Here is a 47295-nt window from a genome sequence, read left to right as displayed (position 1 = left end):
CGCCGGCCCTGCCCGAAGCCCCGCCGCCGCGGCCACCCGAGGCCGGTCCGGAGCGCGTGGCCGCGGCGGTGCCGCCACCGATGCCGCCGGCGGGCCCCAGCGTGACGGCGGCCTCCATCGTGTTCGTCGAGGGATCGACCACGCTGTCGCCGCCGGCGGCGGATGAAGTGAAGGCATTTGCCGGCAAGCGCGGCAAGGGCGTGATCGTCGTCACCGGCTATGGCGACGCCGCCGCCAGCGACCCGGCGGCGCAGTCGGCCGCGCTGAGCGTCGGCATCGCCCGCGCCACGGCCATCGCCGATGCGCTGAAAGCGGACGGGGTGCCGTCCGACGCCGTGCGGGTGAACGCTGAAGCTTCCGGTCGCGGCGCGTCGCTACGTTTGCTACAATAATTGTCTTCCATTCCAGAAAGGCCCGTCATGAGCATCGATTCCTCCGGCGAGTTCCATCGAATCCGCCGCCTGCCGCCGTACGTCTTCGCCGAGGTGAACACGGCCAAGGCCCGGGCGCGCACCGCCGGGGAGGACATCATCGACCTGGGCATGGGCAACCCCGACAGTCCGACGCCGCCGCACATCGTCGCCAAGCTGGTCGAGACGGTGCAGGACCCGCGCTCGCACCGCTATTCCGTCAGCAAGGGCATCCCCGGGTTGCGCCGCGCGCTGGCGAGCTATTACCAGCGCCGGTTCGACGTGAAGCTGGACCCGGAGACCGAGGTGGTGGCGACGCTGGGCTCGAAGGAAGGGCTGGCGAACCTGGCGTCGGCCATCACCAGCCCGGGCGACACGATCCTGGTGCCGAACCCGTCCTACCCGATCCACCAGTTCGGCTTCATCATCGCCGGTGCGGCGGTGCGCAGCATCCCGGCTTTCCCCGGCGAGGACATGCTGCGGGCGCTGGACCGGGCGGTGCGGCACTCGGTGCCGAAGCCGACGGCGCTGATCGTGAATTTCCCGTCGAACCCGACCGCCTACCTGGCGGACCTGGACTTCTACAAGGAGATCGTGGCGTTCGCCCGCCGGCATGAGATCTGGATTATGTCCGACCTGGCGTATGCCGAGATCTATTTCGGCGACAAGATCCCGCCGTCGATCCTGCAGGTGCCGGGGGCGAAGGACATTGCGGTGGAGTTCACCAGCCTGTCGAAGACCTACTCGATGCCCGGCTGGCGGATGGGCTTCGCCGCCGGCAACCCGCGGCTGATCAATGCGCTGACGCGGATGAAGTCGTACCTCGACTACGGCGCGTTCACGCCGATCCAGGTGGCCGCGGTGGCGGCGCTGACCGGGCCGCAGGACTGCGTCGAGCAGATGCGCGCGCTCTACCGCGAGCGCCGCGACGTGCTGATCAAGGGGCTGCACGCGGCCGGGTGGGACGTGCCGAGCCCGGAAGGCTCGATGTTCGCCTGGGCGCCGATCCCGCCGAAGTATGCCTCGCTGGGCAGCGTCGAGTTCTCCAAGCTGCTGCTGGAGCGGGCGAAGGTGGCGGTGGCGCCGGGCCTGGGCTTCGGCGAGCACGGCGAGGGCTACGTCCGCATCGCCCTGGTGGAGAACACCCACCGGCTGCGGCAGGCGATCCGCAACATGCGCGGGTTCCTGATGGCCGGGTCCAACGTCGCCGAACCGGTGGCGGCGGGCGAGGCGGCGCAGTAGGATTTCGCCCGCCGCCGCGGTCCGCTGCCGCGGCGGCGACGCGGCGTGCGGGGGGCGCCCAATGCCATGCCCGGGAACGGTGCCGCTTGGTCGCGGAGACGCGTTTGGCTGGCAAGCGACCGGCCGAGGCGGCGCTGGGCCGGGTCGCCGTGGTGTGGTCCGCACATCCGGTGTGGGGCATCCTGCCGACCAGGATGGGACGGGGGCGGGTTGGCCACCGCAATCAAGCTGACACGGAGTTGCACGGTGTTTGCACGGAGTTCCGCAGAGTCTTCCGGGGCGCCCGCAGCATGGTCGCCCCTGTGGCAGCGTCCGAGGATTTCAGGCGCTTCGCGCGAAGGGCAATATCCACTTCCTCCGTGCAACTCCGTGCAAACACCGTGAAACTCCGTGTTCGCTTGATTGCCGCCGGTGAAGCCGGCACCGGCCGTGACGGTGGGGCAACGGCGCCTGCCATTTTCATCCATCGTGGTGCCTGCGGGCGGGGTGGGGGACTGCACGGCTTCGAAAATGCGGTGCCGGACGCCTGGTTCAGCCCGTCATGGCGGCCGGCCCCGCCCTACGGTGTTGAAGCTGCGGACAGGCGTGGATGGCCGCCCGGAGCCTGTGCCCGGGCTTGTTCCGGGTAGCCGCCATGACGACAGAGCAGCCGCGCCGGTTGGCATCAGGCCTCGCTCGCAAGCCAGGCACGCGCCTCGGCCGTTGCGGAGATCGGAAACACCTTCGTCGCGCCGGGCATCAGGAAGCCGAACATGTGGACCATCTGCCCGATCCAAGGAACGTCGGTGACGACCGCTATCCGTTTCCAGCGTGTCAGATGGCGCATGCCGACCCAGAAATCCTCCCACATGGCGCCCGGCGAAATGCCGGAGAAATCGGGGGCGATCTCGTAATAAAGCCGCAACTGCTCGTTGGCCGCCAGCGCCTGCCGGACCGCCGGTATGAGCATCTGGTCGTAGTCAGACTTGCCGACGAAGCCGCTGCATCTGACGGCGACCGCGTCAGCCGGGAAGTCCTTCAAAATCTCGATCATCGTTCCGCTCGGTTGCGTGGCGTTGCGCCGCGGGCCCGGCAAGCCAGGCGAAGGCGCGGCGCACGAAGGCCTGTCCGTCCTGCTCTGCCGGCGTGCCGTGGGCGATGATGACGCGCTCGATGTCCCAGGCGAGGATGCGCGCGAGCGCCCGGCGTGCGGCCTTGCGGTCGAGGAAAATCGTCCGCCAGTCGCTCGGCGCGCCGGGGTTCGGCTCGACGATGCCGCCGAGGCGGGCCAGGACGCCGCGCCATCCCTTCACGAAGTCATGCGGCAGGTTCTGAATGAGATCGGCAAAGAGCGCGGTCCGGCTGGCGCGATGGAAGAACACCGCCTCGGTCATCGCGACGCTGCCCTTGAACAGAACCTGGTCGATCTCCCTGGCCCAGCCAGGGTCCGGCGTGTCGGTCAGGTCGTCATCGAACGCCAGGTCCTTGCGGCGGCGGCGCAGGCCGGGCGAGGCGAACAGCGTCGCCCGCGGATAGGCCGTCTTCCATTCGGCGAGATACAGGTGATGGAGCTTGTTCGGCGAGACGAGGAACCGGGGATTGCCGAGCGCCTCGACCTCGGCCTTCAGGTCCGCCGTCAGCGCAATCGGCGACCATACGAACAGGCCGCCCTGGGTAAGCCGCACGACGGCCATGCGGGTTGGATAGGGGAAGCCGAAGAACGGAACCGTCGGGCCATCGGCGATCCAGATCTCCGGCCCGAAGGCGCCGAGGCGCGTCGCGGGCCCTGGAAACCGTTGCGTCATCGGCGCGTCCCTTGCCTGGTCGAACGCCTCTCGGCCGGCATCCCGCGATGAGGGCGACGATTGGCACCATGCGCCAACGTCCTGTCTCCGGCAAGGCGGCCCGGGTGTGCGCCATTGAACAGGCGGCGAAGGCCGGGCCTCAGCCGGCTTGCCGCGGCGCGGCATCCGCTTACCCCGCCCCCCAGCGCCGCGGCTTTGCTTTTCTCCGCCGGATCGGCCCAATCTTCCGGCTGAGCGGATCAGCGGGAGGCAAACGGAGATGAAAGTCGGCGTCATCGGTCTCGGCACCATGGGGATGGGGGCGGCCCTGAACCTGCTGAACAAGGGCCACGCCGTCACCGGCTGCGATTTGCGGGCGGAAAGCCGCGACGCATTCACCGCCGCCGGCGGGGCCGCGGTGGACTCGCCCGACGCGCTGCCGGCGGATCTTCAGGCGGTGGTCGTCTTCGTCGTGAACGCCGCGCAGACCGAGCAGGTGCTGCTGGGCGAGCAGGGCTGCCTGCCGCGCCTGGCGAAGGGCGGCGTGGTGCTGTGCTGCGCCACCGTGGCGCCGGAATCGGCCCGGGCGCTGGGGCGGAAGATCGAGGACGCCGGCTTCCTGATGCTCGACAGCCCGGTCTCCGGCGGCGCTGTCGGCGCACGGGCAGGGACGATGACGGTGATGGCCTCGGGGTCCGAGGCGGCCTTCGCCCGGGCACAGCCGGTGCTGGAGGCGATCTCCACCCGCGTCTGGCGGCTGGGCGCGGACATCGGTGTCGGCAGCACGGTCAAGATGGTCAACCAGCTGCTGGCCGGCGTGCACATCGCCACCGCGGCCGAGGCGCTGGCGCTGGGCATCCGCGCCGGGGCGGAGCCTGAGACGCTGTTCAAGGTAATTTCCGAATCCGCCGGCAGTTCGTGGATGTGGCAGAACCGCGTGCCGCACATCCTCGCCGGCGACGACACGCCGCTGTCGGCGGTGAACATTTTCGTCAAGGACCTGGGCATCGTGCTGGACCAGGCGCGGGCGCTGACCTTCCCGCTGCCGCTGGCCGCCGCGGCGCATCAGCTGTTCCTGGCCGCGGCGGCGAACGGGCAGGGCGGCAAGGACGACGCCTTCGTGATTCGGGTCTGGCAGGCGCTGACCGGGATTCCATTGCCGGAAAAGGCCTGAGTTGCCTTTCTGGCCACGTTGTAACGGCGAGGTCAGGAAACAGCGGCCGGCGGGGCGCCGTTCTGCGGGGGCTACCCAACCGGTTATAGGAGAATGAACCCGTGCGTACCCATCACCTCGTGATACTGGCCGCCTGCGGCTCCCTGTTCGCGCTGCCGGCCTTCGCGCAAAACCAGCATCACAACGGGAACTCGGCCACACAGGGCCAGAGCCCGAGCGGAAGTTCCGCGATGCAAAGCCAGAACGACAACTCGTCCATGCAGGGGCAGGATCATAACGGAACCTCCGCGATGCAGGGCCAGAACCAGGCCATGCAGTCCGGCAAGAGCCCACGCCAGATGCTGACCCAGGAACTGAAGCAGGCTGGCTTCTCGCACATCCGCATCGAGCCCGAGACCTTCGTCGTGCATGCCATCAACCACCAGGGCGAACCGGTGCTGATGCAGATCAGCCCTGACAGCGTCGAGGCGGTCACCGCCCTGAAGGAGCCGAACCACCAGCAGGCCCAGAACGATTCGCAACAGTCCGGCTCGTCCGAAGGAAACAACAACATCCGGCAACAATAGGCTGCGCCCGCGGGTCGCATCATCGGACCGGCGCTCCGGTTGATGCCTGCTTGAACCGGCCGCCGGTCCCGGCCATCATCCCGGCATGAGCGATCCGCGCAAGCCATACCCCCCGCCTGGCACGCCAGGCACCAGCCGATCGGCGCCGTTCGTCCCGGACGGACGGCGTGGCATGAGTTCGTCTGCCCGCACCGCGTCGGGCCGATCGGCTGCTGTGATGCGCTTCCGCGGTCCTCCGGTCATGGACGGACATCGGAAGGCGAACGCATGAGCTTCATGGCGAACTGGGGCCTGCTGAGCCAGGCCGAGCGCGACGCAGCCTACGACAACAGCACGCATGTGCCGGACAGCCCGGTGCTGAACGCGGCGCGCGAGGTTGCCTCGACCGTGTTCCGCACCACCAACCCGCTGCACCTCGACCTGCGCTACGGCAAGGCGGCGCGCAACACCTGGGACCTGTTCCCGGTGGCGGATCCCGACGCGCCGTGCATCGTGTTCATCCACGGCGGCTACTGGCAGCGCAACAGCAAGGAACAGTTCGCCAACCTGGTCGCCGGCCCGCACGGGCGCGGCTGGTCCGCCGCGCTGCCCGGCTACACGCTGGCGCCGGACGCCTCGCTGACCCGGATCGTGGCGGAGATCACCGCGGCGCTGGACTGGCTGGCGGCGCATGGGCCGGCGCACGGGATCAACGGGCCGGTGGTGCTGTCGGGCTGGTCCGCCGGCGGGCACCTGACGGCAATGTGCCTGGATCATCCGCTGGTGAAGGCGGGGTTGGCGATCTCGGGCGTGTTCGAGCTCGGGCCGCTGCGCGACACCTACCTGAACGAGAAGCTGCGGTTGACCGACGAGGAAATCGTTACTCTGTCGCCGCTGCGGCTGCCGCCGGTGAACAAGACGCTGGCGATCGCGTACGGCACGGCGGAACTGCCGCCGCTGGTCGCCGACAGCCGGGACCTGCACACGCGGCGCGCGGCGGCGCACAGGCCGGGGCCGCTGATCCCCGTGCCGGGAGCGAACCATTTCACCATCGTGCACGAGTTGCGGGACCACGACGGGCTGCTGACGCGATACCTGCCGCTGCTGCTGGAGTGACGCCGGCGGGCGCGGTCGTTGCCGGGCCGATCAGACCGCGTCCTGTTCGGCTGGGCAGCGCCCAGGGCGGCGGGCGTGCGGCATGATCGTCCAGATATGCAACCACAGAGGAAAGCAGAGGACTACGGAGGGCCACAGGGACGAAGTCATGGGGCTGCGCGCGGCGTGCGTCGCGACCAGATCTGCCGGGCGATGCGCCGCCAGGCGTCGCCGCGGGACGGGATCGATGAAACCGCCTGCCACAACAGCCGCATCCGCACCAACCCGCGCGCTGTCCCCCTGATCCCCTGCGGCCCTCCATGACCCTCGGCTTCTTCTTTGTGCGAACAAAAATACGCCATCAACCAAGCTGTCCCCGCCGGTGAGGCGCCATCCCCGACCGCGGCATGCCGCAACAAGAGGCCCCCACTCTCGGGCTCGAAAGCCTCGCGTTGCTCACCCGTACACGAACGCCGCATCATCCAGGTCGATCGCCGGAATCTCGTCCTTCTCTTTCCAGTAATCCTGCGTGTGCGCCCATTCCGGCTTGTCGCCGCGCTTCGGCAGCAGGTGCATGCCGCGCAGCATGTAGCCGGGATTGAAGTTCTCGGTGTCGATCCACGGCAGTAACGGCATGTCCTGGTCCTCGGGCCGCAGCGCCACCGTCACGCGGGACGCGCCCTTCCTGTCCATGTGGTTCAGCAGCCGGCAGACGAAATCCGCCACCAGGTCCGCCCGCAGCGTCCAGCTGGCGCGGAAATAGCCGAACACCCACACCAGGTTGGGCACGCCGGTGAACATCATGCCGCGATAGGTGACCGTATCGGCGAACGCCATCGGCTTGCCGTCGATGGTAAACGCGATGTCGCCCAGCACGCTCAGGTTGAAGCCGGTCGCCGTGACGACGATGTCGGCCGCCAGCGTCTCGCCCGATTTCAACTGCACGCCGGTCTCGGTGAACCGCTCGATCTCGCCCGTCACGACCGATGCCAGGCCGGACCGGATTCCCTTGAACAGGTCCGCGTCCGGCACGAACGCGATGCGCTGCTGCCAGGGCCGGTAGCGCGGCGTGAAATGCGTCTCCACGTCGTAGCCGGGGTCAAGCTCGGCGCGTATCATCGCCAGCAGTTCCTGCTTCACCTTTTCCGGCTCGGTGAAGGAGCGGCGGGTGAACGTGTCCTGGTCGTGCAGGATCTTCTTGCGCACGATCTCGTGGATCCACGCCTCGTCGACCTGCAGGTCCCGCAGCTCCTCGGCCAGCGGGATCGCATTGCGGCCGGTGATGAAATAGGTTGGCGAGCGCTGCAGCATCGTCACGTGCGCGCACTTGCCGGCGATCGCCGGCACCAGGGTCGCCGCGGTGGCGCCGGAGCCGATGACCAGCACGTTCTTTTCCGCGATGTCCAGGTCCTCGGGCCAGGTCTGCGGATGCACGATGCGGCCCTTGAACGTCTCCATGCCGTCCCAGTGCGGCGTGTAGCCGTCCGTGTGCCGGTAATAGCCCTGGCACATCCACAGGAAATTGCCGGTGAGGCGGACGGTCTCGTTGCTGTCGGTCCGCGTCACTTCCAGCGTCCACCGGTTCTCCGTGCTGGACCAGCTCGCCTTGTCGATCCGGTGGTGGTAGCGGATGTGCCGCGCGAGGTCGTTTTCCTCGATCACCTCGCCCATGTAGGACAGGATTTCCTCGGCGGTGGCAATCGGCGCGCTGGTCCACGGCTTGAAGCGATAGCCGAAGGTGTGCAGGTCGCTGTCGGAGCGGATGCCGGGATAGCGGTGGGTCCACCACGTGCCGCCGAAATGGTCCTGCGTCTCCAGCACGACGAAGCTCTTGCCGGGGCATTGCTGCGTCAGGTGATAGGCGCCGCCGATGCCGGAAATGCCGGCCCCGACGATCAGCACGTCGAAATGCTCGGTTTGTTGTGACGCAGGTCTGGCCGGCGTTGCAGTCTCGGACATTGGTTCGCTCTTCCTTGTCGGTTGCGGGTATGGCGCCGTCACGGATCGTTGCCGGATGCGGAAGCTTGGCGGTCTATACAGGAGCATGAGGCTACCCGCCAGTAGGCCCATGCGGGCCGGAACGCGGAAAGTGGCGTTTGAGAGTGGCTTGCGGTCTGGGTGAAAACCGGCACCGCGTGGATGAGTGCGTGGGGGCTTCTGGTCCGGCTTGGCCGCAGGCCGGGATGGTGCCTCACCGGCGGGGAAAGCGTGGTTGATGGGGTATTTTGGTTCGCACGGAGAAGGAACTGAGGGTTGCGGAGGGCCGCGGAGGGTCAGGGGGACAGCGCGCGGGTTGGTGCGGATGGCGCCATGAATTTCCATTTTTGGCCCGCTGCGGTCCTCCTATGAAAATGCGGACCCGCAGGCGCCGATGGCAGGACGGAGCCTGGTCGTCTCCCCATCGTCATGGCCGGGCGTGTCCTGGCCATCTGCGCTTCAACGGTGGGGGTGGATGGCCGGGACACGCCCGGCCATGACGGTGAGGCAACGGACCTCGCCCATTTTCCGCCATCGCGGTGCCGGCACCGGCTGGCTGACCCGTCTTTCCGGATGCGACCCCCGAAATGCGGATTTGGTTCGATTTAGACATGGTAAGTGGTTGATATTTTGCGCTAATTTTTGACAGGTGAGCCGAAAATGGCTGTAGTGAAGACTTACGTTGTTCCCAGGCGTGTGTTCCGTCGGCCAGACTTGAACAGGCATGTCGTCGTGGCGGGCCGAGCGAAAAAAGGCCGACGAAATCCACCTGTACAGAGCGCAAGCGGTATTGCCGCATCCATCGGAACGGGATCAGCCTCTGTAGTGAAAACTTTTTCGTCCAACTCATTGATAAACAATGAGCGGACTCACGAAAAAGGGGCGAATCCGGAAAGACAGGATGGGTGGGAACGGATCTGCCTGTGCCCGTGCGTCTGCCGCTTTGACGTGCGCCATGCCGCACTGCATGAACCGACATTGCTGCGTAACGCTGGGCTGCGTAACGCTGGGCTGCGTAACGCTGGCGGGCCATTGGCGGTTGACACGGGGGCAATCCACATAAGCTTCTGAGAGGCGTCCGGCAACTGGTTGATCCCGAAAATACCTTCCTTCCGACAAAACTCGTGAATCAGCTTCTGAAGCAGAGCGACCTCCAGGGATTTGCCGCCCTTGCGCGTGCTCGTGATGATTGGCGACACCGCTCCGTCCTCATCCGGTGGGCAATGGACGCCTATGCCGGCCGTGCCGGGTCATCAGCGACAGCATGATCGTGGTCTGGCCATCGGCCTCGAAGCCGGTCCAATCCATCACCGCTACGCTTCGCATCTTGCTGATGCATCCTCTCCGCCGGCAAGCATCGGCAGCGTTGCGTCCAGCCGGCGCAGCAGCGCCTCGATCTCCGCCGCCGGCCGCGGCGGGCTGATGAAGTAGCCCTGCACCTCGGTGCATCCCTCGTGGCGGATCTGGGCGAACTGCTGTGCCGTCTCCACCCCTTCCGCCGTCGTCGCGATGCCCAGGTTCTCGCCCAGCCCGGTAATGGCGCGCACGATCATCGCCGCGCTCTTGGCCGCCACCATGACGGTGTCGTCGCACGCCGCCTCGGCCGGCACGAGCATCAGGCCGCCCACGAACGACCGGTCGATCTTGATCTTGTCGAACGGGAAGCGCCGCAGGTAGTTCAGCGACGAATAGCCGGTGCCGAAATCGTCCAGCGAGACGTGCACGCCCAGCTCATGCAGGCCGTGCAGCGTCGCCATCACCGCCTCGGTATCCTGGCGCAGCACGGTTTCGGTGATTTCCAGCTCCAGCCGATCGGCCGGCAGCCCGGTCTCCGCCAGGGTGTCGCGCACGATCGCCACCAGTTGCTGGTGCCGGAACTGCGCCGGCGACAGGTTCACCGCCACCCGCACCGTCGTGGGCCACGTTACCGCCTCGGCGCAGGCAGTGCGCAGCACCCACTGGCCAATCGGCGCGATCAGGCCGGTCTGCTCGGCCAGCGGGATGAATTCCGCCGGCGGGACGCTGCCGCGGGCCGGGCTGTTCCAGCGCAGCAGGGCCTCGACGGCGGTGATGCGGTCCGCGGCGAAGTTGTACAGCGGCTGGTAGTGCAGCGCCAACTCGTTGCGCTGCATCGCCAGCCGCAGGTCCGCCTCCAGCCCCAGCCGCACCCTCAGGTCCTCGTCCATGCCGGTTTCGAAGAAGGCAAAGGTGCCGCGTTCCTCCTTCGCGCGGTACAGCGCCACGTCGGCGCGCTTCAGCAGTTCGGCGCCCGGCAGGTCCGGTTCCGCCAGTGCGATGCCGATGCTGACGCCGATGACGATGGAATGGCCCTGCACCTCGTACGGCGCGCCGATCGAGTCGATCAGCCGCTCGGCGAGCGACACCGCCAATGCCGCGCCGCCGGCCGCGCTGTTCAGCACGATGGCGAACTCGTCGCCGCCGAGGCGCGCGATGATGTCGCCATCCCGCACGCACTGGCGCAGCCGCCCCGCCACCAGCCGCAGCAGTTCGTCGCCAACAGCGTGCCCGAGCGTGTCGTTGACGTCCTTGAACCGGTCGAGATCGAGGCACAGCACGGCGAACGGTTGCCCGGGCCGCATGATCGCGGCGTTCAGGTATTCGCGGAACAAGGCGCGGTTCGCCAGCCCGGTCAGCGTGTCGTGGTGCGCCATGAAGGCGATCTGCTCTTCGTTGCGGCGCTTCTCGGTGACGTCCTCCAGGGTGATGACGGCGCCGCCATTGGCCATCGGCTCGCACGCCACCTGCACCCGCAGGCCGGGGCGCATCGCCATCTCGGTCTGCACCGAGCGCCGGGCGCTCAGCAGCCCGTTGATCCGGCTGCGCACCTCCCGCGGGTTCTGCTCCGGAAACAGCCCGAACGCCATGCCGGCCTGGATCAGCTCCGCCACCGTCATGCCCGGCCGCACGCCGTGTGGCGGCAGGTCGCAGATGGCGAAGAACCGGCCGTTGACCAGTTGCAGCCGGTAGTCGGGGCCCCAGACCAGCATCCCCTGCAGCATGCTGTTCAGCGCGGCGTCGAGCTGCAGGTTGGTGCGCCGCAGCGCGAGTTCGATGTCCCGGCGCGCGATGATGTTGGCGCGGAACACCTCGATCGCCCGCGCGATGGCGCCGACTTCGTCCTGCCGCTGCCGGCCCGGCACGACGAAGTCGCTGTCGCCACCGGCCAGGCGCTTCATCAGAACCGTCAGCCGCAGCAGCGGCCCGGCGATGCTGCGGCCGATTGCCACCGAGCCGAGCAGGCCGAGCATCGCCGTTCCCAGCCCCAGCCCCAGCATCAGTTCGCGCGCCTTCAGGCTGGCGGCGACGGCCTGCGTCGTCAGCGCCGCCCGCCGATCGGCCAGGAACTGTACCAGGGCGTCGAGATAGGCGTGCAGGCGGTCGAAATCCGCGTCGGCCGTGCCCGCCAGCATCGCGCCATGGCTGGCGTCAGAGGCGGCAAAGCCGGCCGTCTCGCGCAGCCGGGCGGCATACGTGCCCATCTCCTGCCGCAGCCGATCGGCCAGCGGCTGCGGGATCGTGGCGTTGCCGGCAAGGAAGGCGTTGAACGCCGTCACCGTGGCATCGAGCCGCGCGGCCAGGTCCGCGGCGCTGGCCTTCCGGGCCGCCGGATCGACCCGGTCGTTGCCGATGGCGAGCACCGCAAACAGCCGCGTATGCAGCCGGGTGATGTCGTCCTTCAGCGTCTGCGCCTGGTTGAGCGGCTCGTACACCGCATGGTCGAGCGCGCGCAGCGCCGCGGTGTTGCGCACGCCCAAATGGACGAACAGCGCCAGCATCAGGCTGGCCATCAGCAGGGTGAGCGCGGGGATCAGCGCCACCTTGCGGCCGAGCGGCAGGTCGCTCAGGGTCCGCAGCCACCATCGCCGGCTGACGGCGGTCATCGGGCTGCCGCCGCGGCGCGCGGCCGCGCCATGCCGCTGCCCGCCAGGACGGGGCGCGCGCCGGCCCGGGCCTGTCTGCCGTAGCGCCCGCGCCCGGCGAGCCCTACGCAATGCACACATCCTGGAAACGAGTGGGAAATGACCGTAAAATCAAGTGCTTGCCCGGGCGCCAAGAGCGTTCCCCCATCGTCATGGCCCGGCTTGTCCGGGCCACCTATTCCAGCACTTGTGCCGCGACAGGTGGCCCGGACAAGCCGGGCCATGACGAAAGGGAAACGCAGCGGCGGACCGTTTCCGGGACGTGTGCATCCCGTAGCGGCGAGCCGGGCCGTCGGGCGGCCTGCGAACGGCGTGTCCAGGCGGCGAAGACGGAGGCACATGACACAATTCCACGGATGATCGCGCCACACGATTTTTTCCGTGGCCCCGGCATGGAACCGCAAAATGATGAAGAAATCGTAAACGGCAGGGGAAATGTACTCGTTTGGTTCCGGCCGGCGCCGGAAGGCGGAACGAGGCGGCCTGCCGGGCGTTTGTCACGGAACACGATGCGCAGCGCGCGCCGCTGCGCCTTCAACGGCGAGGAACGTTCCATGATCCCCGGCAGCCCTGCTGCGGCACCACTCCCGGAATCCGAGCACCGCCGTCAACTGCGCCGCGCGATCATCGCCAGCACGGTCGGCACCACCATCGAGTGGTATGACTTTTTCCTCTACAGCATCGTCACCGGCCTGGTGTTCGCGAAGCTGTTCTTCCCGCACTCCGACCCGCTGACCGGCACGCTGGAGGCGTTCGGGGTCTATGCCGTCGGTTTCGCCGCCCGCCCGGTGGGCGCGGCGATCTTCGGCCACTGGGGCGACCGCATGGGGCGCAAGTCGGCGCTGATCGCCACCCTGGTGCTGATGGGCCTTGGCACCTGCCTGGTCGCGCTGGTGCCGACCTATGCGCGCATCGGCATCTGGGGGGCGGCGCTGCTGACCTTCCTGCGCTTCGTGCAGGGCGTCGGCGTCGGCGGCGAGTGGGGCGGCTCCGTGCTGCTGGCGATGGAGTGGGCGCGGACCAGCAAGCACCGCGGCTTCGTCGCCTCCTGGCCGCAGTTCGGCGTGCCGGCCGGGCTGTTCCTGGCGAACCTGGCCGTGCTGGTGTGCAGCTGGGCCGCGGGCGCCGCCTTCCTGACCTGGGGCTGGCGCATCCCCTTCCTGATCAGCATCGTGTTGGTCGGCATCGGCCTGTGGATCCGGCTGGGTATCGAGGAAACGCCGACCTTCCGCCGGCTGGTGGAGGAGGAACGGGTGGAAAAGGCGCCGGCGCTGGAGGTGATCCGCCGGCAGCCGAAGGAGATCATCCTGACCGCCCTGGCGCGGATGGCCGAGCAGGCACCGTTCTATATCTTCACCGCCTTCGTCTTCGCCTATGGCACCGGGGCGCTGGGGGTTTCGCGCGACCTGCTGCTGGTCGCCGTGCTGTGCGCCTCGCTGGTGTCGTTCTTCACCATTCCCTACGCGGGCCACCTGTCGGACCGGTTCGGGCGCAAGCGCGTCTACATGATCGGCGCGGCGATGACGGGGGTTTATGGCGTCATCTACTTCGCGCTGCTGAACACCGGCTCGATCGCGCTGGTTTTCCTGGCCATCATCCTGTCGCTGATTCCGCACGACGTGCTGTACGGCCCGCAGGCGGCGCTGATCGCCGAGAGCTTCACCGGGCGGCTGCGCTACAGCGGCGCTTCGCTGGGTTACCAGTTGTCCTCGGTCATCGCGGGCGGGCCGGCGCCGCTGATCGCGACATGGCTGTATGCGCGCACCCACTCCGGCTACGCGGTCGCCGGGTTCATCGTGTTCTGCGCCTGCGTCAGCCTGGCGGCGACGGCGGCGCTGCGCGACTACACGAACAAGGATATCTCGGAAGAATACGCCCATACGCATGACGCCGTGCCGGGGACGCAGCGTGGCGTGACGGTGGAGGGGTAGGGGCGCCTGCCGGGGGGGCGCACCGGTTCCCCCAGCCCGTTCGGGTCGCAGGCCGAAAGGCGGGTAACGGCCCGCTCTCCTGCTTCGAAAATAGTGCCCCGGACGCTGCCGCTATGAGGCTGCCTGGTGCGGCTGCGGCCCGTCCTCCGTGGGCTGAATGGCGACGACATAGCCCAGACGCTGCAGCCGGCGCTTCAGGTTGGCGGCGGTGCGGGTGCGGTCGGCGTTATCGAGGTAAGCCTCACCCAGTTCGTGACAGCCGACGCCGCGGCTGAGCATGTGACAGGCGGCGACCAGTCTTACTGTGTCAAAAACTGAGAGATAGTCAATGTTATCAATGGGTTATGGGAGCTCTAGTTTGCGAGAAAACGTCGTGATTTCAATGTGTTAGGCGGAAACTGACACAGTCGAATTAGGGCGTCGGTTCATTATGGATTCCGCGAATGCACCCACGGAGTTAGCCAGCCGGCGCGCCGGCACCGCAATGGCCGAAAATGGGCGAGATCGGTGCCACTCCGTCATGGCCCGGCTTGTCCGGGCCACCTGTTCAAGCACTTATGCCGCGACGGGTGGCCCGGACAAGCCGGGCCATGACGCTCGCGAACAAGCGTTCCGAAGCGTATTTTCATGGTAGGTATGGAAAACGGCAGCCATCGAAGCGGTATCGTGCGGAGCCTCCAGGATTAAGGTGCTTCGCGCGGCGCCTGCGCACGGATTCTCCCCGGGCACACCGGGAAACCGAGGCCGGTCACTCTCAGCGAGGCCTTTCTGGTCAAGGTTCTGAGTCGGTTTTGCACTGCGGTTGCCTGGCGCCGTCTCAGATTGTGATGACCTGCCCTGCGCCTACCGCTGTTAGAAACGTCGCGATGCCCGCCACCTCGACCCCCGGCAACAACCCGGCCGGGTCGATTGCCTCGGCATGCAGCCCGGCCTCGCAGGCGATCATCCGGACGTCCATCTCCACGCAGGCGTCGCGCAGCGTCTCCAGCCCGGCGACGCCGCGCTGTTGTATCACCGTGTCCCGCCCGGCCCCGGACAGCCCGGACCAGTCGCGGCACAGCGCATGGCAGCCGGCGTTGGTGGCGAACAGCACCACCGGCCGCCCCAGCGCCGCGGCGCCGGCGGCGGCGACGAAGGCGTAATGCGCCCGGTCATGCGCCCCGGACAGCAGTAGCACGCCGAGTGGTTCAGACGGCACAGGCCGACCCCGCCGGAACGCCGTGCGCGGTCAGGTCCTTGATCCTGGCATTCGGCCCGCACAGCGCGCAGGACGGATCGGGGCGCAGCCGGATGGTGCGGAAGCGCGCGGCGAGCGCGTCCCACACCAGCAACTGGCCCGACAGCGACTCGCCGATGCCCAGGATCTCCTTCAGCACCTCGGTCGCCTGCAGCGTGCCCATTACGCCCGTCACTGCGCCCAGCACGCCGGCCTCGCTGCACGTCGGCACCACGCCGGGCGGCGGCGGCTCGGGATACAGGCAGCGGTAGCAGGGGCCTCCCTGATGCGGCTTGAACACCGATAGTTGCCCCTCGAAGCGCAGCACCGCGGCCGAGACCAGGGTGCGCTTCGCCAGCACGCAGGCGTCGGCCACCAGGAAGCGGGTGGCGAAATTGTCGGTGCCGTCGCAGACGATGTCGTAGCGGCTGACCAGGTCCAGCGCGTTGCCGGGCGCGAGCCGCAGCGCATGCGCCTCCACCCGCACCTCCGGATTGAGCGCCGCCGCCGCGCGCGCGGCCGACTCGACCTTCGGCACGCCGATGCGGTCGGTGGTGTGCGCCACCTGCCGCTGCAGGTTGGACAGCTCCACCCGGTCGTCGTCGACCACGCCGATGGTGCCGATGCCGGCGGCCGCCAGGTAGAGCAGCAGCGGCGAGCCCAGGCCGCCGGCGCCAATCACCAGCACCCGCGCCGCCTTCAGCTTCGCCTGGCCGGTGCCGCCCACCTCCCGCAACAGGATGTGGCGGGAATAGCGCTGGATTTCGTCTTCACTGAAATCGATGTCCATGCTTCTGATGATAGGATGACCCCGGCGGACCGACCAGAGGCACCATGACGTCGCAACACACCGAGACGGAGGACGCCGCGCTGGTGCTGTTCTCCGGCGGCCAGGACTCCGCCACCTGCCTTGCCTGGGCGCTGGCCCGGTATCCGCGCGTGGAGACCGTCGGCTTCCGCTATGGCCAGCGGCACGCGGTGGAACTGGACTGCCGTGCGCCGATCCGCGAGGCGCTGGCCTGCGACCGCCTGGGCGAGGACCATGTGGTGGACCTGGCCGCCACCATCGGCGGCCTCGGGCAGACGGCGATGACCGCCGATATCGCCATCGCGATAGGGCAGGGCGGGCTGCCGAACACCTTCGTCCCCGGGCGCAACCTGCTGTTCCTGACCTGCGCCGCCGCCATCGCGTATCGCCGCGGCCTGCGCCGGATCGTCGCGGGGATGTGCGAGACGGACTACTCGGGCTATCCCGACTGCCGCGATGACACGATCAAGGCGATGCAACTGGCGCTGAACCTGGGGATGGAGCGGCGCTTCGTGCTTGAGACGCCGCTGATGTGGCGCGACAAGGCGGCCACCTGGGCGCTGGCGCTTGGCCTGGGCGGGCAGGGGCTGGTAGATGTGATTCTCGAACGAACCCATACCTGTTATCTGGGGAATCGGTGCGATCGTCACGCCTGGGGATACGGATGCGGCACCTGCCCAGCCTGCCAGTTGCGCGCCCGGGGGTGGGAGCGTTGGGTGGCGGCAAGCCGTCCGCCGGCTGATCCGCTGCGTGACATATCCTGATGGAGAGCTGATTGATGAAGCGACTTCTGGCCCTTGCAGTCCTGGCATCCGGGGTGGCGACCACCGGTGCCTGGGCCGTGCAGGGAATTGATATCCGGGCCCAGACGGCCGGGGAGCTGGCCGGGCTGTGCGCCGCCAGGCCGGGCGAGCCGGCCGCGGACGCGAAGATCAATTTCTGCCTGGGCTTCGCCCAGGGCGCGATCGACGTCGAGCGGCACTATGCCCGCGACAAGAAGCCGTTCTGCATTCCAAGGCCGGGCCCGTCCCGCCGGGAAACCATGACGCAGTTCGCCCGCTGGGTCGGCGAGGCCTCGGATCGCGGCTCGATGCCGGCGGCGGAAGGCGTGATCCGGTTCATGGGCGAGCGCTTTCCTTGTAAGTAACGACAGCGGCTGCGCCCGGCCGAGCCCTTCGGCGCGCCGGTTGGCGACCGAAGACTGCCCGTTGGCGAGACGATCGCCAACGGGCAGCCATGCGGCTGGCGCCGAACCGTTTCTCGACCGCCATGGTCCGGACAAACCGGCATTGACGCTCAAACAGGGGCACCGCCGGTGCGACTGCTCTGCCGTCATGGCGGCTACCGGGCACAGGCTCCGTGCCGGCATCCACATTTTACGGCGCCTATACCAGCGGAAGGCGTGGATGGTGGGCCTTCGCCCAGCTTGACGCGGAGGGGCCGGTGCGCCGGCTCCGGTGGATCGGTAATTTCAGCCTGGTCCCTCAGTGTTCCTGGCCCCTGGTCTCGCCGGACTTTCCTTCCGCGTGGATCGAGGCCACGGACTGCTTCCGCTCCTGGTTCCCGCCGGGGCGCTTCCTGTCGTCCTGTTTCTGCTCCGGGTTGAAGACCACCGGCAATTGCGACGGCGCCTCGATCTCCAGCTTGTCGCGCTTGATGGTGTCGCGAATCGTTTCCGTTCGTGCCGTCACTTCCTTGCGCAGCAGCACCTCTTCGACCAGATGCACCGACTTGCTGACGACCGGGACCTCGTTCGTTTCCGACATCTCGATCGTCACCTCGGTCAGCACGTCCTGGCCGATGCTGGTTTGCGGACGGCGGCGCTCCAGCACCACCGTTTCGGTGTGCAGCGTGACATCCTGCTGGACAGGCGATTCCACGACGACGCGGCGGACGCGCGTGGTCTTTCCCGGCACGACCCGCGTGCCGACATTGAGGACTTCCTCGCCGACGGCAATCACCCGCTCGCCGGCCGCCTCATGCCCGGCGGCCTCACGCGAGGCGCGGCCCCGCCTGGCGCCGGCCAGGTCGGTGGCCGCGGCCCGTTCCGTGTCCGCCACGGCATCCAGGAAGGCCGAGGTCACCGGCCGGTACAGGGTCATCGCCCGCAGGCCAATCTGTTGCATCTGCAACATCATATCCAGGATGGGGAACGCGCTGCTGGTGGTGTTGCCTGATGTATATGACATTGTCTTCCTTATTGGCCGTGAATGCATCCCGGCAGATGGTGCGATGCAGCATGGGCTGCAACCGGTGCTCCGGATCTCGTCATCCGGCGATGCCAACATCGCGGCGACGATACGCGGGCGGCCCGGCAGTGCGCGCTTGACCACCGGGTCGTCAAAGGTTGGAGTGCGCTGCAACCAGCCCTGAAGGACGCCGATGACACCGATCGTTGCTGTCACCTTCGCCTTGCCTCCGCATCAGCGCGCCGTCGTTGCCGACGCGCTCGGCAGCGCCGCCGAACCGGTCTATCTGACGGATCTCGACGACGCCGCGCGCGCCGCAACCCTGCGATCGGCCGCGGCGGTCCTGGCCCACGACACCGGCAAGGAACTGCGTCCGAACGAGGCCGGGCTGTTGCAATCCGCCCGCCTGGTCCAGTTCGTCACCGCCGGCATCGATTTCATCCGGTTCGACCAGCTTCCTGCAACCATTCCGGTCGCCAGCAACGGCGGCGCTTACGCCGAGCCGATGGCGGAGCACGGGCTGGCGCTGATCCTGGCGGCCGCGAAACGACTGCCGATCGAGCACGCCGCCCTCGCGCGCGGCGAATTCAACCAGCATACCCGCAACCGGATGCTGGCGGGCAGGACCTGCGGCATCCTGGGCTTCGGCGGCATCGGCCAGGCGATGGCCCGCGTAACGCGCGCGCTGGGGATGCGCATCCACGCCGTCAACCGCAGCGGACGCTCCGACGCGCCCACCGACTGGCTCGGCGCGATCCGCGACCTGGATGCGCTGCTGGCGGCCTCCGACGTGCTGGTCATCAGCACGCCGCTGACCCCGGCAACGCGCGGCCTGATTGGTGCGCGGGAACTGACGCTGATGAAGCCCGACGCCATCCTGGTCAACCTCGCGCGCGGCGAGATCATCCAGGAGGCCGCGCTGTTCGCGCACCTTCAGGCGCATCCGGATTTCTTCGCCTGCATCGACGCCTGGTGGGTGGAGCCGGTGCGCCACGGCGTCTTCCGCATGGACTATGCGTTCCTGTCGCTGCCGAACGTCATCGGCTCGCCGCACAATTCCGCCTCCGTCCCCGGCATGATCGAGGCCGGGCTGCGGCGCGCCATCGCCAATGTCCGGCGCGCGCTGGCGGGCGAGGCACCGCATTACGTGCTGGCCCCGGAGGAACGCCGGAACTGATGCCGATGGGCGTTGAGAGTAATCGTCTCCATATCGTCATGGCCGGGCTTGTCCCGGTCAGCTGCGCTTCAACGGCAGGGGGCGGATGGCCGGGACAAGCCCGGCCATGACGGTGAGGCAACGGCCGCGCCGGGCGGTGGTGACGCTACCCCCACGCCACCGGCAATTCCATCAGGCCCCGCAGCGCGAAACTCGGCCGCCACGCCACGCGATCCGGCGCCGCCAGGCGCAGGCCAGGGATGCGGCGCAGCAGGACGCCGAACACCTCCGCCGCCTCGATACGCGCCAGCTGTGCGCCGAGACAGAAATGAATTCCGCCGCCGAACGACAGCGGGTTTGGGTTCTTCCGCGTCACGTCCAGCCGGTTGGGGTCAGCGAACATCGCGGGATCCCGATTGGCGGCGCCAATCAGCGCGACCAGGAGTTCCCCGCGATCCAGCGCGACGCCGCTCAGTTCCACCGGCTCGGCCAGCATGCGGGAGACCGCCTGTACCGGGCTTTCATAGCGCAGGATTTCCTCCACCGCATTCGGGATCAGCGACGGATCGTCGCGCAGGATCCGCCATTGCTCCGGCTGCCGCAGCAGCGCGGCAAGGCCGTTGCCGATCAGGTTCACGGTGGTTTCGTGCCCGGCGGCAAACAGCAGGTTGACGTTGGCGCGCAGCTCGGCGGTGGACAGGCGGTCGCCGGCTTCCTCGGCCTGCACGAGCTGGGTGATCAGGTCGTCGCGCGGTTCCCGCCGGCGCTGCTCGAACAGCGCCTCGAAATACAGGCCGCTGGCCTGGGTGCCGAAATTCGCCGCGTCCAGCTCCGCCCGCGTCGGCGGCCGCGGGTCCAGCAGCGGCGCGCCCGAGGTCGAGCCCTTGACGAAACGGTCCCGGTCCGCTTCCGGAATGCCCAGCAGCTCGCAGATCACCATCACCGGCAGCGGGAAGGCCAGGTCGCGGATCGCGTCCATCCGCCCCGCCGTCATCACCTGGTCGAGCAGTCCGTCCGCCATCGCCCGCACCCGCTCGCGCAGCGCCTCGATGCGGCGGGCGGTGAAGGCCTTGGTGACGAGGCCACGCAGCCGCGTGTGGTCCGGCGGATCGCGCATCAACATCATGTGGGTCAGCTCGACCACCGCCGGCTCCTGCAACGCGGTGGGCCCGAAGCGCTGCTTCAGCGCGTCTGGGGCGGTGTAGTCCTTGCCGAAGCGGCGGTCGCGCAGCAGCAGGTTGCAGTCCTCGTAGCGGGTCAGGAACCAGCGGCCGAACGGCGCTTTCCAGACTGGCGCGGTGGCGCGCAGGTGGTCGAATACCGGATAAGGATTGGCGACAAAGGCAGGATCGCGCGGATCGAAATGCACCGAAGCCGTCGCCGGCATCGAGGATCTCCTGTTGTTGTTATCGTTGCAGCAAAAGGGCAGCCATTCATGTGACGGCTTTGCGCTTGAATTCCAGGGCTCAAGGAATTAGGTTGGTCTGGTCTAGCTAAGGACCATCGCGATGACCGCTGTCAACATGCTGGAAGCCAAGTCGACCCTGTCACGCCTCGTGGATGCGGTCGAATCAGGATCCGCGGCGGAGATCATCATTGCCCGCAACGGCCGTCCGGCCGCGCGTCTGGTCGCCATCCAGCCGGCCAGGACCGGTCGGCGCATCGGCGTCGCCAAGGGCAAGTTCACGGTGCCCGCCAGCATCGATGACCAGGAAGCGGCGATCGCCGCGCTGTTCGCCGGCCCGGCGGCGTGAAGCTGCTGCTCGACACGCACGTCGCCCTGTGGGCTATCGCCGACGACGACCGCCTGTCCGCCAAGGCCCGCCGGCTGATCGACGATGAAGAAAACGACATCGTCGTCAGCGCCGCCACGGTATGGGAAATCTCGATCAAGCACGCGCTGGCCCGTAGCGGTCCGAACGACATGCCGATCTCGGGGGAGGAGGCGCTGGGCTATTTCAAGGACGCGGGGTTCGAGTTGCTGAATATCTCACCCGCGCACGCCGCGGCGGTCGAGGCGCTACCGCCGCTGCACGCGGATCCGTTCGACCGGATCCTGATCGCGCAGGCGCTGACGACGCCGCTTCGCCTGCTGACGCACGACCAGCGGATCGTCGGCTATAGCGACCTGGTGATTGCCGTCTGAGCGCAACCGCTTTCGAGGCGAGCCGATATGAGTGGAGACAACCAGCCTGCATTGTGGGGGCAGCAGAGTCATTTTTCTGGCGAACTGGCGGTGGCGCAACAGGACGGTGCAAACGCCTCCGGCCTGGACCGCCGTTACCGGCGTTGCGGCGGATCGGGGATTACAGGCGACGGGCGTACGGCACGATCGTCCGAACATATCACCACAGTCCCTCTGGCGGCGCGCGGCCACCACGATGGGTGAAAATGGGCGAGGCCCGTACCTCTCCGTCATGGCCGGGCGTGTCCCGGCCATCTACCCCCACCGTCGAAGCGCAAATGGCCGGGACACGCCAGGCCATGACGATAAGGAGACGACAGGCGCCACCCAACGCCACCTTGCCGGATCGATCAACCCGCCTGGTACGACAGCAACATCCGCACCCGGTCGCGCGCTGTTCCCCTGATCCTCAGAGGCCTTCCGCCGTGCTCAGTTCCTTCTCTGTGCGAACAGACATACATCATCCGCCACCGCGTCCCGGCCGGGGAGGCACCGCACCATACAGACCGCAGGCCGGCAGGATGCTCCCAAGCCCGCCATGCCGGCTGCGTGTCACACGGAGCCGGTTCCCCCAGATAGCAAGTGCTCCAACCTCTCAGCCCCAACCCGGTCAAGCAGGCCCGGAATTCCCATCGTCCGGTGTCTCGCTGTCCGCAGCGGCTTCGGCATCGCGGAAATACGGCTCGACCACGCCCTGCGCCTTCACCGTCAACGGATTGCCGCGGCGGTCGAGGGTCTTACCGACGGCCATGCGCACCCAGCCTTCGCTGACGCAGTATTCCTCGACGTTGTTCCTCTCAATCCCCTTGAAGCGGATGCCGACGCCGCGGCGCAGCAACTCCTCGTTGTAGTACGGACTTCTGGGGTTACTGGACAGGCGGTCGGGTGGGACGTCATCGGACATCGGGATTTCTCCAGGCAAACAGGCGCTGCCCGATAGCGATCCTTGGCGCGCCTGTCCACGCCCACATTCAGGCCGGCAGGTAGTGGCGGTACCAGGCGAGGGTCGGCTCGATCACCTCCAGGAACGCCTCGCCGGTGTAGACCTCGTAATGGCCCCAGCCTTTCAGTACCACCAGCTTCTTCGGCTGGCCGGCCCTGGCGTAGAGCGACTCGCTTTCCTCGGGCGGCACCAGGCGGTCGTCGTCGGTGGTGATGAACAGCACCGGCCGGGGGGCAATTTTGTCCACCACCCACTCCGGATGGAAGCCGAGCGTGTCGTCGATGAACTCCAGCGGGATCTCGCCGGCGGCGCCAGGATTGCCCTTGCGCGCCGCTGCCGCCAGTTCGGCGGACTGGCGGTCGGGCAGCAGGATTTCCCCCCGGTCGACGAATTCCGACTCGCCGGTCAGCACGCGCCGGACGCGGTCGCCTTCGGACCGGGCGAGCAGGTCGACGAACTCGTCCGGGCGGCGCACGCTGCGCATCCAGCGGCGGCCGTGGCCGATGCCGACGACGGAGACCACCACCTTGACCCGCGGATCGACCGCCGCCGTCCAGACCACCGTGGCGCCGCCGTAGCTGGTGCCGTACAGCCCCAGCCGGGCGGGATCCACCATGGACTGGGCGCCGAGGAACGTCAGCGCCGCCTGGGAGTCGAGCACGCGGCCATAAGGCGACAGCCGCGAGCGTGGCCCGTCGCTGTCGCCCCAGCCCTTGTAGTCGAAGGTCAGCACGACATAGCCGGCGGCGGTCAGTTCCCGGGCGGTATCCGGGAGGTAAAGGTTCCGCACGCCGGTATAGCCATGGCACAGCACGATGCCGGCGCGCTTCTCGCCGGGCCTGAGCCCGTCGGGCAGATACAGGTTACCCGACAGCCTTGTGCCCTCGCTGTAGAAATTCACGGTCTGGACGGTCATGACGGTTCTCCCGGTGTTTTCGCCAGGATGCACGCTTTCCGGGGAACGGGCCAGATTGGCGCTTCCCGCAGGGCTGTGCTGATCTGCCCGGACAGACACAGGGAGGAAAGGCACATGGCAACCTATGTCCTGCTGCACGGCGCCTACCAGGGCGGCTGGATCTGGCAGCGCGTGGCGCCGCATCTGCGCGCGGCCGGGCACGCTGTCTTCGCCCCGACGCTCGACGGTTGCGCCGAACGCCGTCATGCGCTGCGACCGGGGATCACCACCGAAAGCCAGGCGGCGGAAATCGCCGACATGCTGTTCTTCGAGGACCTGCACGACATCGTCCTGGTCGGCACAAGCTGCGGCGGCATGGTCGCCGCGCGGGTGGCGGAAACCGCCCGCGAGCGCATCGGCCGCATCGTCCTGGCCGACGCGCTGGCCCTGTTCGACGGCGAGACGATCGCGGATCACGTGAAACGGCCGGCCGCGGTGACCACCGCGCTGGATACCGGGCCAACGCGGGAGGATGCCGCCAACCGGATGTTCGTCTCGCTGGATGCGCCGATGAAGAAATGGGCGCTGGCGCGCTACACGCCGCACCCGGTCGCGGCGATGACGGAACCGGTGCAGCTGAACAGCTTCTGGCGGCAGGACTGGAACGCCGCGGTGATCTGGTGCCGGCAGAGCGCCAACCCGCCGCTGGCGCACCAGCGGCGCGCGGCGGAGACGCTGAAGGCACGGTGGCTCGAGCTGGATACCGGCCACTACCCGATGCTGACCGAGCCGGAGGCGCTGGCACGGCTGCTGATGGCGGAATGAACCCGGCTCGCTGGCGCGACCTGTTCAACGCCGAATGCGATGTGCTCCTCTGCGATCTGACCAGCACGTATTCGAGATCAATGCCGCGGACGTGCCGGAGGGCGACAAGTGCCGTCATGGTTACAGCCGTGACAAACGGCCCGACTGCCCGTAAGTGGTGGTCACGCCGGACGGCCTGCCGCTGGCCTACGGACGAGGTCAAAATCCGCCGCCGCAGCGTGGTGGCGCCGGTACAGCGATCCCAGGCCGCGATCAGGAAGCAGACGACAGGCATGACACCGGATGGACTGCCGGTGCACAGCTTCCGCACGCTGTTGGCCGATCTGGCGACGCGACGCGCAACACTGTCACCACCGAAATGAACCCGTTGTATCCGCTGATCGTGGTGATGTGGCGGCCGCCGGTGCAGCAGAAGGCGTTCGACCTGCCGGGGCTCGCCATGCAGCCGGCAGGAGACGGCCATACGGCGTTTTATGTAATATCGTCAATGGGTTATGAAAAGCTCAATGAGCTTGTAATAGGGGCAAAACCCCGGGCGAATTTGGTGATTGTCCATATCGTTCCGCAGTTGGATGCCAAAAAATGGCGGAATTCCGTGCCTGTCGTTCCAGTTTCGAGCGTATGCTGCACATGCGTGCCCGGGGTTTTGCCCCTATTACAAGCTCAAGACGGAAGTTCAACCTGGCGCGCCCGGCAGCTTCGACGCGCCAATCAACGGCTGGCTGAGGACAAGCTCACGGAACGACAAGGCTCCAGGATAATCGCCTGAACCGGTCGCCACGGCGGCACGTTTCGCATCCACCCTGGTTGGGCAATCCAGCCCGGCGCCGCGCGCGACCGGGACGTCCCGCATCCATCCGTCAGCCCATCGGCGGCACGCCCGGCCCCTCATGTTCTTCGCCCACGCTATCCGGCAATTGACCAGCCCGGGAAGGCGTGACCATGAGGCGGCGCGCGGTGTGCCGAAGAACCTCGCCGAGATCCGCTGGCGTGACCAGCTCGGACGCCGTTCCTATGTCGTACCAGCGTGTCTTGCGTTCGGTCTTTTCCGGCCACTTCCGCAACTGCCGCTCAACCGCGAACAGAAACACCGAGACCTCGAACGTCGCCGGCGCACCGTCGGAGTGGCGCTTTTCGTAGCGATACAGCAGAGCGCTGGTTGGTTGAGACACGGCGACGGCGCACCTCACTCGTCATGGCCCGGCTTGTCCGGGCCACCTATTCCAGCACGTGTGCCGCGACAGGTGGCCCGGACGAGCCGGGCCATGACGATGCGGGTGCGCCGTTGCCCTGTCCCAACCGACCTGCGGTCTGCTGTAGGATGTGCGGCGATGGTGACGCAATGACAGTTCCATGACAATTCGCCATTGCCAGCCCGGGTTATCTCTGATTCTGCTGCCAACTCCGGAACACCGGCCCGTGCCTGGGCCTGGCGCAACTCTGCGAAGTCGATCCCGGACTCCGCGTCTGCCGCCGGGTAAACGAGGACGTCGTGAATGAACACGTCCCATTCCCGCACGGCGCCAAGGCTCTGGGCGATCCACCCACTGTCGCCGCGTCATGCGTCCTGTATGGAAGCGGGTTGCATTGATGAAGCCCCGGCCGGCACTTCCCACCGTGCCAGCCACCAGTCATCTCCGGGTGGAATTCCGCTTCCGCGCAGCGGCGGCAGGCAAATCGCGTAAGAAAACTGCAATAGAAACAACATATTTATTTGCCACAGCTCACGGTATCCGTCGCGTTGCAGCCCGAACATGCTGCCGAGCAGGAAAACGATTCCATGAGCATCGCAGTCGAACAGCCCGGACATCATGCCATCGATCCGCTGGCCGAGGTCTGGGACCCCGACAGCCGCGTCGGCGACATGCTGCGCGGCATGCGCGGCCTGGTCGTCGGCATCGCCAACCAGGACAGCATCGCCTATGGCTGCGCGGTCACGCTGCGCGCCTTCGCCGAGGTCGCGGTCACCTACCTGAACGAGAAGGCCGAACCCCATGTCCGCCCGCTGGCCGAACAACTCGACGCGTCGCTGATCCTGCCGCTGAACGTCGAGCAGCCCGGCCAGATGGAAGCGGTGGTCGAGCGCATCGGCCGGGAATGGGGCAAGCTCGACTTCGTCATCCATTCCATCGCCTTCGCGCCGCGCGACGATCTGCATGGCCGCGTCGTGGACTGCTCGCTCGCCGGGTTCCAGCAGGCGATGGCAATTTCCCGCCATTCCTTCATCGCCATGGCCGCCTGGCCGAGCCGCTGATGACCGACGCCGGCAGGCTGCCCTGGACGCCGCAGTGCTGGCGAAGATGGGCGACCGCGGGCCGATCCGCGGCGTCGTCGACGGCCCGCTGGCGATGGACAACACCATCAGCCTGACCGCCGCCCGGACCAAGCGACTGACGTCCCTGCTCGTCGGCGCCGCGGACATCCTGATCGTTCCGAACCTGGAGGCCGGCAACATCCTGGCCAGGGAACTCACCTACGCCGCGCAGGCGGAAGGCGCCGGGCTGGTGATGGGCGCCAAGGTGCCGGTCATGCTGACCAGCCGGGCCGGCGACGAGCAGTCGCGCCTGTTCTTCTGTGCCGTTGCGGTCCCGTACGCGCACTGGCAGGCTACCGGCCAGAGCGCTGTCGCAGCTCGCCAGGAGACCGCAGGATGACCCGTTATGTCGTGACCTTGAATGCCGGCTCGTCGTCGATCAAGTTCGCGCTGTTCGAAGTCGAGGGCGAAGACCACGCGGCCCTGGCGACCGGCCTGGTGGAAATGACCGGCGCGCAGCGTCATCTCGCGGTTCATGACAATGCCGGAAAGCCGGCGCACCAGGAGACCTGGACCGCGGCCGGTGACGGCTTCCACACCGATGCGCTGCGCCGCATCCTCGCCTGGCGCCAATCGGCGTTTCCGCAGATCGAGGTGAGCGCGGCCGGGCACCGGGTGGTGCACGGCGGCACGCGCTACGACGCCCCGGTCGTGGTGACCGATCCGGTGCTGGACTATCTGCGCACGCTGGTGCCGCTGGCGCCGCTGCACGAGCCGCACAATATCGCCGGCATCGAGGCGGCGCAGCAGGCATGGCCGCACGTGCGGCAGGTCGCCTGCTTCGACACCGCCTTCCACCGGGCGCATCCGTTCGTCAACGACACCTTCGCGCTGCCGCGGCGCTTCTATGAGGAAGGCGTGCGGCGCTACGGGTTCCACGGCCTGTCCTACGAGTACGTCACCAGCCGCCTGCGGCAGATCGCGCCGCTGCATGCCGCCGGGCGGGTGGTGGTGGCGCATCTGGGCAACGGCGCCTCGATGTGCGCCATCCGCGACGGCCTGTCGGTCGCCAGCTCGATGGGCTTCACCGCCCTGGACGGCCTGCCGATGGGCACGCGCTGCGGCCAGCTCGACCCCGGCGTCGTGCTGTACCTGATGCAGGAGAAGCAGATGGGCGCGGACGCGATCGTCGATCTGCTGTATCGCGAGTCCGGCCTGAAGGGGCTGTCGGGCGTTTCGCATGACATGCGCGAGCTGGAGGCATCGGACAGTCCGGCAGCGCAACAGGCGATCGAATACTTCGTCTTCCGCATCCGGCGCGAACTGGGCGGCCTGGCCGCGGTGCTCAAGGGGATCGACGCCATCGTGTTCTGCGGCGGCATCGGCGAACACGCCTGGCACGTGCGCGAGCGCGTGCTGGAGGGGATGGAATGGATTGGCGTCGAACTGGACCGCAGCGCGAACCGGAGCAGCGCGCAGGTGATTTCCTCGGACCGGTCGCGGGTGCGGGTGTTCGTCATCCCGACCAACGAGGAAGAAATGATCGCCCGCCACACCCTGGCCGCGATCGACGTTGCATGATTATTGCGCGACCGCCTTGATCAGCAGATGTTGCGCCGGTTCCAGGCGCGCGGCCAGGTCAGGGGCGACGCCGGCCCGGCGGAGCATTGCCGCAACGGGATGGAACGCAATCACCGCTTGGCCATCCTCGCGCTGGCGCACCAGCACACGCAGCGGCAGATCGAGGGCCGTCGCCGGTGCGGCCAGCATGACGGGCGTGCCGCCTTTGGCATGACCATAGATCAGCACCGTCGCCGGTGGCATCGCCAACCCGGCCTCCCGCGCACCGGCGGCGTGGTCGATGCGCGCGAACAGCGTCAGGCCGGCCGCGGTAATCGCATTGGCGATCCGCTCAACCGTCGATGCGAAATCTGTCGAGGAAACATGTTCCACGATGTCGGGCTGCGCTGCATCGGTCATGGCATCGTCCATCCCCCGCCGCGGTTCGAGGCCGCGCCCGGTCCTTCCGGCACCGTCGCGATCCGCCTGGTACACATAGCGGGTTATAGCATAGGCCTTGCGGATATCACGTTCGAAAAGGCAGGCCCGCCGCGGCGCGATCGGCCGGCACGGCAGGTCGCATCAGCAATTGCCGGGCGTGTCGGCTGATGACTTCTCCGCAGCCGGCGACGAAGCCCCGGGACAAAGACCAAGAGCCGCAAGAACCGGTGTCACGGCGTCAACGATGATACGAAGATGCGTCGTTCCCGCTATGACTTCCCGCCTCAGCGCGGATGGCCCATGCCGGGCCAGAAACGCGTCGAGCTTCGCCGCATCGACCAGTTCATCCTCGTCGGCGATCCCGACCCAGGTCGGCAGGTCCAACTGGCCCAGTTGCCCGGCCGGATCGGCCGGCGTGACAGCGAGCGCCATGTTGACCGTATAGCGCGACACGCAACCGATTTCCTCGGCAAGCCGCGATCCCTGGTAGTTCAGGCTGACAGCCGGAAGACCGCCGCCGATCATGCCGCCCGAGAAGGCATTGAGCAGGAACGGCCACAGCCGGACGCGGGCAAATGGGCCGTGCGACCGGTCGCGAGGCCGGTACAATCCAGCGCGGTAGCCGAACTCCGGCGCCAGCAGGACGAGGCTGCGCACCTCGGTCCGCGGCCGGTGCACGGTGCGGTAATTCAGCAGCATCCCGGCCGCGCTCGAATGACCGCCGAGATGGATCGCGACGCCCGGAAAGTCCCGCGTCATCTGCGAAACGACGCAGTCGACATCGTCCCAGATGACCCAGGGTATCTCGGCATGACCGCGTCGCCCGCCGGAGTCGCCATGGCCGCGCATGTCAACGAGGCAGACCGCCAGCGGCGCGTGGCGCACCAGGCCCGCGGCAAGCCGGCCGTAGCCCGCCCGCCGGTTGGCGCCGCCGCCGTGGTAGAAGACCAGCAGGTCGCTGATTGCGCCGGAGGGACGGTGGATCTCACAGGCGAGATCGGTTTCGTCCGCGGCGGGAACGCGCACCGATACGCAGGCCTCGGAAGGCGCCGTTCCGGCAAGCCGCGCCTCGAAATCCTCGAACTTCAGGGCCGGCGGCATCCCATCCTCCACGCGTCAAAACACCGATCCGGACCCGCACGTCCCGGCGACGGCAAAACGATCATGGTTAACCTCGCAGCCCGGGCTCAACCGCCTGCCGCCGGCTCCGGCACAGGATGCGCCTTTGCCTTCTTCCCGGCGGGCTCCCGCGCCGCCGCGCCGAGCGACAGCGGCGCACACCGCAACGTCTCGCGCAGGCGGACCAGCATGCGCAAGGTCGTTTCGCTCATCGCGGCGGTGTCGCCAGCGATGTCCTGCACCGTTTCGATCGCCCGCCCCCGGTCCGCCGCCAGCGGGATCAGCGACGGCAGCGCCGTGATGGCGACATCCGTGGCGAAATCCACGATCAGCGTCTGCTCGGCGATGATCCGCGCCCGCCGATCGGCGCCCAGGCTGCGGAACGGCTCGGTGTTGTGCGGGACTTCGTTCGACCGTTCCAGCCGGGACGGCATCGCCGGGCAGGATCTGCACCAGCATGTAGTTCACCGGCCGCGGCAGCGTGCGGCCATCCAGCACGAGTTCATACTCGTACATCCGCACCAGATGTGCCTCGCGTAGGGTCCGCGCTTGGGCGACGACGCCGTTGCCGACCTCACGCAGCACGTCGAAAAACCGGGACCGCGCGCCGGGCGGCATCGACGGCGTGCTCGTCCCAGGCCGCGGACAGGTCCAGTGGCGACCGGGACTGGCCCAGCGTCGCAACCTCGCCGAGCCGGCGGCCCGGTGTCTCCAGGCGCGCGGGCACCGGCATGAGGAATTCGGTAAGGGCTTGCGGCATATTTCACCCGATCTGCACTGGCACGGCTGAAAACGAGCGCATGAACGACCTGTTGTGCGACTGAAGTCGTCTGCCCCGATGGCGTACCAGGCAGCCACCGGCGCGTTCGCTGCAACAGCGGCAGCACGCCTTTATTATCCTCATCCCAGGACGAAGAATGTTATAGTTTGGCGAAAGAACCGCTGCCGGTTGATTGGAGTGTGTGCAATTGAACCGGACTGAGCATTTGATGCGCATGTGCGTACAGGAAATTGCCTGCCTGCCCCCGCCCGGCATGACCGGCGGGCAGTCTGTCTCGACGGCCCTCCGGCCGTTCGGTTGCTGGTGAAATGACCGGCGAAGCGGCAGACGGGACGCCGGCGAACCGGAAGCGGATCAAGCTTGCCTTGCAGGGCGGCGGGTCGCATGGCGCCTTCACCTGGGGCGTGCTGGACTGCCTGCTGAACGATCCGCGGCTGGAAATCGAGGCCGTCGTCGGCACCAGTGCCGGCGCGATGAACGCGGTCGTGCTGGTGGACGGCCTGGACCGCGGCGGCCCGCAGGCGGCGCGGGCACGACTGGCCGCGTTCTGGAACGGGGTCTCCGACCTGGCGGCGGCCTCGCCGCTGCGGCCGAGCCTGCTGGACCGGATGCTGGGGCCGGGAAACATGGATTTCTCGCCGATGTGGCGGGTCGTCGACGTCATGAACAAGGTGTTCTCGCCGTACGAGCTCAACCCGGCGAATGCGAACCCGCTACTGGACCTGCTGGAGCGCACTGTCGACTTCCCGCGGCTGCGGGCCAGTACGCAGCCTCCGCTGTTCGTCTGCGCGACGAATGTGCTGACCGGCCGCCTGCGGGTGTTCGAGCGGCACGAAATGAGCGCGCCGGCGGTCATGGCCTCGGCCTGCCTGCCGACGCTGTTTCAGGCGGTGGAGGTGGATGGGTCGCACTATTGGGACGGCGGCTATTGCGGCAATCCGCCGGTGTTCCCGCTGATCTACATGGGCGGCGGGCCGGATATCCTGATCGTGCAACTGAACCCGATCAACATTCCCCGGGTGCCTCGCGACATGCGCAGCATCATCGACCGGGTCAATACGCTGGCGTTCAATTCGTCGCTGATGCGGGAGATGCGGATGATCAGGTTCGTTACTGACCTGATCGACACGGGCGAGCTGTCGAACGGGCAGTATCTGCGCATCAACATCCACACGATCGACGCCGAGGCCGAACTCGCGGCATTGAATGCCTCGTCCAAGCTCAATGCGGACGCGGCTTTCCTTCGGCGGCTGCATGCCCTTGGGGTGCGGAAAGCGCAGGCCTTCCTCGATGCGCACTATGATGCGATCGGACAGCGATCCAGCACGGACATTGCGGCGAAGTTCTTTTGAGGCGGAACAGCGTCCGACGGAAACCGTGTGGTACGATCTCAGCCGGGCATGGCGGCCGATGCGCCCGCGCTTTTCCCGCCCCCGCCTCAGCCCGGAGGATGTCAAGGCCTGGAGCGTTTCTTCCCGTTGATGCGCGCGATTGCGCCGTTTCAGGGATTTGCCACGTTCTGTCATGCCTTCCCCAATTCACCGCCTGGATTCATTCACTGAGCGTCAGGGCGCATAACCCGACGCTCGGTGAATGGCTGCAGGATGGGCCTTCGACAAGGGGGCTCACGGCCGGATTCCGCCTGTCTGCCGCAGCTTGCCACGACGGGTCATGCTCGGCGCACCCAGCTTCAACGATAGCAAGACGGCAACAAATCGGCGGTAACGCCGATCAGTTGAAGTCAACGACCTGGTTGTTGAGCGGCAACTGGTCGATATGCGGACCATTCAACTTCCCCGTATCGATCCGCGCAGGCTGCCCCTTCTCAATCGGGTCATCCTCGCCACTGTCGTCCACGACGCCGCGCCCCTGGAACCTGGTGAAAACATACGGAAGGCCGTTCGCATCGAGCGGCGACGGCCCGTCCATCACGTGGAAATGCAGGTGCGGCGCCGTCGAGTTGCCGGTATTGCCGAGCAGCCCGATGACCTGTCCCGCCGTGACATGGTCGCCCAGCCCCACCTTGAGGCTCCCCTTCTGCAGGTGCGCATAGAAGGCGAAAGCGCCCTTGCCGATGTCGATGACCAGCATGTTGCCGCCAATGTTCTCCGGGGTGATCCCCTTCACCGGCGCGCCGGGCACCTGCTCCTCGGCCTTGTCGTACAGGTTGACGACCACGCCATCGGCCACGGCATGAACCGGTGTTCCATAGTAACGATAATGCGACAGATCGGCCGCGCCGCCCGTGAAGACACGGCCAGTCGGGTCCAGTTGAACCCAGTCAATGGCGAAACGTTCAGGAACGCGCAGCACACCGTTCACGCCCATGATGGCACCCCGGTGCGATGTGATGCTGTCGCAACATCCGTTGACCGCGACCCAGCGGTCGCCGCGCAACGGCGGCTCCACAACGACGGCCGCCGGTCCAATCCGGGTCTCGGCGCCGGTGAAGGTGAACGTCGCCGGAACGGGCGAATCAGCGGGCATCTTCCGTGGCTTGCCGTCCGGGCCGGCCGCCTGGCGGGTGGCGGTAATGCGCGCGGCGATCGCCGGCGGCCGCGGTTCACCGGGCGCAAAACTGACGTCCATGAAGACCGCGGCCGAGCCGCCGGGCGGCAGTGTGTCCCTGGCGCCGGCATACATCGTCGTCATCCCCGCCAGTCTCTCGCCCTGCAGCGACCACAGGCTGCGTGCATGATCGTCCACGGCCTCGACCTTGTCGAGCGTCACGAAAACCTTGCTCGGGTTCACAACCAGCAATTCATAGGCGAGATGTATCCGGCCATCGGCGCCCGGCACCGGATTGGGTTCGCTGATCGTCCGCACGGCGATCGAACTGAGGACCTCGCCCGGTTTCAGCGACTGCGCCAGGCATGGATCCGTTGTCGCAACGACAGCAAGAACGGCAAGCGGAAGCACGAAGCGCATGGACTTGTCCCCGGGCGTGTCCCGGGGATGTTGCGCACGTTAATGGCAAAGGTCAAATCGTCCGCAGCGGCTTCATCCAGGCGAATTGTATCGCCGCCGGGCCTCACGGCGCCGGGGACACGCGATTCCAGAATTCGTCGAACTCGCGCGTGTCGAAGAAGGCGATGGCGCTGACCACCTTCCCGTCGTTCATGCGGAAATACCATGTGTAAGTATTGTGGTACGGCATCCCGTCCTTCGTCGTGGCCGCGGCGTCGAACAGGATGATCACCATGTCGCCATCGCCATAAATGCCGCGAACGGTCGGCACCAGCGGCGTCGCCATGCGCGCGTTGAATGGATGGATCACCTCCCGCAGGAACGCCTCGCGGCTGTAGGTCTTCGACAGCGGAGACGAACCGACGATGGTCCAGTCTGCGTCGGGTGCCAGCAACTCGAAAGGGCTGCCGGTGCCGGCGCGCCACCGGTCGAAGCCTGCCTGCACAAGGGCCTTGTTTTCTGAAGTCTCGGCAGGGTTCGGCATGATTGGATCCTCCCGACATGGTGCCTGCATCGTCGCGGGACGTGCCGGTGGCGAGGCGGGCGGTTCCGTCTCTCTGCGTGCGTCAAGCCGCCCCTCTCAGCACCCCTGAGCGCGCAAACAGACGAAAACAACATGGCAAGGCGCCGGACCGGACGTCAAGCGCCGACTCTTGCAACTGCCGAAATCCATGCCGCCGGACAGGCGAATACTGATACATTACCGTTACGACACCGCGCCCGGAGATGCGGAAATATACAATACTATATCGCAACGAAACGCCATCAGACCGTCGCCGGACCGCCCAGGATCGTCGTCGCCTGCGCCGACAGCACGCCGCCATTGCCATGCACCAGCGCCAGGTCCGCGCGCGGCACCTGGCGCTCGTTGCACTGACGCCGCAATTGCCGCACGGCCTCGATCAGCAGGAACAGCCCATACATCCCGGGATGGCAATACGACAGGCCGCCGCCGTTGGTGTTCACCGCCAGTTCCCCCGTCGGGCCGATGCGACCGCCCTCGACAAACCGGCCGCCCTCGCCCTTGGGGCAGAAGCCCAGGTCCTCCAGGAACAGGATCGTGTTGATGGTGAACGCGTCATACAGCGCCAGCACGTCGATCTCCGACGGCTTCACCCCCGGCCGCCTGGCAGGCCCATGCACCCGACTCGACGGCACCGGTCCGCGTCAGCGACGGCATCGAACTGATCGAGGCATGCGTGATCGACTGCCCGCTCCCCAGCACATACACCGGCGCGTGCCTGAGATGCTCCGCCAGGTCCGCCCGCGCCAGCACGATCGCCCCGCCGCCGTCGGTCACCAGGCAGCAATCCCGCACCGTGAACGGATCGCTGATCGGCCGGGCGTTCAGCACGTCGGCGATGGTCAGCGGCTGCTTCTCCCACGCCGCGGGATTCAGCAGCGCCCACGCCCGCGCTGCGACGGCGACCTCCGCCATCTGCTCCCGCGTCGTGCCGTATTCGTGCATGTGGCGGCTCGCCGCCAGGGCATAGGCGCTGGCCGGCAGGAACGGCCGGAACGGGGTTTCGTACGGGTTGAACTCCCGGGCGCTCGCCGCCCGCCGCCCCACCGTGCGCTGCGTGCTGCCATAGGCGACGACGGCGACCGAGCACAACCCGGCCTCGAGCGCCGCATGGGCATGCGCCACATGCACCTCGAACGACGAGCCGCCGACGATGGTGCTGTCGGTGTAGGCGTCCGGCAGCCCGAGATACTCCGCCAGCGACAGCGCGGACGTCCGCGCCTGCGTCGTCGCGCAGAACAGCGCGTCCACATTCCTGAGGCCCAGCCCGGCGTCGCGCAGCGCGCGATCGACGCCTTGCGCCATCAGGTCGATCGGGCTCATGCCGGCCGCGACCGCGTCCAGGTCGGATTCGGCGGCGCCCACGATGGCGACGCTGCCGCGGGTGACGCTCATCGCGCGCCCTCCACCGGTGTGAACACGGGATAGGGATCTTCGTCGCCCTCGAGCGCATGGACCCGGAACTTCACCCGCATGCCGATTTTCACCGCGGCCGGCGGGATGTCCTCGACCCGGCTCATCAGGCGGAAGCCTTCGTCGATGTCCACCAGGCAGACGTTGTACGGGTCGCCCTGCCGCGGGTGCACGACGGTGGTGGCATGCACCGTCCCCAGGCCCTTGCTGACCCGCCATTCCAGCTCCCTGGCGCCGGTCTTCGGCGCGATCAGGCGCGGGTAGAACACGACCTGATTGGTTGAAGGACTGAACTGGTAGCCAAGCTCGCCGCGCTTCAGGTGCGCGATATAGGTCGCCAGCGGCGACTCATCGGCGTTCGGCATGGCAATTTTCCTACAGCGTTTCTGGTGCGATCCCAGCAACGGCTGGACCGGCATACAAACCGACGCCATTCGCCACCGAACCGCTTGCACCGGGCAGGGGAGTGGCCCAAATTGAGGCGATGGCTAGCTCCAACCCGAAACACGATACCGCTACGCCGGAGGGGTTCCTGACCGGCCAGGTGCTGATCGCCATGCCCTCCATGGCTGACCCGCGCTTCCAGCAGAGCGTGATCTACGTCTGCGCCCATACCCCGGAAGGCGCGATGGGCCTGGTGCTGAACCGCCCGATCGTCAAGCCGACCTTCGACGATCTGCTGAAGCAATTGCAGGTCGCGCCTGTCCCGCCGGTGCGGGAGATCAAGTTGTGCGCCGGCGGCCCGGTCGAGAACGCGCGTGGCTTCGTCCTGCATACCAGCGACTGGACCGGCGAGGGCAGCCTGAAGGTCGACGATAGCACGGCGCTGACCGCCAGCCTGGACGTGCTGAAAGTCATCGCCGAGGGCGGCGGGCCCAGGGAGTGCATCCTGGCGCTGGGCTATGCCGGCTGGGGGCCGGGCCAGCTCGACCAGGAACTGCAGCAGAATGCCTGGCTGTCGGTCACGCCCGACGAACTCCTGCTGTTCGACAACGACCACGACACCAAGTGGCGCCGCGCCCTGGCCAAACTGCGCATCGACCCGTTGCTGCTGTCGGACACGGCCGGCCACGCCTGACGCCGCCGGCGTTAACCTTTCGGTAAGATTTGGGGCATAAACCCCTCGGCGCTGAAGCCTGCTGCCGAAGGAGCTTTCCGTGCGCCCATCCCTGTCCGCCATTGCGTCGATCATCCGCCACATGCTGTGCGACGGCAGCCTTGCGATCACGGCGGACACGCAGTTTGCGGACCTGCCCGGCTGGGACGACATGGATCTCATGCGGATCGTGGACGAGGCGGAATGCCATTTCGACGTCCAGTTCAACCTGACCGAGTTCGATCGGCTGGCAACCGTCGGTGACCTGTTGCTGGCGGCCGTGTCCAAGCAGGTCCTCGCCGCGGCCTGAAGACGGTGGCGTTCAGCGGCTTCCCGTTCCTGCTGGGTTTCCTGCCGCTGGCGCTGTGTGCCTTCGCTGTTTGCGCCAGGCGGGGCGAGGCATGGGCCAAGGCCTGCCTGATCGCCCTGTCGGTGCTCTTCTACGGCGTGGGCCAGCCAGCCTGCCTGCCACTGCTGCTGTCGGTTGTCGGCAACTATTGGTTGCTGCGGCGGATGCATGGGTCGCCGCGCGCCGCGTCGTGGGCCGGATGGGGCGTGACGGCGAACCTGGCGGTGCTGGCCTGGTTCAAGTACCTGGGGCCTGACCCGGTCCCGCCGCTCGGCCTGAGCTTCTTCACCTTCACCCAGATCGGCGGCCTGCTGTACCACGCATCCGGCGACATCGCGCCGCCCCGGGCGCGGGACTATGCGCTGTTCGCCGCGTTCTTCCCCGCCCTGACCGCCGGCCCGATCCTGAACCCGGCCGATATGCTGCCGCAGCTGTCGCGAGACCGGGACTGGCGCCTCGGCAGCGACCAGCTTGCCGTCGGCTTCGGCTTCTTCGTCATCGGGCTGCTGAAGAAGACAGCCCTGGCCGATCCCCTGGCCGGCGTGGTGGCCAGCGGCTTCGCGGACCCGTCGGGGCTGACCTTCTTTCCGGCTTGGCAGGCGGCGTGTTCCTACTCGCTGCAGCTCTATTTCGACTTCTCGGGCTATACCGACATGGCCATCGGCCTGGCCTGGATGTTCGGGCTGCGATTTCCCGACAATTTCGACCAGCCGTACCGCGCGGCCTCGGTCATCGACTACTGGCAGCGCTGGCACATGTCGCTGACCCGATTCCTGATGACGCATGTGCATACGCCGCTGACCCTGGCCGTGCTGCGCTGGCGCCGCGCGCACGGCCTGCCGATCGGCAACGCGGCGCAGACGACGGTCACCGGCTTTGCCGCCATGATCGCGGGGCCGGTGCTGATGACCATGACCGCGATCTCGCTGTGGCACGGCGCCGCCTGGACGTTCCTGCTGTTCGGCCTGCTGCACGCGGTGTTCCTGCTGGTCAATCACCTCTGGCGGCTGCATCGGCTGCCCGCCCTGCCGCGGATCGCCGCGATCGCGCTGACCTACCTGTGCGTGCTTGTCGCCTCCGTCGTATTCCGCGCCGGCGACGTGTCCAGCGCCGGGGCGCTGCTGGCGGGCATGGCCGGGTGGCATGGAGTCGCGATCACGTTCGACGATCCGCGCGCCGTGCTGGACATCGCCTGGCTGGCCGGTCTCTACGCCATCGTCTGGGCGGCGCCGACGACACGCCAGGTGATGCAGGGTCCGGCGCCGGCGCGCCTGGCCTGGCGGCCAACACCGGTCTGGGCGGTGGCGATGGGGTGCGGCGCCACGTTCGGCCTGCTCCTTGCCGGCGGTACCGGCGAATTTCTATATTTCCGCTTCTGATGGCGTACCTGCGGCTCCTTGCCCTGTCGGCGGCCGTCAGTTTCGCCCTGGTTTGGGCCTGGGTCGCCGCGGCGCCGATGGCCTTCATGGAACCCGAGTATCCGTCCTGGCGCGCCAAGCAGGTGATGCTGGAGCAATGCGACCTGGGCGATGCCATCGTCCTGGGCGACTCCCGCGCCGCCGCCGATATCCTGCCCGCCCTGTTGCCGATGCGCGCCACCAACCTGGCCGTCGGCGGCGGCATGCCGATCGAGGCCTATGCCGCGCTGGCCCGCGCGCTGGCCTGCCCGTCATCGCCGAGGCTGGTCATCATCTCGTTCGACCCGGGCCACTTCACCAGCCCGGACCTGTTTTGGGACCGCAGTGTCCGCTTCGGCTTCATATCGGGCTCGGATGTCGCCGCCTTGCGGGACGCCTCGCGCCGTATCGGCGACCTGTCGGTGTATGAGGCGCGGCATGCCGACGGGCTGCCGTCGATCCTGCGCGACACGCTGTACCGGATGCGCTTCCCGTCATACTACGCCGCCAGCCTGATCCACGGCGGCGGCATCCTGCGCTGGCCGGGCAACCGGGCGCGGCTGCGGGACGCCTTGGCCGCCCGCGGCCAGTACTATTTCGGCACCGCGGCCGGATCGGATGTCGTCGCCGTCGAGGGATCCATGCCGGCGTTCCGGCCCTTGCCCATCCTGGACCTGTATTTCGACCGGCTGCTGGCGCTGCTGGCGGCACACGCGATTCCGGCGTGGTTCATCGCCATGCCGGTCAACGAGGCAACGTGGCGGCAGGTGCGTCCGGCCATGCTGGACCAGTTCACCGCCTACCTGGCCGGCTACGAACGCCGTTATCCGCTGTTCCACGTGGTGGGCACTGTCATGCCGCACTGGCCGGACCGGTTCTTCGGCGACCAGTTCTGCCACCTCAACCCGGGCGGCGCCCGGCGCTTCAGCGCGAGTCTGGCTCAGCGGCTGCAGGACGCGCCGCCGAGCACGCAGAACGAGGCGCAGAACGGATGGTTGAGCGAAACCGGCCGGGACGCTTCCGCCAGGGTCCGGCCCATTTCGAAGCGAGGGTCGTAGGCCAGCAGGGTGCAGGCCAGTACCACGGGCGCGGCGGCGGCCTTGCGCTTCACCACCATGCGAGCACTGGCGCACATCACGTCCTCGGGCGACTTGTGCAGGATGCCCCAGCAGGCGGTGGTGATCTCCGGCACGTCGCGGTCCGGTTCCATCTCGGGGAACAGCATCAGCCGGACCGGATCATGGGCATCGACCGGTATGCCGTGCTCCGCAAACAGCCGGGCGAAGCCGTCGCGCAGGGACCGTTCGGTTTCGCCGGTGTAGCGGCGGCCGGCGACGTCCAGCCGGAAGCCGTTGCGGGCCAGCCAGAGCAGCCCGTCCAGGGCCGGCAGCCAGCTTCGCCGTCCACGCTCCTGCTCGTGGATCGCCGGGTCGTAGTGGTCCAGCGACACGCGCAGGGTCAGGCGGTCGCCGTAGCGGTCCCGCAGCGCCAGCAGCGGCGCGCGCAGCTTGCGCAGCGGCTTCATCGCGTTGGTTAGCACCAGGGTGTCGAACCCGCGCGACAGCACGGCCTCGAGCATTGCGATGATATCAGGATTGATGAACGGCTCGCCGCCGGTGAAGCCGATCAGGCGGGTCGGCAGGGAGTCGCGGGCGATTTCGTCCAGGTAGCGGACGACGTCGGTGACGGTCAGCCAGTCCAGCCGGTCGTTGCGTGGCGAGGATTCGATGTAGCAGTTGCGGCAGGTCAGGTTGCACAGCGTGCCAGTGTTGAACCACAGTGTCTCCAGCGTGGTCAGGGCGACGGTGGCGCGGGTCTCGCCCTTGGCAGTGACGAGGGGATTCTGGAATTTGGCCGGGTCCAGCGCCCGGGTCATTTGGTCCAACGGCGGCTCCTGCATGGCAAAGTCGGCGCATGATGGCGCAGATCGCAGGCGGTGGCATCATCCCCGGTGCGACAATGGCGTTGGCGCCGCGGGCGGTGCGGCCCGTTGCCCCATCGCCATGGCCGGGCGTGTCCCGGCCATCCGCGCCGCGGCGGCGAGGGGTGGATGGCCGGGACACGCCCGGCCATGGCGATAGAGAGACGACCTCGCTCAGCGCGGTGACCGGCGCCTGCGAGACCGCATTTTAGGAGGAAACACCATGGCGGGTGCGCTCGACCATCTTCTGGTGCTGGACCTGACCAGCCATCTGTCCGGGCCGTACTGCGCGATGCTGCTGGCAGACCACGGCGCCGAGGTGATCAAGATCGAGCCGCCGCAGGGCGACTCCGCCCGCGCCATGCCGCCCTTCGTCAATGGTGAGAGCGCGCCGTTCATGACGTGGAACCGCAACAAGCGCTCGGTGGTGCTGGACCTGAAGCAGGCGGCCGACAAGGATGCGCTGTGGCGGCTGGTCGACCAGGCGGACGTGCTGGTGGAGAACTACCGGCCGGGCGTGCTGGATCGCCTGGGCTTCGGCTGGCCGGAGCTGCACCGGCGCAACAGGCGGTTGATCCTGGCCTCGATCTCCGGCTTCGGCCAGACCGGGCCGTACAGCGCGCGCGGCGGCTTTGACCTGATCACCCAGGCGATGTCGGGGCTGATGAGCACCAACGGCCCCGCCGACGGCCCGCCGCATCGCCTGCCGATCGCCATCTCGGACGTCACCGCCGGCATGTTCCTGGCGTTCGGCGTGCTGGCGGCGGTGGAGGCGCGGCATCGCACCGGCGAGGGGCAGCACGTCGAGACCTCGCTGCTGGAAGCGGCGACGTCGCTGGCGGTGTACGAGTCCGCGCACTACTTCGCGACCGGGACGCGGCCGGAGCGCATCGGCCAGGCGCACCGGGGCAGTTCGCCGTACCAGTGCTTCCAGACCGCGGACGGTTACATCACGTTGGGTGCGTCGCAGCAGAAGTTCTTCCGGCAGTTGTGCGAACTTGTCGGCGCGCCGGAACTGCTGGCCGACCCACGCTTCGCCACCAACGCAGACCGGGTGAGGCACAACGATGCGCTGGTGGCGGCGCTGGGGGAGAAGCTGCGGACCCGGCCCTCGGCGCACTGGCTGGCGGCACTGGAGGAATGCGGCATTCCCGCCGGTCCGGTGCTGTACTATGATGAAGTGTTCACCGATCCGCAGATCCTCGCCCGGGACATGGTGGTGGAGACCAACCATCCGGTGACCGGTCCGTTCCGCACGATGGGCGTCACGGTCAAGCTGTCCGCCACGCCCGGCTCGGTCAGGCAGGCGGCGCCACGGCTTGGCGAGCATACGCAGGAGGTGCTGACGCGGAAAGCCGCGGAATGAACCGCGCGAGGATCGTGCCGATCACCGGGTGATAACGACCCCCATAAACAGGAGGAAGCAATGTCCAGCCAGACGGAAAAGGCCGAGCGGTTCCGCGCCCTGCATGCGGCGCCGGAGACCTTCGTCATTGCCAACGCCTGGGATGCCGGCTCCGCCCGCATGCTGGCCGCGCTCGGGTTCAAGGCCCTGGCGACCTCCAGCGGCGCCTGCGCCGGCGTGCTCGGGCGGCGCGACGGGATGGTGACGCGGGACGAGGCGCTGGCGCACTGCAAGCTGATCGTCGATGCCACCGACCTTCCGGTGTCGGCGGACCTGGAGAAGGGCTTCGGCGATGCGCCGGCCGCCGCCGCCGAGGCCATCCGCCTTGCCGCCGGTGTCGGGCTTGTCGGCGCCTCGATCGAGGATGCGACCGGCGATCCGCAGCGCCCGCTGTACGATGCGGCAGCGGCCGAGGCGCGCATCGCCGCCTCGGTGGCCGCCGCCCGCAACCTGCCGTTCCCGTTCACCCTGACGGCGCGGACCGAGAACTACCTGCGCGGCAACCCCGACCTCGACGACACGATCCGTCGCCTGCGGGCGTTCGAGGCGGCGGGCGCCGACGTGCTGATGGCGCCCGGCCTGCCCGACCTCGAGGCCGTCCGCGCGGTCTGCGGCGCGCTGACGCATCCGGTGAACTTCATGGCGGGGATCAAAGGCAAGTCGTTCACCGTCGCCGCGTTGTCCGAGGCCGGCGTGAAGCGCGTCAGCCTGGCCACGTCCCTGTATCGCGCGGCGATGACCGGCCTGCTGGATGCCGCACGGGAAGTGGCCAGGCAGGGGACGTTCACCTATCTGGATCAGGCACTGCCGACGCCGGACCTGAACGCCTTCATGCAGGGATGATCCCGCCCGGCCGGCATCCCTGCGGTTGTGCAATCTCCGGCGGCAGAGGCGCAGTTTTTTCGACCATTCATGCCGCCGGACCACCCGCGGCAGTGGACAGACGGCGGGCCAATGATCAGTATAAGGACATGCGTGCAGTTCTCGCCCTGGGTTTGCTGATCTCGCTGGCCGCCTGTTCGGGCAGTCCGGCCTCCTATGGCATTACCGGACCGGGGCACCAGCAGCCCGTCGGCCCGTCTGTCCCAGGGGCTGCTACGAATGAGACGATGCCAACGCCGGGAATTCCAACGCCCGGTTCCTATTATGGGTCGAGCATCGGGCCGATCCCGAGCGACAGCGGGTTCTACGGCTACAACTGAGCCGCTGGGACGGCGGCGCCGGTACCAGGGTGGCGGACGGAGAAGGACCTGGCACCAGGTCCGTTGCTCTCGTTATGGCCGGGCGTGTCCCCATAAGAGCTACAGCAGACCGCAGGTCGATTGAGACAGGGCGACGGCGCTCCCTCATCGTCATGGCCCGGCTTGTCCGGGCTATCTGTTCCAACCCATGTGCCGCGATAGGTGGCCCGGACGAGCCCTACGCAATGCACACATCCTGGAAACGAGTCGGAAATGACCGTAAAATCAAGTGCTTGCCTGGGCGCCAAGAGCGTTCCACCATCGTCATGGCCCGGACAAGCCGGGCCATGACGAAAGGGAAACGCAGCGGCGGACCGTTTCCGAGATGTGTGCATTCCGTAGGGACGAGCCGGGCCATGACGGTGAGGACAGGGGGCCTCAGTGTCCCAACCGACCTGCGGTCTGCTGTAACTTAAAGCGGAATAGGGCGTGGCCGTCGCCCTATCGTCATGGCAAGGCGTGTCCCGGCCATGACGACAAAAAGACCATCTCGTTCCGGCGCCGCCGCGTATCCCGCGATCGCAGCGCCTACGCCGACAACGCCGTCGGCTCGGTGCGCTCCCGCTTGACCAGCAGCTTGTTCAGCGCGTGCACATAAGCCCGCGCCGAGGCGACGATTGTGTCGGCGTCCGCGCCCTGGCCGTCGACCATCTTGCCGTTCTCCTCCAACCGGACCGTGGTCTTGGCCTGGGCATCGGTCCCCTCGGTCACCGCCGCCACCGAGAACAGCACCAGGTCGGCCTTGTGCGGGAAGATCGCATGGATCGCGTTGAACGTGGCATCCACCGGGCCGTTGCCGGTGGATTTGGCTGACTTCACCTTGCCGTCGATCTCCAGCTCCAGCTCCGCCTTGGCCGGGCCCTTGGAGCCGGCGTGCAGGTCCAGCGAGACGAAGCGGATGCGCTCGTGGTCGCGCATCACCTCGTCATCGACCAGCGCCACGATGTCCTCGTCGAACACGATCTTCTTGCGATCGGCCAGGTCCTTGAAGCGGCGGAACGCGTCGTTCAGCTTGTTGTCGCCGATGGCATAGCCCAGCGTCTTCAGCTTGTCGCGGAAGGCGGCGCGGCCCGAGTGCTTGCCCATCACCAGGCTCGACTTCTGCCAGCCGACGCTCTCCGGCAGCATGATCTCATAAGTGCCGGCGTGCTTCAGCACCCCGTCCTGGTGGATGCCGGCCTCATGCGCGAAGGCGTTGCGGCCGACGATCGCCTTGTTCGGCTGCACGTCGAAGCCGGTGATCGCCGCCAGCATCTTCGACACCCGCAGGATGTTCGGAGTCTTGATATTGTTGACGAACGGCACCGCGTCGTGGCGGGTGCGGATCGCCATCACCGCCTCTTCCAGCGAGGCGTTGCCGGCCCGCTCGCCGATGCCGTTGATGGTCGCCTCCACCTGCCGCACGCCGGCGCGGATCGCGGCCAGGGTGTTGGCGACGGCCAGCCCCAGGTCGTTGTGGTTGTGGGTGGACAGGATGATCTGATCGGCGCCCGGCACACGGGTGCGGACCATGGTGAAGATGCGCTCCATGTCCTCAGGCAGCGCATAGCCGACGGTGTCGGGGATGTTGATGGTGGTCGCGCCGGCCTTGATCGCGGCTTCCACACAGCGGCACAGGAAGTCGGGGTCGGTGCGGGTGCCGTCCTCGGCGGACCACTCGACGTCATCGGTGAAGGAACGCGCCAGGGTGACGCTGTCGGTCACCGCCTGCAGCACTTCCTCCGGCTCCATCCGCAGCTTGTACTTCATGTGCAGCGGGCTGGTGGAGATGAAGCTGTGGATGCGCTTGCGCTTCGCCGCCCGCACCGCGTCGCCGGCGCGGATGATGTCCTCCCGCCCCGAGCGGGCCAGGCCGCAGATCACCGGGGTGTCGTCGCGTTGGCCGACTGACTCGGCGATCGCCTTGACGCTTTCGTAGTCGCCCGGCGAGGCGATCGGGAACCCGGCTTCCATCACATCGACGCCCAGCTCGGTCAGCGCCTCGGCCATGCGGATCTTCTCCTCCAGGTTCATGGAGAAGCCCGGCGACTGCTCGCCGTCGCGCAGCGTGGTGTCGAACATGATGATACGGTCGTCCGCCATCTTGCCGAAGCTGGGATGGTTGATGCTCATGGTGTGTTCCTCAAGGGACGAATGGACGCGACTGATGCCTCAGGGACCCCCTGAGCGAAGCCGTGGTCACCGACCCGGCGCAGCGCTCAGGGGCGGGTAAGTCGAAGGAGGAGGAGGCCAGCCAGCCGCGCGGCATCGGACGCAGAGGCGTCAACGATCAGGCTCGCAAAGGGCGCGACGGCGATCATGAGGTCATCCTATAGCCGCAACCGTTGTTCGCTGCAACTGCCCAGGCGTAGGACCCGATAGGACAATCGCGGCCGCGGCGTGTCAGGGCATCTGTTCGGCAAGGACGCCTTTCGGACGAAAACGGTAGCGTAGCCGCCACCCGGCGATGATGCGATCCATACGTCCGATGTCCGCCGATCGGCGGATGTTGAGTATTTCGGCGTTCTGTCCAATCTGGCCCACTTGGTCCGGAGCCCCGATCAAGGAAAGGAACGTCGGCAGGAGCCCTTTTCCGTCGACGGCTGCATCATAGCTGCAGATGTGAAGCGGACCGCGCGCCGTCCGGCGCCAGTTGCGGGCAAAGGCGTCAATATCAAGGTAGAACGTCCAGTCATGGTGCATCACGAACTTGCCATTCCGAAGGATCTCAGCGGTAAAATCGCGGAACCGGGCTGTCAGGCCATGATGCTGCCGAAGCTCGCCATAAAGCGAGACGGCATACGTATCCGCTCGGCGGGTAAAAAGAATATAGTAGGGCTCGTGACCGGCCTCGGCCAGCGCCTGCTCAAGGCATAAAAGCGCGGCAGGATTATCAACCAGATATTCAAAGTCCTCTGAGGAAATCACGGCGGCGTCTGCCGTTGACTGCCCGAGCTCCGCGATCAGGTCCTGCAATGTGCCGTGTACCGGGTCAAACCTTGGCTCCCCGCGCAGGCCCCAGCCGATATTGTGGTGGCCTGATTGCTCATCCAGAACGCCGGCCGTGGGGACATAGATGCCTGCCGCGCCGAGAATATCGGCCTGCTTTCGGAGGAAGGCCTGGATCGACGTCGTGCCGGTCTTGTGGGTGCCGATGTGGATATACAAACGCATCAGATGGTGACCGTTTTTCAGTGATACCGTCCGCAGGCCCTTGTTGAACGGGTCACTGGCTGCGGACGGCCGGGAAAGCATCGCTTCAAGCGGGAATCTGAAACATATGTGCAAGCGCATGATCGTTCACATAATGGTGTCAATCTGGTTACGCGATTGACCCAGGGGATTCGCACTTCGAAAGTCCTTGACACGCGATTTGGACTTGCCCGACGCGGGCATGATCGACTCTTTGGCTGAGGGTGAGCACCACGATTGCGGGAGGCCCCCTTGGATCAGTTCATCGCCTGCTGGGAGGAGTTGGAGGACCCGCGCACCGGCAATGCCGCGCTGCACGATTTCCATGAACTGCTGATGATTGCGCTCTGCACGGTGCTGTGCGGCGGCCAGAGTGCGGTGGACATGGCCCGGTTCGCCCGGGCGAAAGAGGCGTTCCTGCGCAGCTTCCTGACGCTTGAGAATGGACTGCCCAGCCACGACACCTTCAGTCGCCTGTTCCGTCTGCTCGATCCGCAGGCGTTCGGCGCGGCGTTTCAGCGGTTCATGGCGAGGTTTGCCGACACCGTTCAGGGTGTGGTGGCGATCGACGGCAAAGTCCTGCGCCGGTCCTTCGATCGCGCCAGCGGCAAGTCGGCCCTGCACATGGTCAGCGCCTGGGGCTGCGAGCAACGCCTGGTGCTGGCGCAGATCGCCACCGACGCCAAGTCGAACGAGATCACCGCGGTGCCGAAGCTGCTGGCAATGCTGTCACTGAAGGGCACGATCGTGACCGTCGATGCGCTCAACTGCCAGCGCGCCATCGCTCAGCAGATCGTCGAGCAGGGCGGCGACTATGCCATGGCGCTGAAGGGCAACCAGGGCACGCTGCATGATGATGTCCGCACTTTCCTGGATGATCCGGCGCGCCCGGCAACGCCAAGCGTGCAAACGGTCGATGCCGACCACGGCCGCATCGAAACCCGCACCGCCACGGTATGCGCCGATATCGACTGGCTGCAGGCCGACCACCACTGGCCCGGCCTGGCCGCCATCGGCAAGGTGGAGCGCATCCGTGAAACCGCGGCCAAGACCACCACCGAGACGGCCTACTACCTCCTCAGCACGGCCCTGTCTGCGGAACGCTTCAATGCCGTCGCGCGGCAGCATTGGGGCGTGGAGAACCGGCTGCACTGGCGGTTGGACGTGGTGATGAACGAGGATCAGGCCAGAACACGGTTGGACAACGGCCCCTACAACATGGCGGTGCTGCGGCACATGGCCATCAATGTCATGCAGACGAACGGCGACAAGGACGCCTTGCGCGGCAAGTTCCAGAAGGCCGCCTGGGACAACGCCTATCTCGCTCGCCTCCTGGCACTATTCTGAAGTGCGATTGCCCTG

At 67.3% G+C, this 47295-nt stretch carries 49 protein-coding genes and 1 pseudogene; 24 read left to right on the top strand and 26 right to left on the bottom strand.

Annotated features, from left to right (window positions below; all coding sequences use genetic code 11):
- Both CCS01_RS06140 and CCS01_RS06135 read left to right on the top strand, forming a co-directional pair.
- A partial coding sequence (locus CCS01_RS06140; RefSeq protein WP_158258255.1) for an OmpA family protein occupies nt 1-392 on the top strand: 392 nt, incomplete at its 5' end.
- 27 nt (nt 393-419) lie between these two features.
- Entirely contained in the window at nt 420-1652 is a 1233-nt protein-coding gene (locus CCS01_RS06135; RefSeq protein WP_104517943.1) for an LL-diaminopimelate aminotransferase, read from the top strand.
- Between the two features lie 664 nt (nt 1653-2316).
- Here CCS01_RS06135 and CCS01_RS06130 read toward each other — a convergent pair.
- On the bottom strand, nt 2317-2685 hold the full coding sequence (locus CCS01_RS06130) for a SpoIIAA family protein (protein WP_104517942.1): 369 nt from the start codon (nt 2683-2685) through the stop codon (nt 2317-2319).
- Nucleotides 2654-3436 carry a DUF4336 domain-containing protein gene (locus CCS01_RS06125; RefSeq protein ID WP_104517941.1) on the bottom strand — a complete coding sequence of 261 codons (783 nt, stop codon included), beginning with the start codon at nt 3434-3436 and terminating at the stop codon, nt 2654-2656. Before CCS01_RS06125 ends, CCS01_RS06130 begins: the two co-directional genes overlap by 32 nt.
- A 259-nt stretch (nt 3437-3695) precedes the next feature.
- Between CCS01_RS06125 and ltnD the strand changes: the two genes are divergently transcribed.
- From ltnD to CCS01_RS06110, 3 genes are all read left to right on the top strand, one after another.
- On the top strand, nt 3696-4589 hold the full coding sequence (gene ltnD / locus CCS01_RS06120; protein ID WP_104517940.1) for an L-threonate dehydrogenase: 894 nt from the start codon (nt 3696-3698) through the stop codon (nt 4587-4589).
- Between the two features lie 119 nt (nt 4590-4708).
- Nucleotides 4709-5155, top strand: a complete 447-nt coding sequence (locus CCS01_RS06115) for a hypothetical protein (RefSeq protein ID WP_104517939.1) — start codon at nt 4709-4711, stop codon at nt 5153-5155.
- A gap of 267 nt (nt 5156-5422) precedes the next feature.
- The gene (locus CCS01_RS06110) at nt 5423-6250 is read left to right on the top strand and encodes an alpha/beta hydrolase (RefSeq protein WP_104517938.1); all 828 of its coding nucleotides are present in this window, start codon (nt 5423-5425) and stop codon (nt 6248-6250) included.
- Between the two features lie 435 nt (nt 6251-6685).
- Here CCS01_RS06110 and CCS01_RS06105 read toward each other — a convergent pair whose 3' ends face one another.
- Together CCS01_RS06105 and CCS01_RS06100 are read right to left on the bottom strand one after the other, a co-directional pair.
- Nucleotides 6686-8188, bottom strand: coding sequence for a flavin-containing monooxygenase (locus CCS01_RS06105; protein WP_104517937.1), 1503 nt, complete (start codon nt 8186-8188; stop codon nt 6686-6688).
- Nucleotides 8189-9519: 1331 nt separating this feature from the next.
- A complete protein-coding gene (locus CCS01_RS06100) occupies nt 9520-12108 on the bottom strand; it encodes a putative bifunctional diguanylate cyclase/phosphodiesterase (RefSeq protein WP_158258254.1) in 2589 nt (862 codons plus the stop codon).
- A gap of 548 nt (nt 12109-12656) precedes the next feature.
- Between CCS01_RS06100 and CCS01_RS06095 the strand changes: the two genes are divergently transcribed.
- Nucleotides 12657-14078, top strand: a complete 1422-nt coding sequence (locus CCS01_RS06095; protein WP_204848158.1) for an MFS transporter — start codon at nt 12657-12659, stop codon at nt 14076-14078.
- A gap of 111 nt (nt 14079-14189) precedes the next feature.
- Here CCS01_RS06095 and CCS01_RS33505 read toward each other — a convergent pair whose 3' ends face one another.
- From CCS01_RS33505 to CCS01_RS06085, 3 genes are all read right to left on the bottom strand, one after another.
- Complete coding sequence (locus tag CCS01_RS33505; protein WP_158258253.1) at nt 14190-14357, bottom strand: hypothetical protein; 168 nt, start codon at nt 14355-14357, stop codon at nt 14190-14192.
- 538 nt (nt 14358-14895) lie between these two features.
- Complete coding sequence (locus tag CCS01_RS06090) at nt 14896-15255, bottom strand: DsrE/DsrF/DrsH-like family protein (RefSeq protein WP_239992019.1); 360 nt, start codon at nt 15253-15255, stop codon at nt 14896-14898.
- 10 nt (nt 15256-15265) lie between these two features.
- Nucleotides 15266-16078 (bottom strand): HesA/MoeB/ThiF family protein, encoded by an 813-nt coding sequence (locus CCS01_RS06085; RefSeq protein ID WP_193540110.1) that lies wholly within the window; start codon nt 16076-16078, stop codon nt 15266-15268.
- 50 nt (nt 16079-16128) lie between these two features.
- Here CCS01_RS06085 and queC point away from each other — a divergent pair, with 50 nt between their 5' ends.
- On the top strand, nt 16129-16866 hold the full coding sequence (gene queC / locus CCS01_RS06080; protein WP_104517933.1) for a 7-cyano-7-deazaguanine synthase QueC: 738 nt from the start codon (nt 16129-16131) through the stop codon (nt 16864-16866).
- 14 nt (nt 16867-16880) lie between these two features.
- Nucleotides 16881-17249: a Rap1a/Tai family immunity protein gene (locus CCS01_RS06075; RefSeq protein ID WP_104517932.1), complete on the top strand. Its 369-nt coding sequence runs from the start codon at nt 16881-16883 to the stop codon at nt 17247-17249.
- A gap of 337 nt (nt 17250-17586) precedes the next feature.
- Here the strand turns inward: CCS01_RS06075 and CCS01_RS06070 are convergent, their stop codons facing one another.
- Nucleotides 17587-18291 carry a YsnF/AvaK domain-containing protein gene (locus tag CCS01_RS06070; RefSeq protein WP_158258252.1) on the bottom strand — a complete coding sequence of 235 codons (705 nt, stop codon included), beginning with the start codon at nt 18289-18291 and terminating at the stop codon, nt 17587-17589.
- Between the two features lie 193 nt (nt 18292-18484).
- Here CCS01_RS06070 and CCS01_RS06065 point away from each other — a divergent pair, with 193 nt between their 5' ends.
- Nucleotides 18485-19468: a 2-hydroxyacid dehydrogenase gene (locus CCS01_RS06065; protein ID WP_104517930.1), complete on the top strand. Its 984-nt coding sequence runs from the start codon at nt 18485-18487 to the stop codon at nt 19466-19468.
- Between the two features lie 145 nt (nt 19469-19613).
- On the opposite strand, the gene CCS01_RS06060 is transcribed toward CCS01_RS06065, so the two are convergent.
- Nucleotides 19614-20834, bottom strand: coding sequence for a cytochrome P450 (locus tag CCS01_RS06060; protein WP_104517929.1), 1221 nt, complete (start codon nt 20832-20834; stop codon nt 19614-19616).
- A 121-nt stretch (nt 20835-20955) separates the two neighbouring features.
- On the opposite strand from CCS01_RS06060, the gene CCS01_RS06055 reads away from it, so the two are divergent.
- The gene (locus tag CCS01_RS06055; RefSeq protein ID WP_104517928.1) at nt 20956-21201 is read left to right on the top strand and encodes a type II toxin-antitoxin system Phd/YefM family antitoxin; all 246 of its coding nucleotides are present in this window, start codon (nt 20956-20958) and stop codon (nt 21199-21201) included.
- Nucleotides 21198-21593 (top strand): type II toxin-antitoxin system VapC family toxin, encoded by a 396-nt coding sequence (locus tag CCS01_RS06050; RefSeq protein ID WP_193540109.1) that lies wholly within the window; start codon nt 21198-21200, stop codon nt 21591-21593. Before CCS01_RS06055 ends, CCS01_RS06050 begins: the two co-directional genes overlap by 4 nt.
- A gap of 649 nt (nt 21594-22242) precedes the next feature.
- On the opposite strand, the gene CCS01_RS06045 is transcribed toward CCS01_RS06050, so the two are convergent.
- Nucleotides 22243-22536 (bottom strand): DUF3297 family protein, encoded by a 294-nt coding sequence (locus CCS01_RS06045; protein WP_104517927.1) that lies wholly within the window; start codon nt 22534-22536, stop codon nt 22243-22245.
- A gap of 67 nt (nt 22537-22603) precedes the next feature.
- The gene (locus CCS01_RS06040) at nt 22604-23491 is read right to left on the bottom strand and encodes an alpha/beta hydrolase (RefSeq protein ID WP_158258251.1); all 888 of its coding nucleotides are present in this window, start codon (nt 23489-23491) and stop codon (nt 22604-22606) included.
- 114 nt (nt 23492-23605) lie between these two features.
- On the opposite strand from CCS01_RS06040, the gene CCS01_RS06035 reads away from it, so the two are divergent.
- Both CCS01_RS06035 and CCS01_RS32575 read left to right on the top strand, forming a co-directional pair.
- Complete coding sequence (locus CCS01_RS06035) at nt 23606-24295, top strand: alpha/beta fold hydrolase (RefSeq protein ID WP_158258250.1); 690 nt, start codon at nt 23606-23608, stop codon at nt 24293-24295.
- Nucleotides 24296-24449: 154 nt separating this feature from the next.
- Nucleotides 24450-25064: a hypothetical protein gene (locus CCS01_RS32575; RefSeq protein WP_146101581.1), complete on the top strand. Its 615-nt coding sequence runs from the start codon at nt 24450-24452 to the stop codon at nt 25062-25064.
- Nucleotides 25065-25155: 91 nt separating this feature from the next.
- Here CCS01_RS32575 and CCS01_RS06030 read toward each other — a convergent pair whose 3' ends face one another.
- Together CCS01_RS06030 and CCS01_RS32570 are read right to left on the bottom strand one after the other, a co-directional pair.
- Nucleotides 25156-25467 (bottom strand): NUDIX hydrolase, encoded by a 312-nt coding sequence (locus tag CCS01_RS06030; protein WP_146101580.1) that lies wholly within the window; start codon nt 25465-25467, stop codon nt 25156-25158.
- Nucleotides 25468-25853: 386 nt separating this feature from the next.
- Nucleotides 25854-26108 (bottom strand): hypothetical protein, encoded by a 255-nt coding sequence (locus tag CCS01_RS32570; protein ID WP_146101579.1) that lies wholly within the window; start codon nt 26106-26108, stop codon nt 25854-25856.
- On the opposite strand from CCS01_RS32570, the gene CCS01_RS06025 reads away from it, so the two are divergent.
- From CCS01_RS06025 to CCS01_RS06015, 3 genes are read left to right on the top strand one after another with little or no spacing between them, the layout of a single operon-like run.
- Entirely contained in the window at nt 26076-26549 is a 474-nt protein-coding gene (locus CCS01_RS06025) for an SDR family oxidoreductase (protein ID WP_338049966.1), read from the top strand. The genes CCS01_RS32570 and CCS01_RS06025 overlap by 33 nt on opposite strands.
- Before the next feature lie 34 nt (nt 26550-26583).
- Nucleotides 26584-26949 carry a phosphate acyltransferase gene (locus CCS01_RS06020; RefSeq protein WP_239992018.1) on the top strand — a complete coding sequence of 122 codons (366 nt, stop codon included), beginning with the start codon at nt 26584-26586 and terminating at the stop codon, nt 26947-26949.
- Nucleotides 26946-28130, top strand: a complete 1185-nt coding sequence (locus tag CCS01_RS06015) for an acetate/propionate family kinase (protein ID WP_104517923.1) — start codon at nt 26946-26948, stop codon at nt 28128-28130. Before CCS01_RS06020 ends, CCS01_RS06015 begins: the two co-directional genes overlap by 4 nt.
- On the opposite strand, the gene CCS01_RS06010 is transcribed toward CCS01_RS06015, so the two are convergent.
- The 5 genes and pseudogenes from CCS01_RS06010 to CCS01_RS34145 all read right to left on the bottom strand — a co-directional run bounded on the left by CCS01_RS06010 (nt 28131) and on the right by CCS01_RS34145 (nt 30429).
- The gene (locus CCS01_RS06010) at nt 28131-28529 is read right to left on the bottom strand and encodes a DUF302 domain-containing protein (protein ID WP_104517945.1); all 399 of its coding nucleotides are present in this window, start codon (nt 28527-28529) and stop codon (nt 28131-28133) included.
- Between the two features lie 162 nt (nt 28530-28691).
- The gene (locus tag CCS01_RS06005; RefSeq protein ID WP_104517922.1) at nt 28692-29651 is read right to left on the bottom strand and encodes an alpha/beta fold hydrolase; all 960 of its coding nucleotides are present in this window, start codon (nt 29649-29651) and stop codon (nt 28692-28694) included.
- Nucleotides 29652-29737: 86 nt separating this feature from the next.
- Nucleotides 29738-30103, bottom strand: coding sequence for a hypothetical protein (locus CCS01_RS35010; RefSeq protein ID WP_104517921.1), 366 nt, complete (start codon nt 30101-30103; stop codon nt 29738-29740).
- Between the two features lie 43 nt (nt 30104-30146).
- Nucleotides 30147-30287: pseudogene (locus CCS01_RS35980) on the bottom strand (hypothetical protein); the annotation flags it as partial.
- Nucleotides 30244-30429 (bottom strand): hypothetical protein, encoded by a 186-nt coding sequence (locus CCS01_RS34145; RefSeq protein WP_104517920.1) that lies wholly within the window; start codon nt 30427-30429, stop codon nt 30244-30246. The pseudogene CCS01_RS35980 and the gene CCS01_RS34145, both read right to left, overlap by 44 nt.
- 329 nt (nt 30430-30758) lie before the next feature.
- Between CCS01_RS34145 and CCS01_RS05990 the strand changes: the two genes are divergently transcribed.
- Complete coding sequence (locus CCS01_RS05990; protein ID WP_104517919.1) at nt 30759-31802, top strand: patatin-like phospholipase family protein; 1044 nt, start codon at nt 30759-30761, stop codon at nt 31800-31802.
- A 379-nt stretch (nt 31803-32181) separates the two neighbouring features.
- Here CCS01_RS05990 and CCS01_RS35675 read toward each other — a convergent pair whose 3' ends face one another.
- The 5 genes from CCS01_RS35675 to CCS01_RS05970 all read right to left on the bottom strand — a co-directional run bounded on the left by CCS01_RS35675 (nt 32182) and on the right by CCS01_RS05970 (nt 35718).
- Nucleotides 32182-33378: a M23 family metallopeptidase gene (locus CCS01_RS35675; protein WP_146101577.1), complete on the bottom strand. Its 1197-nt coding sequence runs from the start codon at nt 33376-33378 to the stop codon at nt 32182-32184.
- A gap of 103 nt (nt 33379-33481) precedes the next feature.
- The gene (locus CCS01_RS05980; RefSeq protein ID WP_204848157.1) at nt 33482-33901 is read right to left on the bottom strand and encodes a nuclear transport factor 2 family protein; all 420 of its coding nucleotides are present in this window, start codon (nt 33899-33901) and stop codon (nt 33482-33484) included.
- 281 nt (nt 33902-34182) lie between these two features.
- Nucleotides 34183-34533 carry a thiolase C-terminal domain-containing protein gene (locus CCS01_RS35000; RefSeq protein WP_239992017.1) on the bottom strand — a complete coding sequence of 117 codons (351 nt, stop codon included), beginning with the start codon at nt 34531-34533 and terminating at the stop codon, nt 34183-34185.
- Nucleotides 34496-35335, bottom strand: a complete 840-nt coding sequence (locus CCS01_RS05975; protein WP_239992016.1) for a hypothetical protein — start codon at nt 35333-35335, stop codon at nt 34496-34498. The genes CCS01_RS35000 and CCS01_RS05975 overlap by 38 nt, the downstream gene beginning before the upstream one ends.
- Nucleotides 35332-35718: a Zn-ribbon domain-containing OB-fold protein gene (locus tag CCS01_RS05970; protein WP_104517917.1), complete on the bottom strand. Its 387-nt coding sequence runs from the start codon at nt 35716-35718 to the stop codon at nt 35332-35334. Before CCS01_RS05970 ends, CCS01_RS05975 begins: the two co-directional genes overlap by 4 nt.
- Before the next feature lie 119 nt (nt 35719-35837).
- Between CCS01_RS05970 and CCS01_RS05965 the strand changes: the two genes are divergently transcribed.
- The 4 genes from CCS01_RS05965 to CCS01_RS32560 all read left to right on the top strand — a co-directional run bounded on the left by CCS01_RS05965 (nt 35838) and on the right by CCS01_RS32560 (nt 39253).
- A complete protein-coding gene (locus CCS01_RS05965; protein WP_104517916.1) occupies nt 35838-36431 on the top strand; it encodes a YqgE/AlgH family protein in 594 nt (197 codons plus the stop codon).
- A gap of 79 nt (nt 36432-36510) precedes the next feature.
- On the top strand, nt 36511-36759 hold the full coding sequence (locus tag CCS01_RS05960; protein ID WP_104517915.1) for an acyl carrier protein: 249 nt from the start codon (nt 36511-36513) through the stop codon (nt 36757-36759).
- 5 nt (nt 36760-36764) lie between these two features.
- Nucleotides 36765-38177 (top strand): MBOAT family O-acyltransferase, encoded by a 1413-nt coding sequence (locus tag CCS01_RS05955; protein WP_104517914.1) that lies wholly within the window; start codon nt 36765-36767, stop codon nt 38175-38177.
- A complete protein-coding gene (locus tag CCS01_RS32560) occupies nt 38177-39253 on the top strand; it encodes a hypothetical protein (RefSeq protein WP_146101576.1) in 1077 nt (358 codons plus the stop codon). Before CCS01_RS05955 ends, CCS01_RS32560 begins: the two co-directional genes overlap by 1 nt.
- Here the strand turns inward: CCS01_RS32560 and CCS01_RS05950 are convergent.
- Nucleotides 39136-40071, bottom strand: coding sequence for a radical SAM protein (locus CCS01_RS05950; RefSeq protein ID WP_239992020.1), 936 nt, complete (start codon nt 40069-40071; stop codon nt 39136-39138). The two genes, CCS01_RS32560 and CCS01_RS05950, sit on opposite strands and share 118 nt — an antisense overlap.
- 268 nt (nt 40072-40339) lie before the next feature.
- Between CCS01_RS05950 and CCS01_RS05945 the strand changes: the two genes are divergently transcribed.
- Nucleotides 40340-41482 carry a CaiB/BaiF CoA transferase family protein gene (locus CCS01_RS05945; protein ID WP_104517912.1) on the top strand — a complete coding sequence of 381 codons (1143 nt, stop codon included), beginning with the start codon at nt 40340-40342 and terminating at the stop codon, nt 41480-41482.
- 60 nt (nt 41483-41542) lie between these two features.
- Complete coding sequence (locus CCS01_RS05940) at nt 41543-42364, top strand: isocitrate lyase/PEP mutase family protein (protein ID WP_104517911.1); 822 nt, start codon at nt 41543-41545, stop codon at nt 42362-42364.
- 926 nt (nt 42365-43290) lie between these two features.
- On the opposite strand, the gene CCS01_RS05935 is transcribed toward CCS01_RS05940, so the two are convergent.
- Complete coding sequence (locus CCS01_RS05935; RefSeq protein ID WP_104517910.1) at nt 43291-44874, bottom strand: 2-isopropylmalate synthase; 1584 nt, start codon at nt 44872-44874, stop codon at nt 43291-43293.
- A 270-nt stretch (nt 44875-45144) separates the two neighbouring features.
- Nucleotides 45145-46035 carry a hypothetical protein gene (locus CCS01_RS05930; RefSeq protein WP_146101575.1) on the bottom strand — a complete coding sequence of 297 codons (891 nt, stop codon included), beginning with the start codon at nt 46033-46035 and terminating at the stop codon, nt 45145-45147.
- Nucleotides 46036-46185: 150 nt separating this feature from the next.
- Between CCS01_RS05930 and CCS01_RS05925 the strand changes: the two genes are divergently transcribed.
- On the top strand, nt 46186-47280 hold the full coding sequence (locus CCS01_RS05925; RefSeq protein ID WP_104517908.1) for an ISAs1 family transposase: 1095 nt from the start codon (nt 46186-46188) through the stop codon (nt 47278-47280).
- Nucleotides 47281-47295: the final 15 nt, after the last annotated feature.

The sequence above is a fragment of the Rhodopila globiformis genome (assembly GCF_002937115.1).
Classification (GTDB): domain Bacteria; phylum Pseudomonadota; class Alphaproteobacteria; order Acetobacterales; family Acetobacteraceae; genus Rhodopila; species Rhodopila globiformis.
The sequence above is the reverse complement of the archived record's forward strand: the minus strand, read 5'-3'. Positions and strand labels throughout refer to the sequence as shown.

Bases quoted from the DNA above. Each gene is read 5' to 3' on its own strand.
- CCS01_RS06135 (WP_104517943.1), top strand. From the start codon at position 420: ATGAGCATCGATTCCTCCGGCGAGTTCCATCGAATCCGCCGCCTGCCG.
- CCS01_RS06130 (WP_104517942.1), bottom strand. From the start codon at position 2,685: ATGATCGAGATTTTGAAGGACTTCCCGGCTGACGCGGTCGCCGTCAGA.
- CCS01_RS06125 (WP_104517941.1), bottom strand. From the start codon at position 3,436: ATGACGCAACGGTTTCCAGGGCCCGCGACGCGCCTCGGCGCCTTCGGG.
- ltnD (WP_104517940.1), top strand. From the start codon at position 3,696: ATGAAAGTCGGCGTCATCGGTCTCGGCACCATGGGGATGGGGGCGGCC.
- CCS01_RS06110 (WP_104517938.1), top strand. From the start codon at position 5,423: ATGAGCTTCATGGCGAACTGGGGCCTGCTGAGCCAGGCCGAGCGCGAC.
- CCS01_RS06105 (WP_104517937.1), bottom strand. From the start codon at position 8,188: ATGTCCGAGACTGCAACGCCGGCCAGACCTGCGTCACAACAAACCGAG.
- CCS01_RS06100 (WP_158258254.1), bottom strand. From the start codon at position 12,108: ATGACCGCCGTCAGCCGGCGATGGTGGCTGCGGACCCTGAGCGACCTG.
- CCS01_RS06095 (WP_204848158.1), top strand. From the start codon at position 12,657: ATGCGCAGCGCGCGCCGCTGCGCCTTCAACGGCGAGGAACGTTCCATG.
- CCS01_RS33505 (WP_158258253.1), bottom strand. From the start codon at position 14,357: ATGCTCAGCCGCGGCGTCGGCTGTCACGAACTGGGTGAGGCTTACCTC.
- queC (WP_104517933.1), top strand. From the start codon at position 16,129: ATGACGTCGCAACACACCGAGACGGAGGACGCCGCGCTGGTGCTGTTC.
- CCS01_RS06075 (WP_104517932.1), top strand. From the start codon at position 16,881: ATGAAGCGACTTCTGGCCCTTGCAGTCCTGGCATCCGGGGTGGCGACC.
- CCS01_RS06070 (WP_158258252.1), bottom strand. From the start codon at position 18,291: ATGTCATATACATCAGGCAACACCACCAGCAGCGCGTTCCCCATCCTG.
- CCS01_RS06065 (WP_104517930.1), top strand. From the start codon at position 18,485: ATGACACCGATCGTTGCTGTCACCTTCGCCTTGCCTCCGCATCAGCGC.
- CCS01_RS06060 (WP_104517929.1), bottom strand. From the start codon at position 20,834: ATGCCGGCGACGGCTTCGGTGCATTTCGATCCGCGCGATCCTGCCTTT.
- CCS01_RS06055 (WP_104517928.1), top strand. From the start codon at position 20,956: ATGACCGCTGTCAACATGCTGGAAGCCAAGTCGACCCTGTCACGCCTC.
- CCS01_RS06045 (WP_104517927.1), bottom strand. From the start codon at position 22,536: ATGTCCGATGACGTCCCACCCGACCGCCTGTCCAGTAACCCCAGAAGT.
- CCS01_RS06040 (WP_158258251.1), bottom strand. From the start codon at position 23,491: ATGACCGTCCAGACCGTGAATTTCTACAGCGAGGGCACAAGGCTGTCG.
- CCS01_RS06035 (WP_158258250.1), top strand. From the start codon at position 23,606: ATGGCAACCTATGTCCTGCTGCACGGCGCCTACCAGGGCGGCTGGATC.
- CCS01_RS06025 (WP_338049966.1), top strand. From the start codon at position 26,076: ATGAGCATCGCAGTCGAACAGCCCGGACATCATGCCATCGATCCGCTG.
- CCS01_RS32570 (WP_146101579.1), bottom strand. From the start codon at position 26,108: ATGATGTCCGGGCTGTTCGACTGCGATGCTCATGGAATCGTTTTCCTG.
- CCS01_RS06015 (WP_104517923.1), top strand. From the start codon at position 26,946: ATGACCCGTTATGTCGTGACCTTGAATGCCGGCTCGTCGTCGATCAAG.
- CCS01_RS06010 (WP_104517945.1), bottom strand. From the start codon at position 28,529: ATGACCGATGCAGCGCAGCCCGACATCGTGGAACATGTTTCCTCGACA.
- CCS01_RS06005 (WP_104517922.1), bottom strand. From the start codon at position 29,651: ATGCCGCCGGCCCTGAAGTTCGAGGATTTCGAGGCGCGGCTTGCCGGA.
- CCS01_RS35010 (WP_104517921.1), bottom strand. From the start codon at position 30,103: ATGCCGTCCCGGCTGGAACGGTCGAACGAAGTCCCGCACAACACCGAG.
- CCS01_RS34145 (WP_104517920.1), bottom strand. From the start codon at position 30,429: ATGCCGCAAGCCCTTACCGAATTCCTCATGCCGGTGCCCGCGCGCCTG.
- CCS01_RS05990 (WP_104517919.1), top strand. From the start codon at position 30,759: ATGACCGGCGAAGCGGCAGACGGGACGCCGGCGAACCGGAAGCGGATC.
- CCS01_RS35675 (WP_146101577.1), bottom strand. From the start codon at position 33,378: ATGCGCTTCGTGCTTCCGCTTGCCGTTCTTGCTGTCGTTGCGACAACG.
- CCS01_RS05980 (WP_204848157.1), bottom strand. From the start codon at position 33,901: ATGCCGAACCCTGCCGAGACTTCAGAAAACAAGGCCCTTGTGCAGGCA.
- CCS01_RS05975 (WP_239992016.1), bottom strand. From the start codon at position 35,335: ATGAGCGTCACCCGCGGCAGCGTCGCCATCGTGGGCGCCGCCGAATCC.
- CCS01_RS05970 (WP_104517917.1), bottom strand. From the start codon at position 35,718: ATGCCGAACGCCGATGAGTCGCCGCTGGCGACCTATATCGCGCACCTG.
- CCS01_RS05965 (WP_104517916.1), top strand. From the start codon at position 35,838: ATGGCTAGCTCCAACCCGAAACACGATACCGCTACGCCGGAGGGGTTC.
- CCS01_RS32560 (WP_146101576.1), top strand. From the start codon at position 38,177: ATGGCGTACCTGCGGCTCCTTGCCCTGTCGGCGGCCGTCAGTTTCGCC.
- CCS01_RS05950 (WP_239992020.1), bottom strand. From the start codon at position 40,071: ATGACCCGGGCGCTGGACCCGGCCAAATTCCAGAATCCCCTCGTCACT.
- CCS01_RS05945 (WP_104517912.1), top strand. From the start codon at position 40,340: ATGGCGGGTGCGCTCGACCATCTTCTGGTGCTGGACCTGACCAGCCAT.
- CCS01_RS05940 (WP_104517911.1), top strand. From the start codon at position 41,543: ATGTCCAGCCAGACGGAAAAGGCCGAGCGGTTCCGCGCCCTGCATGCG.
- CCS01_RS05935 (WP_104517910.1), bottom strand. From the start codon at position 44,874: ATGAGCATCAACCATCCCAGCTTCGGCAAGATGGCGGACGACCGTATC.
- CCS01_RS05930 (WP_146101575.1), bottom strand. From the start codon at position 46,035: ATGCGCTTGCACATATGTTTCAGATTCCCGCTTGAAGCGATGCTTTCC.